This window comes from Planktothrix tepida PCC 9214, from assembly GCF_900009145.1.
In the GTDB taxonomy this organism is placed as follows: domain Bacteria; phylum Cyanobacteriota; class Cyanobacteriia; order Cyanobacteriales; family Microcoleaceae; genus Planktothrix; species Planktothrix tepida.
In genome coordinates, this window is sequence record NZ_LN889782.1 from 418469 (window position 1) to 476139 (window position 57671).

At 39.1% G+C, this 57671-nt stretch carries 47 protein-coding genes, 1 tRNA gene and 1 CRISPR repeat array (1 of these 49 cut by a window edge); of the genes, 23 read left to right on the forward strand and 25 right to left on the reverse strand.

Annotated features, from left to right (window positions below; genetic code table 11):
• The first annotated feature begins 60 nt into the window (after nt 1-60).
• Nucleotides 61-720, forward strand: coding sequence for a peptidoglycan-binding domain-containing protein (locus PL9214_RS04780; RefSeq protein ID WP_072717696.1), 660 nt, complete (start codon nt 61-63; stop codon nt 718-720).
• Nucleotides 721-828: 108 nt separating this feature from the next.
• Here the strand turns inward: PL9214_RS04780 and PL9214_RS04785 are convergent, their stop codons facing one another.
• From PL9214_RS04785 to PL9214_RS04800, 4 genes are all read right to left on the reverse strand, one after another.
• The gene (locus PL9214_RS04785) at nt 829-3237 is read right to left on the reverse strand and encodes a serine/threonine-protein kinase (protein WP_072717697.1); all 2409 of its coding nucleotides are present in this window, start codon (nt 3235-3237) and stop codon (nt 829-831) included.
• A 303-nt stretch (nt 3238-3540) separates the two neighbouring features.
• Nucleotides 3541-4893, reverse strand: a complete 1353-nt coding sequence (locus PL9214_RS04790; protein ID WP_072717698.1) for an NAD(P)/FAD-dependent oxidoreductase — start codon at nt 4891-4893, stop codon at nt 3541-3543.
• Between the two features lie 359 nt (nt 4894-5252).
• A CRISPR array of direct repeats spans nt 5253-6571; the repeat unit is 37 nt; unit sequence CTTTCAACTAATAGAATCCCGCTTGCGGGACTGAAAC.
• A gap of 57 nt (nt 6572-6628) precedes the next feature.
• Nucleotides 6629-7543: a WG repeat-containing protein gene (locus PL9214_RS04795; protein WP_072717699.1), complete on the reverse strand. Its 915-nt coding sequence runs from the start codon at nt 7541-7543 to the stop codon at nt 6629-6631.
• Nucleotides 7544-7682: 139 nt separating this feature from the next.
• Complete coding sequence (locus tag PL9214_RS04800) at nt 7683-8915, reverse strand: calcium-binding protein (protein WP_072717700.1); 1233 nt, start codon at nt 8913-8915, stop codon at nt 7683-7685.
• 207 nt (nt 8916-9122) lie between these two features.
• Here PL9214_RS04800 and PL9214_RS04805 point away from each other — a divergent pair, with 207 nt between their 5' ends.
• Nucleotides 9123-10376 carry a glycoside hydrolase family 10-like protein gene (locus PL9214_RS04805; RefSeq protein WP_083579884.1) on the forward strand — a complete coding sequence of 418 codons (1254 nt, stop codon included), beginning with the start codon at nt 9123-9125 and terminating at the stop codon, nt 10374-10376.
• 144 nt (nt 10377-10520) lie between these two features.
• On the opposite strand, the gene PL9214_RS04810 is transcribed toward PL9214_RS04805, so the two are convergent.
• Together PL9214_RS04810 and PL9214_RS04815 are read right to left on the reverse strand one after the other, a co-directional pair.
• A complete protein-coding gene (locus PL9214_RS04810) occupies nt 10521-10907 on the reverse strand; it encodes a HEPN domain-containing protein (protein ID WP_072717701.1) in 387 nt (128 codons plus the stop codon).
• Nucleotides 10888-11208, reverse strand: coding sequence for a nucleotidyltransferase domain-containing protein (locus PL9214_RS04815; RefSeq protein WP_072717702.1), 321 nt, complete (start codon nt 11206-11208; stop codon nt 10888-10890). Before PL9214_RS04815 ends, PL9214_RS04810 begins: the two co-directional genes overlap by 20 nt.
• A gap of 210 nt (nt 11209-11418) precedes the next feature.
• Between PL9214_RS04815 and PL9214_RS04820 the strand changes: the two genes are divergently transcribed.
• The 3 genes from PL9214_RS04820 (at nt 11419) to PL9214_RS04830 (ending at nt 12733) form a co-directional block, all read left to right on the forward strand.
• Nucleotides 11419-11727, forward strand: a complete 309-nt coding sequence (locus tag PL9214_RS04820; RefSeq protein ID WP_072717703.1) for a hypothetical protein — start codon at nt 11419-11421, stop codon at nt 11725-11727.
• Between the two features lie 11 nt (nt 11728-11738).
• Complete coding sequence (locus tag PL9214_RS04825) at nt 11739-12197, forward strand: hypothetical protein (protein WP_072717704.1); 459 nt, start codon at nt 11739-11741, stop codon at nt 12195-12197.
• A gap of 236 nt (nt 12198-12433) precedes the next feature.
• The gene (locus tag PL9214_RS04830) at nt 12434-12733 is read left to right on the forward strand and encodes a hypothetical protein (protein WP_072717705.1); all 300 of its coding nucleotides are present in this window, start codon (nt 12434-12436) and stop codon (nt 12731-12733) included.
• A gap of 207 nt (nt 12734-12940) precedes the next feature.
• Here the strand turns inward: PL9214_RS04830 and PL9214_RS04835 are convergent, their stop codons facing one another.
• Together PL9214_RS04835 and PL9214_RS04840 are read right to left on the reverse strand one after the other, a co-directional pair.
• A complete protein-coding gene (locus tag PL9214_RS04835; protein WP_072717706.1) occupies nt 12941-13816 on the reverse strand; it encodes an NAD(P)-dependent oxidoreductase in 876 nt (291 codons plus the stop codon).
• Nucleotides 13817-13825: 9 nt separating this feature from the next.
• Complete coding sequence (locus PL9214_RS04840) at nt 13826-17125, reverse strand: adenylate/guanylate cyclase domain-containing protein (RefSeq protein WP_072717707.1); 3300 nt, start codon at nt 17123-17125, stop codon at nt 13826-13828.
• Nucleotides 17126-17256: 131 nt separating this feature from the next.
• Here PL9214_RS04840 and PL9214_RS04845 point away from each other — a divergent pair, with 131 nt between their 5' ends.
• Nucleotides 17257-18621 carry a hypothetical protein gene (locus PL9214_RS04845; protein WP_072717708.1) on the forward strand — a complete coding sequence of 455 codons (1365 nt, stop codon included), beginning with the start codon at nt 17257-17259 and terminating at the stop codon, nt 18619-18621.
• A 152-nt stretch (nt 18622-18773) separates the two neighbouring features.
• On the opposite strand, the gene tatC is transcribed toward PL9214_RS04845, so the two are convergent.
• The gene (gene tatC, locus PL9214_RS30460) at nt 18774-19574 is read right to left on the reverse strand and encodes a twin-arginine translocase subunit TatC (protein WP_245824215.1); all 801 of its coding nucleotides are present in this window, start codon (nt 19572-19574) and stop codon (nt 18774-18776) included.
• A gap of 549 nt (nt 19575-20123) precedes the next feature.
• Between tatC and PL9214_RS04855 the strand changes: the two genes are divergently transcribed.
• The gene (locus tag PL9214_RS04855) at nt 20124-21626 is read left to right on the forward strand and encodes a CHAT domain-containing protein (protein WP_245824176.1); all 1503 of its coding nucleotides are present in this window, start codon (nt 20124-20126) and stop codon (nt 21624-21626) included.
• Between the two features lie 118 nt (nt 21627-21744).
• On the forward strand, nt 21745-22386 hold the full coding sequence (locus tag PL9214_RS04860; RefSeq protein WP_072717709.1) for a histidine phosphatase family protein: 642 nt from the start codon (nt 21745-21747) through the stop codon (nt 22384-22386).
• Nucleotides 22387-22524: 138 nt separating this feature from the next.
• Here the strand turns inward: PL9214_RS04860 and PL9214_RS04865 are convergent, their stop codons facing one another.
• Nucleotides 22525-22821, reverse strand: a complete 297-nt coding sequence (locus PL9214_RS04865) for a calcium-binding protein (RefSeq protein WP_072717710.1) — start codon at nt 22819-22821, stop codon at nt 22525-22527.
• Between the two features lie 63 nt (nt 22822-22884).
• Between PL9214_RS04865 and PL9214_RS04870 the strand changes: the two genes are divergently transcribed.
• Nucleotides 22885-23805 carry an IS5/IS1182 family transposase gene (locus tag PL9214_RS04870; protein ID WP_072717485.1) on the forward strand — a complete coding sequence of 307 codons (921 nt, stop codon included), beginning with the start codon at nt 22885-22887 and terminating at the stop codon, nt 23803-23805.
• Between the two features lie 99 nt (nt 23806-23904).
• On the opposite strand, the gene PL9214_RS04875 is transcribed toward PL9214_RS04870, so the two are convergent.
• Nucleotides 23905-24624, reverse strand: coding sequence for an FG-GAP repeat domain-containing protein (locus PL9214_RS04875; RefSeq protein ID WP_072717711.1), 720 nt, complete (start codon nt 24622-24624; stop codon nt 23905-23907).
• A gap of 463 nt (nt 24625-25087) precedes the next feature.
• Between PL9214_RS04875 and PL9214_RS04880 the strand changes: the two genes are divergently transcribed.
• Complete coding sequence (locus PL9214_RS04880; protein ID WP_072717712.1) at nt 25088-25855, forward strand: YebC/PmpR family DNA-binding transcriptional regulator; 768 nt, start codon at nt 25088-25090, stop codon at nt 25853-25855.
• The gene (locus tag PL9214_RS04885; protein WP_072717713.1) at nt 25852-26904 is read left to right on the forward strand and encodes a retropepsin-like aspartic protease; all 1053 of its coding nucleotides are present in this window, start codon (nt 25852-25854) and stop codon (nt 26902-26904) included. Before PL9214_RS04880 ends, PL9214_RS04885 begins: the two co-directional genes overlap by 4 nt.
• A 43-nt stretch (nt 26905-26947) precedes the next feature.
• On the opposite strand, the gene PL9214_RS04890 is transcribed toward PL9214_RS04885, so the two are convergent.
• Nucleotides 26948-27427, reverse strand: a complete 480-nt coding sequence (locus PL9214_RS04890; protein WP_072717714.1) for an NUDIX hydrolase — start codon at nt 27425-27427, stop codon at nt 26948-26950.
• A gap of 190 nt (nt 27428-27617) precedes the next feature.
• On the opposite strand from PL9214_RS04890, the gene PL9214_RS04895 reads away from it, so the two are divergent.
• Nucleotides 27618-27689, forward strand: a tRNA-Gln gene (locus tag PL9214_RS04895).
• A gap of 71 nt (nt 27690-27760) precedes the next feature.
• Here the strand turns inward: PL9214_RS04895 and PL9214_RS04900 are convergent.
• Entirely contained in the window at nt 27761-28441 is a 681-nt protein-coding gene (locus tag PL9214_RS04900; protein WP_072717715.1) for a lecithin retinol acyltransferase family protein, read from the reverse strand.
• 73 nt (nt 28442-28514) lie between these two features.
• Entirely contained in the window at nt 28515-30398 is a 1884-nt protein-coding gene (locus tag PL9214_RS04905) for a putative bifunctional diguanylate cyclase/phosphodiesterase (RefSeq protein ID WP_072717716.1), read from the reverse strand.
• Between the two features lie 139 nt (nt 30399-30537).
• Here PL9214_RS04905 and mutS point away from each other — a divergent pair, with 139 nt between their 5' ends.
• The gene (gene mutS, locus PL9214_RS04910) at nt 30538-33195 is read left to right on the forward strand and encodes a DNA mismatch repair protein MutS (RefSeq protein ID WP_072717717.1); all 2658 of its coding nucleotides are present in this window, start codon (nt 30538-30540) and stop codon (nt 33193-33195) included.
• Nucleotides 33196-33274: 79 nt separating this feature from the next.
• A complete protein-coding gene (locus PL9214_RS04915) occupies nt 33275-33634 on the forward strand; it encodes an SH3 domain-containing protein (protein ID WP_072717718.1) in 360 nt (119 codons plus the stop codon).
• Nucleotides 33635-33685: 51 nt separating this feature from the next.
• Here the strand turns inward: PL9214_RS04915 and PL9214_RS31120 are convergent, their stop codons facing one another.
• Complete coding sequence (locus PL9214_RS31120) at nt 33686-33841, reverse strand: hypothetical protein (RefSeq protein ID WP_186440331.1); 156 nt, start codon at nt 33839-33841, stop codon at nt 33686-33688.
• Between the two features lie 406 nt (nt 33842-34247).
• On the opposite strand from PL9214_RS31120, the gene PL9214_RS04920 reads away from it, so the two are divergent.
• On the forward strand, nt 34248-34604 hold the full coding sequence (locus PL9214_RS04920; RefSeq protein WP_245824177.1) for a Mo-dependent nitrogenase C-terminal domain-containing protein: 357 nt from the start codon (nt 34248-34250) through the stop codon (nt 34602-34604).
• Between the two features lie 147 nt (nt 34605-34751).
• On the opposite strand, the gene PL9214_RS04925 is transcribed toward PL9214_RS04920, so the two are convergent.
• Nucleotides 34752-35105: a Dethiobiotin synthetase gene (locus PL9214_RS04925; protein WP_072717720.1), complete on the reverse strand. Its 354-nt coding sequence runs from the start codon at nt 35103-35105 to the stop codon at nt 34752-34754.
• Between the two features lie 243 nt (nt 35106-35348).
• Between PL9214_RS04925 and PL9214_RS04930 the strand changes: the two genes are divergently transcribed.
• Nucleotides 35349-37253, forward strand: a complete 1905-nt coding sequence (locus PL9214_RS04930) for an iron uptake porin (protein WP_072717721.1) — start codon at nt 35349-35351, stop codon at nt 37251-37253.
• An 85-nt stretch (nt 37254-37338) separates the two neighbouring features.
• On the opposite strand, the gene PL9214_RS04935 is transcribed toward PL9214_RS04930, so the two are convergent.
• The 3 genes from PL9214_RS04935 to PL9214_RS04945 all read right to left on the reverse strand — a co-directional run bounded on the left by PL9214_RS04935 (nt 37339) and on the right by PL9214_RS04945 (nt 40675).
• A complete protein-coding gene (locus PL9214_RS04935) occupies nt 37339-38859 on the reverse strand; it encodes a hypothetical protein (RefSeq protein WP_072717722.1) in 1521 nt (506 codons plus the stop codon).
• Nucleotides 38860-38957: 98 nt separating this feature from the next.
• Complete coding sequence (locus PL9214_RS04940; RefSeq protein WP_072717723.1) at nt 38958-39614, reverse strand: nitroreductase family protein; 657 nt, start codon at nt 39612-39614, stop codon at nt 38958-38960.
• Between the two features lie 77 nt (nt 39615-39691).
• Nucleotides 39692-40675, reverse strand: a complete 984-nt coding sequence (locus tag PL9214_RS04945) for a GntR family transcriptional regulator (RefSeq protein ID WP_072717724.1) — start codon at nt 40673-40675, stop codon at nt 39692-39694.
• 311 nt (nt 40676-40986) lie between these two features.
• Between PL9214_RS04945 and PL9214_RS04950 the strand changes: the two genes are divergently transcribed.
• From PL9214_RS04950 to PL9214_RS04960, 3 genes are all read left to right on the forward strand, one after another.
• The gene (locus tag PL9214_RS04950) at nt 40987-41727 is read left to right on the forward strand and encodes a dienelactone hydrolase family protein (protein ID WP_072717725.1); all 741 of its coding nucleotides are present in this window, start codon (nt 40987-40989) and stop codon (nt 41725-41727) included.
• Nucleotides 41728-42017: 290 nt separating this feature from the next.
• Nucleotides 42018-42902, forward strand: a complete 885-nt coding sequence (locus PL9214_RS04955; protein ID WP_072717726.1) for a S1 RNA-binding domain-containing protein — start codon at nt 42018-42020, stop codon at nt 42900-42902.
• A gap of 280 nt (nt 42903-43182) precedes the next feature.
• Entirely contained in the window at nt 43183-43692 is a 510-nt protein-coding gene (locus PL9214_RS04960) for a GNAT family N-acetyltransferase (RefSeq protein ID WP_072718660.1), read from the forward strand.
• 131 nt (nt 43693-43823) lie between these two features.
• On the opposite strand, the gene PL9214_RS04965 is transcribed toward PL9214_RS04960, so the two are convergent.
• Complete coding sequence (locus PL9214_RS04965) at nt 43824-45110, reverse strand: GH25 family lysozyme (RefSeq protein ID WP_072717727.1); 1287 nt, start codon at nt 45108-45110, stop codon at nt 43824-43826.
• A 442-nt stretch (nt 45111-45552) separates the two neighbouring features.
• Between PL9214_RS04965 and PL9214_RS04970 the strand changes: the two genes are divergently transcribed.
• Nucleotides 45553-46221 carry a leucine-rich repeat domain-containing protein gene (locus PL9214_RS04970; protein WP_072717728.1) on the forward strand — a complete coding sequence of 223 codons (669 nt, stop codon included), beginning with the start codon at nt 45553-45555 and terminating at the stop codon, nt 46219-46221.
• 64 nt (nt 46222-46285) lie between these two features.
• Here PL9214_RS04970 and PL9214_RS04975 read toward each other — a convergent pair whose 3' ends face one another.
• Nucleotides 46286-46945 (reverse strand): DUF1361 domain-containing protein, encoded by a 660-nt coding sequence (locus PL9214_RS04975; protein ID WP_072717729.1) that lies wholly within the window; start codon nt 46943-46945, stop codon nt 46286-46288.
• A gap of 372 nt (nt 46946-47317) precedes the next feature.
• Between PL9214_RS04975 and PL9214_RS04980 the strand changes: the two genes are divergently transcribed.
• Nucleotides 47318-47911: a UbiX family flavin prenyltransferase gene (locus PL9214_RS04980; RefSeq protein ID WP_072717730.1), complete on the forward strand. Its 594-nt coding sequence runs from the start codon at nt 47318-47320 to the stop codon at nt 47909-47911.
• A gap of 41 nt (nt 47912-47952) precedes the next feature.
• On the forward strand, nt 47953-51255 hold the full coding sequence (locus PL9214_RS04985; RefSeq protein WP_072717731.1) for a SpoIIE family protein phosphatase: 3303 nt from the start codon (nt 47953-47955) through the stop codon (nt 51253-51255).
• Here PL9214_RS04985 and PL9214_RS04990 read toward each other — a convergent pair.
• The 3 genes from PL9214_RS04990 to PL9214_RS05000 form a co-directional block, all read right to left on the reverse strand.
• On the reverse strand, nt 51234-52268 hold the full coding sequence (locus PL9214_RS04990) for an aromatic ring-hydroxylating dioxygenase subunit alpha (protein ID WP_072717732.1): 1035 nt from the start codon (nt 52266-52268) through the stop codon (nt 51234-51236). The two genes, PL9214_RS04985 and PL9214_RS04990, sit on opposite strands and share 22 nt — an antisense overlap.
• A 169-nt stretch (nt 52269-52437) precedes the next feature.
• The gene (locus tag PL9214_RS04995) at nt 52438-54474 is read right to left on the reverse strand and encodes an FAD-dependent oxidoreductase (RefSeq protein WP_072717733.1); all 2037 of its coding nucleotides are present in this window, start codon (nt 54472-54474) and stop codon (nt 52438-52440) included.
• Between the two features lie 13 nt (nt 54475-54487).
• Entirely contained in the window at nt 54488-54979 is a 492-nt protein-coding gene (locus PL9214_RS05000) for a gluconokinase (protein WP_186440296.1), read from the reverse strand.
• Nucleotides 54980-55060: 81 nt separating this feature from the next.
• Here PL9214_RS05000 and PL9214_RS05005 point away from each other — a divergent pair, with 81 nt between their 5' ends.
• The gene (locus tag PL9214_RS05005) at nt 55061-55522 is read left to right on the forward strand and encodes a CYTH domain-containing protein (RefSeq protein ID WP_072717734.1); all 462 of its coding nucleotides are present in this window, start codon (nt 55061-55063) and stop codon (nt 55520-55522) included.
• Nucleotides 55523-55606: 84 nt separating this feature from the next.
• On the opposite strand, the gene PL9214_RS05010 is transcribed toward PL9214_RS05005, so the two are convergent.
• A protein-coding gene (locus tag PL9214_RS05010; RefSeq protein WP_072717735.1) for a HEAT repeat domain-containing protein crosses the window boundary here: on the reverse strand, nt 55607-57671 show its 3' portion. It continues 674 nt past the right edge of the window; the window shows 2065 of its 2739 coding nt (coding positions 675-2739); its start codon lies beyond the right edge, outside the window — the gene reads right to left on this strand; the stop codon is at nt 55607-55609.

Sequence of the window (57671 nt, forward strand, 5' to 3'; positions counted from 1 at the left end):
TGAATTTTAATCAGATTCACTACTGCTTATTGTAATTTTGAGCCATTCATCGAGGATTTCATGGATACGCTTGCTTATAATCATCTCGTTTCTGCTTATGAGTCTCCTCGGCAACCCCATGTTAACGGGGGCTTGGTACTATTCCGAGGTGTGAATTGGAGCCAACTGTCAACGGCTTGCTGGATGCCCATTGTGGCAGCAGCCATTGGCTTGTCTGTAGTGAGTGTTAGTCAACCAGCCAGTGCTGCTCTCTATTACGGTGATAGTGGTTATAGCGTTAAGAAAGTCCAATATGCCTTGCAGGACTATGGCTATTTTACTGGTAAAGCAACGGGTTACTTTGGTAAAGTCACCAAACACGCGGTTATGGCTTTTCAAAGAGATTATGGCTTATACCCTGATGGAGTTGTTGGCTCTGCAACAGCATCAGCTTTAGGGGTCGGTAGTGGGTATCATGAACCTAAACACAGCTATAGCAATGCCAGTTATGGAGGTTGTGGTCATTGTGGCGGTAGCAGCAGCTATCTGTCGCGAGGTGACAGTAGCTACCATGTCAAGCAACTGCAAAATCGTTTAGCAGACCTGGGTTATTTTAATGCGAACAGCACAGGTTACTATGGGAAACTTACAGCCCACGCCGTTAAAGCGTTTCAAGAAAATTGTGGACTCTCCGCCGATGGTATTGCTGGCCCAGCAACTCTTGCTGCATTAGGGCTTTAAATTCTCAATCCTATACCTCTGTAGAGACGGGCTATTCCTCGTCTCTAAGGGGTTTGGGAACATTCCACAATTTAATAGTTGTGTTTGTTATGGCACGTCTCTATGGGGTTAACGTGACCATAATTTAATGGTTTTGTCTTTACTTCCACTCACTAAACGATTTCCATCGGGACTAAATTTAACCGAATAAATCTCGTCTTGATGTCCGGTTAAGGTATTTAATAATTCTCCCGTTTTTAAATTCCAGAGTTTAATGGTTTTATCTCGGCTACCACTAGCAATAATCTTATTATCAGGACTAATGGCAACGGATAAAACATCGTTAGTATGTCCGGTGAGGGTATGAATTAATTCTCCGGTTTCTAGGTTCCAAACTTTGACGGTATTATCCAAACTCCCACTGACAATTATTTTACCATCAGAACTGATGGCTAGTGAACGCACCGCATCTAAATGTCCTGTTAAAGTATTTATTAATTCTCCTGTGTCTACCTTCCAAATTTTAATTGTTTGATCTTTTGAACCTGTCACTAAAAGTTGATTATCGGGGCTAAAAATAGCGACATAAACCTCATCTTGATGGTCTGTTAAATTTTGTAAAATTTCACCTGTTTTTCGATCCCAAATTTTAACTGTTTTATCCGCACTCGCACTGGCAATTTTTTGATTATCCGGGCTAACATCCACTGACCAAATTGTTGCTAAATGTTGTAAGGGTTGATACGGTTGTCCGGTCGTTAGATTCCATTCTAAGATTTGCCAAAATGCGCTTCCAGAGGAGATTTCTGTGCCATCGGAGTTAAAATCAACTGAATAAATCGGAGAAGAATCTCCTTCTAAACGTTTAGTTTCTGTTCCACTTTGAATATCCCAGAGTTTTACCAGTGTATCTTCACTCCCAGTGGCGAGAGTTTGACCATCGGGACTAAAGGTAACGGCCCAAACCGCATCGGAATTTTGAGCAAAATTTTGAGGGGTAACGGTTTTCCAAAACACTTTATCTTGACATTGTTGAATCAGATTTTGAAGGGCTTGATTTTGAGGCGAGAGTTGAGTAATCTTTTGAGCTTCATCTAAACATTGCTCATAATTTCCAACGGCTAAAAATTCATTAATTTTATTCAAATATTGAGTTTGTAATTGTTGTACAGTTCTCCATTTTTGATATTCATAAGTTGCTAGAAGAATTCCCAATAAACTAACCAAACCTAATCCTAACCAAAGCAGTTGAGATAGATGAGGTTTTTTAAAGAATTTAGACTCTGTTTTTGGAGATGAGTATGGCTTTAGATTCCAACTAAAATTCTGAATAACTTGAGCAATTTGACTTAAAATAGATTGGGGTAAAATCTGCTTTTCAATAGCTGCAATATCTTCATTCGTTAAGCCTAAGAGTTGTTGTAATCGTTGTAATTCTTCACGGGTTTCAGGAGTAAAGGGATATTCTTGTTGCATCGTTGCAATTAACGCTTGTTCATACCGTTCTCCCTTTTCTCGATATTTCCGATAGGGGTTTAAAATTTCATCTTCAATTGCTTCGGTTTCCTCCGGTAACAACTCTAAACTTAAGCGCAATTCCTCTAAAATTTGCCGACCAATAATCGAAATTTCACCGCGATGATGGTTGGCGCAACTTTTAACTTCTTCCCGATAAATTTCTAGTTTGGATTTAGAAAGGTTAGGAGAATAGGGAGATTGAAAGGTTTTAAGAGCCGATAGAACTTCATCAGCAGATTGATACCGTTGCTGATAATCTGAACAAACCATTTTATCAATAATATCGCCCAATTCAACACTAATAATCGCTAAATGCCGCCAAACAATGTCCCCAATATTAGAGCCATTATTTTTCCGTAATTTAGGTAATTCTGATACAGGTAAACCCGTTAATGCTTGAATTGCAACCATTCCCAAAGCATAAATATCACTATTAAAATGGGGATGACATTGGAATTGTTCAAGCGGCATATATTCCAGAGTACCAACACGACTGGTGGGGGAATTCTGATGAGAGTTGAGATTAATTTCTTTAACCGCACCAAAATCCAGTAGCACTATTTTTCCATCGGTTTGACGACGGATTAAATTACCCGGTTTAATATCCCGATGAATGACTCCCTGTTGATGTACAAATTGGAGAATTCCTAACACATCCGTTAACAAATTTATAACTTGATTTTCTGTTAAGGGCTGACCGGGTAAAATTTCATCAATTAAGGAATGACCCGCAATATAAGATTCGACTAAATAAAATTCTCGATTTTCTTCAAAATAAGCCAACAGGTGCGGAATTTGATCATGTTGAGACAGTTTTTCTAAGACCTTGGCTTCTTGTTGAAAGCGCTGACGGGCTACATTGACGAGTTTGGCATCTTCTGGGGCGAGATGCAAATGTTTAACAAAACACAACGACTCACCCGGTCGGCGAGTATCTTTGGCGAGATAGGTTTTCCCGAACTCCGTTGACTCAATCACGTCGATGACTTGATAGCGTCCGTCTAAAAGCTGACCGACCATAGCAACAATATTGACCCTATTTTGTTTGATTATGCCATTAATTGTGAATGAGTGGTGAAATTAACACCCAAGTAATGAGTCAAGACGGCTCAAACAGGCGAAAGTTTGATCCTAAAAGCTGCTGTGCTTGTTTTTTATTCTTAAAAATTGGGAATAAACTGATAAAATTTTAACTCTAAACTTAATACTGATTTTTTGAATAGCTTCCCCTATTTGGAGCGAAATTAAATTTGATGGAATAGAAAAAAATAAATTCTATTTTATAAATTCAAAATCAGGGTGCTAAAATAGCACCCTAAATTGTTAAACTTGAACCGTATTTTTATCTCCCATTGAAGTAGAGATTTCAATATTATTATTTTTTCCCGATAAGCCTTCATTTGTAATCAAACGGGCACCGCCTTGATTAGTAAAATAACTCCAAGCCCATTGAATCATCACTAAGAGTTTATTATCAAACTCAATCAAGAAGAAAACATGAACAAAAACCCAAGCTAACCACGCAAATAAACCCGAAAATTTCAGGTAATTAAGATTAACAACCGCTTGATTTCGACCAATAACGGCTAAACTCCCATAATCAATATAATGAAAAGGAGGTAAAGTTTGAGCTTTTAAGCGTTTTTGGATTAATTTTGCCACATAAATTCCTTGCTGTTGAGCAACAGGAGCAACACCGGGTAAAGGTTGATCTCCTTGATGGGAAAAATTCGCTAAATCTCCAATCACAAAAATATTAGGATGGTTAGGAACTGTTAAATTAGGTTCAACCATAACCCGTCCCACTCGATCTAATTGAGCACCCGTTGTTCGAGCGATCGCTTCTCCCATTTTAGACCCTTTTACCCCGGCTGCCCATAAAATTGTTTGGGCGGAAATCTGTTCAATTTCCTCTCCCGATTTCAACGTTACAACCTGATTATCAATATTGGTCACTAAGGTTTTTGTGCGAACTGTTACCCCTAAGTGTTCTAACCCTTTTTGAGCCTCAGCCGATAATTCCGGGGGGAATGGCGGCAAAATTCGATCCATTCCTTCTAATAATAAAATCTGGGTTTCTGAAGTATCAATACTGCGAAATTCTTCCTTTAAAATCCGATAAGCAATTTCCGCTAAAGCACCCGCTAATTCAACACCAGTGGGGCCACCTCCGACCACCACAAATGTTAATAATGCTTGGCGTTTTTCTGGGTCAGTTTCTTTTTCTGCGGCTTCAAAGGCTGAAAAAATTCTGCGTCGCATTTCTAACGCATCTTCAACGGTTTTTAATCCGGGAGCTAGGGTCGCCCATTGGTCATTTCCAAAATAATGATGAGAAACACCCGTTGCGACAATTAATGTATCATAATTTAATTCCCCATTATTAAGAACTAATTTATTTTCATTCGGGTTTAAATCGACAACTTCCCCCATTAAAACTTGAGTATTTTTATTGTCTCTCAACACGCTCCGCAAAGGTGAAGCAATATCTCCAGGAGATAAACTCCCCGTAGCCACTTGATATAATAAAGGTTGAAATAGATGAAAATTCCGTTTATCAATTAACGTGACTTTAACGGAAGAACGTCCCAGGGTTTTCGCTGCATAGAGTCCGCCAAATCCACCTCCGACAATAACAACATGATGGGGAGACTGAGTATTAAGAATATCTGACATGAGACTATTCTCCTTTTCAAGGATTTCTGGATATCAACCAAGCGGTTTAGAGAATCACCATAACGTTTTTATCAAATTTTTGCTATGGATTTGAGAAACCGGGATTATTGACCCTAGAAGATTAATCTTGACAAGCAGTTGCCTTTGGTTTACTATAGTTTTCGTGAATCGAAGCGGGAGCGAAAACCTGGGGGATTCACGAAAAACGCCAGAACCTCGACAATTCAATAGTTTTTATTATTGAGTTCGGTTAATTATTGCGAATTGGTTGCAATAATGAAGGCTGAAATCAGGCTAAAAATGAGGTTCACGAAAAGTGGCTTCAGAATGCCTACTCTATCCCAGTTTCAGGGGACAGTCTTTCAACTAATAGAATCCCGCTTGCGGGACTGAAACAACAAAGCAGCCCATCAGGTGATTAGGCATTGCTTACTTTCAACTAATAGAATCCCGCTTGCGGGACTGAAACATTTCATCTTCCTGCCACTCATTCGGGATATATCAAGACTTTCAACTAATAGAATCCCGCTTGCGGGACTGAAACAACTCTGGTGGATTTGTTTTTCCAAATTTAACATAGCGCTTTCAACTAATAGAATCCCGCTTGCGGGACTGAAACTCCCCGACGGCGAACCGGAAATTGATTTACAAGAATTTTCCTTTCAACTAATAGAATCCCGCTTGCGGGACTGAAACATATAAATAATCGTTAGCCAAAGCCGTCTTAACCCTTTCCTTTCAACTAATAGAATCCCGCTTGCGGGACTGAAACACCTAATTTTTGAGCTTCTGCAAAAGGTTGGGTGCGACTTTCAACTAATAGAATCCCGCTTGCGGGACTGAAACATAGGTAATGCTATAGGAGCGTTCACTACAGCAATAGCTTTCAACTAATAGAATCCCGCTTGCGGGACTGAAACATCTCTTTGTAAGCCTTGATATGACTCAGTGCATCGTCCTTCTTTCAACTAATAGAATCCCGCTTGCGGGACTGAAACCTTCGGTTTTTCATCCACAAACCGCAAGATGCGGTTGCTTTCAACTAATAGAATCCCGCTTGCGGGACTGAAACACACCAAAGGGTCAGCCTAGGATTTATCAGTGACAAGTCTTTCAACTAATAGAATCCCGCTTGCGGGACTGAAACTTCACGAACTGACGGCCCCCCGTAACCACCGCTTGCTCCTGTCCTTTCAACTAATAGAATCCCGCTTGCGGGACTGAAACTTTTCCCACGCTAATTTAGCAAGGAAACGAGACTTACTTTCAACTAATAGAATCCCGCTTGCGGGACTGAAACCCTTTTACTTATAATCTACACTCAATTACTACTAAGGCTTTCAACTAATAGAATCCCGCTTGCGGGACTGAAACCTACCAAAGCTGCACCTAGTGTTGCTACTCCTAAAGCTTTCAACTAATAGAATCCCGCTTGCGGGACTGAAACATACTTAATTGAACCTCATTGAACAATTCACTAGAGCTTTCAACTAATAGAATCCCGCTTGCGGGACTGAAACTGAAAAGAATTGGAAATATATAAATTAATAATAAGAAAGTAACTTTCAACTAATAGAATCCCGCTTGCGGGACTGAAACTCGTCATACGTCCAATTTCGCCACCCTGCACGCGGTCGCTGTCTTTCAACTAATAGAATCCCGCTTGCGGGACTGAAACATCATTTATTAATTTTTAATTGGTAATTATTTAAACAATTAAACTAAAACAAAAAATTCATTTTGTAGGTTGCCAAACCCATGCACCTACTGAATTAATATACCCCCATTCATCTTTAATTCTAACGGCTGCTAATCCCTGCTTAAATTCATTGGCACTATCAAACTGAAGCGGTATTTTCATCACTGCTTTTTGATTAATATAACCCCATTTTTGTTTAATTTTTACGGCTGCTAACCCTTCGGAAAAATTAGCAGTTTCTTCATATTCTAAAGCAATCTCAAAACTTCCCTGATGATTAATATAACCCCATTTTCTGCCTTTTCTGGCCACTGCTAACCCTTGGGAAAAATCCCACCCATAATCAAATGTGGCTGGAATTACTATATTTCCCTTTTTATCAATATATCCCATTTTATTTTTAATTAAAACCATCGCCAAACCTTCAGAAAACCGCCAACTTAAATCAAATTGAGGCGAAATTACTATATTTCCAGTTGTATTAATATAACCAACTTTTCCTTGCAAGTTAATGGCAGCTAGTCCTTCTTTAAATTCTGAGGTATTATCAAATTGAGGGGAAATTACCCATTCTCCTTGATGGTTAATATAGCCCATTTTTTTATCTTTTTGCACCGCAGCAAGTTGAGATGAAAAACTCCAGGCAAAATTAAACTGAGGGGGAATTATAAATTTTCCCGTTTTATCAATATATCCCCATTTATCATTAATTTTCACCGCCGCTATTCCTTCGGAAAAACCCCAAGCGACATCAAACTTAGCCGGAATTACCAGATTTCCGTTTAAATCAATATAACCTTTTTGAGATTTAATTTTAACGGGGGCTAGTCCTTCCGAAAATCCTAATGTTGATTCAAATTGTGGTTCAATTACGACTTGTCCGGCTTGGTTAATATATCCCCATTTTTTATTTTGAATAAAAGGATAGAGAAAGGCAGTATTTTCGGGCATAGTTTCAATCCTAGGGATAAACAGGGGGAAGAAAAGCCAGGGTTAAATATTAACAGTTATGCAGTCGCCCTCATACTGTGAATATGGATTCGGTTGCTATAACAGTCAACAGTCAACCCTAAGTTTTGAGGACAGTAACTTATGGTGTTGTTTGTGTATTTCCCCCTGCAAATTGAATGGGACTACCCGGCTGACCAATATTTGCATCAAATTTAAAATCAGTGACACCATCAAGAATTGCAATCAATTCTGTTTGTTCTCCAGTTAACAAATAGATAGCCGTTCCTTGGGGTAAATTGTCAGGGGAACCTGCGGCTAAATAATTACCAGGGCCTAATAGTAATACATCTTCCTGGGGATTAAAATTAAGGATCAGTGCATAATCCACAAACCCAATTTCACTACCTCCACCATTGACATAATAGGTTTGAGTTCCATCCCCTAAAACAAAGGTATCATTCCCAATTCCCCCACTCAAGGTATCAATTTCAACAAATCCAGCAGGTTGAGAACTGGGGTCAACTCCAATCAAAATATCATTGTCTTTATCTCCACTGAGGAAGTCATTCTCGCTTCCCCCAATTAGGGTATCATCCCCTTGACCCCCATAAAGACAATCATTTCCTTTAGCTCCATTGACAATATCATTTTGCTTATCTCCCTGGAGCAAATCTTTGCCCTTACCTCCTTCAAGGGAGTCTTGACCCTGACCCCCATAGGCAATATCATCATCATCTCCCGCCGCTATGGTGTCGTTATCTTGTCCGCCATAGAGGGTATCGCTGCGAAGTCCCCCATCAATACTATCATCACCTTTATCGCCAAAAATCAGATCTCGACCATCCTCACCCAAGAGGCTGTCATTATTAATCCCCCCATAAAGGGTATCGTTATCAGCACCTGCGTTAATTAAATCATCGCCTTTATTTCCTTGTAGCAGGTCATTCCCCCCTTGTCCAACCAGGGTATCGTTATTTTGACCGCCATAGAGAATATCATTGCCACTATTGCCATTGAGGGAGTCATCCCCAGCAAATCCTACAATAGTGTCATCCCCACCTAAACCTGCGACCAAATCTTGTCTCTCAGTTCCTAATAGCTCATCATTCCCCTCACTTNGAATGACGGGAGTAGGAGGTTCAACAATTGTCTCTAACCCCCTGGGAAGAAACTGAGTAGACAATAGAGAGGCTTTGGTAGTAGTCGTTTCAGCCTCCCTACCTTGGGGAAGGGAAGAGAGAATTTGTGGGTCAGGGTTGAATGTAATAGCAATTTCAGGTTGATTATTAAAGGAAGGATTAGTGTTAAACAGGTTAAATACAATATTTGTGCTATTATTTTCTCGAATCCGGTGGGCTTGGAATTCGTTCATAAAATTGACCTCAGTTGTCAGTTAAGATTAACTGGATCATTTATATCGTATAACCTTAACCCGTTGTAAATTTTTTTCTAAATTTTCAATTCCTCTCCCTCCCTGAATCTGAGACTTTTAATGTAAATTATATCTAATGATCTCAACTCAATCGTTTAAATAGTAGGTTGATACGGAAAATATTCTACCTTAATTTTACTCAATTTCATGAAGTTAAACTTTAACAATTTCTACTTACATTTTAACATTAAAAAATACTTCATCTTATCTTTTTTTAATTTAACAATAAATAGTGTTTATCTTTTTTTGAGTTTGGCGATCGCTATTTTATTCCTGATTAATTTTCAACCCTCTTGGAGTCAGAGTTTACCTCCTTCCTCAGAAATTCGAGGGGTGTGGTTAACAAATGTCGATAGCGATATTTTATATTCTCCTAAAGCTTTAACCTTGGGATTAAAACGGTTAAAATCCATCAATTTTAATACCCTGTATCCGACAGTTTGGCAAGGCGGTTATACCCTGTATCCCAGTGCGGTAACTCAACGAGAATTTGGAGTTTCTATTGATCCTAACCCTGGATTAAAAAACAGAGATCTTTTAGAGGAAATTGTAACTCAAGGACATCAACAGGGTTTCACCGTGATTCCTTGGTTTGAATTTGGGTTAATGACCTCTGCAAATTCTGAATTAGTAAAAAAACATCCAGATTGGATCACCCAGCGAAAAGATGGTAGTACCATTAAAAAAGAAGGTGTTGAGGAACGAGTTTGGTTAAATCCTTTTCACCCAGACGTTCAAAATTTTATTCTACAACTGATCACAGAAATTGTTAAAAATTATAAGATTGATGGGATTCAATTTGATGATCATTTTGGCTTACCTGCGGAATTTGGCTATGATGATTATACCATTAAATTATATCAACAGGAACATAACGGACAATCCCCTTCACCCGATTTCTATGAAACCTATTGGGTACGATGGCGGTCTGATAAAATTAATCAATTGATGAAAAGAACCTTTGAAACCATTAAATCTATTAACCCCAATTGTATTGTTTCCTTATCGCCTAATCCTTTACATTTTGCCTTACCTGCCTATTTACAAGATTGGTTTACCTGGGAACGAAAAGGATGGATAGAAGAATTAGTTTTACAAATTTATCGTTCTGATTTGAATCGATTTATCACAGAGTTAGAGCGTTCAGAAGTGATCTTAGCAAAAGATCATATTCCCGTTGCAATTGGAATTTTAAGCGGATTAAAAAATCGTTCAACTTCAATGGAAATCATCAAACAACAAATCACCGAAATTCGTCGCCGAAACTTTGCGGGGGTGTCCTTCTTTTTCTATGAAAGTTTATGGAATTGGTCAGAAGAATCGCAACAAGATCGTCAAACTCAACTTTATCAATTCTTTCCCAATACTGTTAACCGTCCGAAGGTTAGATTAAGTTTCTAACATCTCCTAATTCTGCGATCAGTATAATGTCTGGGGTACTTTTGACCTTTTGCGATCACCCCCAGAAACCGGGTTTTTGAATAAAACTATGGGAAAACACTCGAAGCTTCAGGAAAAACCCGGTTTCTAATTGAGAGCGCTGTTTTAAGGATTTAAACCCAAACTTAACCGAACTTCTTGCCGAATTTCCTTACAAAAATCTAAAGCTTCACGCGCTGTATCTTTATCAGCAGAAGCACCCGGATAACGATAAGCAACTGCAAACAAAGTTAAAGCTAAAAGTTTGAGACGAAAACTATCATAACCCGGTTCTACAGGTAAAAGTAAATCTAATAAAACAGTCAAATTATGGGTTTTTGTCAAAATAATACCTGCTTCTTGTAAACGGGCTTTCAGATATTTCTCAACACACTGTTGAGCATGAAAACAGGCAGCATCATAGTTAGGAGATTTCCTCACTCGTAATTCCCTTAAAGCTGTAGTAAAATCCCCCTCTGCTTTATCAACCCATTCAATGGTTAGGGGATTCATAAATCACCTTTCCTTTTTCGATAATTTCTCGAATAAAAAAATCATTCCAAGCCAGTCTTTGCTTAATCTCTACAGGAGTCCTAACTAACAAATCTATAGAAAAATTTGGCTTAATTTTATTTAAAATTTCCCAACTTTTCCGAAAACTATTCCCTTCATAAGGCAAAATTACTAATAAATCCACATCAGAATCATCTTGAGGGTTTCCATAGGCATAGGAGCCAAATAAAATGATTTTATTTGGATCAAATTCATGGGCAATAGCTTGGCTGAGTTCTATAATTTTAGAGTTTTCGATCATTTTTATCAACCATAATCCTTATTGATCAAATATTTTTGAATTCATTAAATAATGGTAAATATTATAACATAATAACATACATTTATTCCCAGAAACCGGGTTTTTTCTGAAAGTTTGGGTTTTTCCTAATAGTTTTCTTCAAAAACCCAGTTTCTCTGCTTGTACACTCTATGATTGATATGTCTTGCCTTTTCCTAAACTAAACTTATCGTGACCACAGGTGCAATTCCCGATGAAATTCCTAGCAACTTACGAGAGCAACTCCTACTACAAGACGCTCAAGGTGGTAATTTCAGACCCATTCAAGTTGGTGTAGATAAACTACTTGGAGATGCACCCAGACTGGTTGCTATTTATGGCGGTAATCCTGAAGATTGGGATAAAATGACCAGTAATCAAGCCTTTGAAATTAATGGAGCATCTGTACAAGTTCACTGGTTTCGTAACAGTCAAACTCGTCAAGATGTTGAATTTAAGTTCAAACGTCAATATCCCAAAACAGCCCCTAAAAATTTGTAGAGATTCTAATTATGAAAATTCGTTGTATTGCTAATACTGGATCATATCTTCCTGAAAGTTACCTCGATCCCAGACGAGGTTACAAAAAAGAAATGGAATTTCCCCTAACAGTTGGCAAAGACTATACTGTTTACGCCTTCTATATCAAGCAAGGACTGGTTTGGTACTATATCTGCGAGGATAACTATATATATTATCCGATGCGAAGTCCTGCGCCGTTATTTGAAGTCGTTGATAACAGAATGTCTCTCTACTGGAGGTTAAAAATTGACCCAAATGGGTTGTTAGAAGTTGCCTTTGAGCAATGGTTCTCCGATCCTTATTTTTATGATAAATTAACTGATCAACAACAAGAAGAAGTTTTGATTTTTGATAAAGTCAAACAACTAATAGATGCAGAAGCTTTATCTCCAGACTATAAGTTAACTGACTTTGATCAATCCTTAGAAATGGCTAATTTTTCTAGTTGAAAATGCAGGGGCGTGTTCTGTAACCAATTCTGATATTTACCGATAACTGTTATAAACCTGCCCGCCCTTTTCAGTGATGATACCTTGTGAAAAAACAGGTTTTTTACAAAAAAGTCTTATGTTGCAAAGGCTAATAATAAGAAATACTTATGTCATTGATTATACCCAATTCGTGTTTATACTGAGTATAATGATGAGTAATCTGTTTTTTAGGTAGCCAGACAAGGAGGTTTTCAATGAGAAATGAACTAATTGCAGGAGTTACTGCTTTCGCAAGCTCTTCGTTCGGGTCTTCGTTAGGTGCAATTACTGTTGCCACGGTACCGACAACTGTAACGACAACAGCATCTGCTGGTGGCTTGGCTGGTCTACTAGGCGCTACTACAACTGTTACATCTGTAGTAGCTGCTCCTGTTACTGTACCAGTTGCGGGAGTTATAGCAGTAGGAGCTTTATTGACAATAGGAGGACTTGGAGTTTATCAATTGTTAAATAATCAAGAAACACCTAATAATGAAAGACGAAACGAAGCCTAAACTTTAAAATCAAGTCATTTTTCAGAAGCTGGTTTTCTTAAAAATCTCGGTTTTCATAGGGTTTTGTTGAGAAAATCAGCTTTTATCTTTCTACCTATGAAGATAGGGTATGTTCTGATGAGTGTTTTGTGTACACGGGTGTCCAGAAACCGGGTTTTTTCTGAAAGTTTGGGTTTTTCCTAATAGTTTTGTTTAAAAACCCGGTTTCTAAGAGCGATTATAAGCTCGAATCATCGCTTGTGTTCCTTGATTTCCGCCTAATCCTTGGTCTAATTTTTGGACAATTTTAAATAAATGATCGGCTAATTCTGTACCGGGTAATGGAAGATCTGAATTGACCATTTCTTGAATAATTCTGAGGTCTTTTAAGATGTGTTTAATCATAAAACCGGGTTCAAAATCCCCGTGAGCAACTTTTAAGCCTAAATTCGATAACGCCCAAGATCCAGCGGCTCCGGTGCTACAAATTTCAACGACTAAATTAGGATCAATGCCTTGTTTTTCAGCTAATAACATGGCTTCACAAATACCGACTAGGTTTAAAGAACAGAGAATTTGATTACAGAGTTTAACGGCTTGACCACTGCCAACATTTCCACAATACCGAATATTTTTGCCCATTGTTTCTAATATCGGTTTAGCGGTTTCAAATATTTTTTCATTTCCACCCACCATAATGGTTAATGTGCCGTTTTTGGCTCCAATGTCACCGCCAGAAACGGGAGCATCTAGAAATTGAATTTGAGCAGGTTCAAGCTGTTGAGAAATGTGTCGGGCTGCTGCTGAACCAATGGTGCTAAAATCAATAATAATTGCCCCTGGTTTCGCAAAATGAATGACGCCATTTTCGCCTAATATAACGGCTTCAACGTCGGGAATATCGCTTACACAGGTACAAATAATATCAACATCTGTAACGGCTTCTTGAATAGAATCAACGATATTAGCTCCTGCGTCTAATGCTATTTTAACACCAGGGCGATCGCTCGTTCGATTCCAAGCGTTAACAGAATATCCTGATGCAGCGAGGTTGGCACTCATATAGCCACCCATCACCCCTAAACCTAAAAATGCTGTTTTCATTTTCCTATTTTATGAGTGTAATTCGTAATCCTGTTTAGCTCTTAATTCTAATGCTTTAGCCTGTTGTTTTTGAGCAATACTAATCGCTTTTTGAAAATCTAGTTCTGCGACTTGTAAATTTTGAGTGATCTTTAAATTTAGTTCTCCCCGTAAACGATAGAGTTCTGCTTCCCAAAAATGTTCTTGATTCTGATCAACCTTAGTTAAGGCTTTTGTTAGAATATTGAGGGCAGAATTATAGTCTCCTCCTTTACTATAAGCTTGTGCCATTAATCCGAGGAAATAGGTCTGGGAAATCTGACCTCCGATTTTAGTATGGGCAGTAATTCCCTCCTGTAATTGAGTGATTCCGGCTTCAAAATAACCCTGTTCTACTAATACCCAACCTTTTAATATTTTACCATGAACGAGCCAAAATTCAAAGCTTTGTTCTTGAGAAAGAGCGATCGCTGCTTCTGCATATTTTTGAACAAGTTCGGGTTGCTGACAATATTGATAAAACATGGCAGCTAGACTCAAAGCCATTCCTAAACTATAGGGATGCGATCGCTCATTCGCTAAAATTAAGGATTGTTGACTATAGTGTAACGCTTGTTCAGTATTTCCTAATAACCAAGAACTCCAAGATAGAAAGCTTAAAAAACCAATTCCTACATCCTGTCCGGTTAAACAAATATAACAGTTATTCGGATTAATTTGATATAAGGATAGCCCTTTTTCCCAATGGGTTTGAGCGATGATTAAATCCCCTAAATAGAAATGACATAATCCTAACGTAAAATAGGCTTCCATTTCCAAGATTGGATTCTGTTGCTGTTGAGCTACACTCATTAAACGATGGGCAAATTCAAGGGCAATTTGATATTCTGCTCTGGCGATATGATAACTATATAATCCCCATAAAACCAAGAAAATTTGAGGAGTATCTCCAATTTTTAGACATAACTCCTCACTGCGTTTATAAACTGTCTCAACTTCAGAAGCAGCATATCCTTTTGTCGCAATTAAGGCTTTTCCTAATGTTGTTTTTAACTGTAATTCTTGTTCTAAGGTTTGAGGAGTTTCCGGTAGATCCTTTAATAAGAATAGCCCTTTATTAAAATGAGCGATCGCTTCTTCATTAGCGGAAGCTTGAAAGGCTTTATCTCCCGATTTTTGCCAATAGTTAACTGCGTTTTCCAATAATCCCGCTTTAGTATAATGATAAGCTAATAATTCAGGTTTCTGTTTTGCGAATTCTGGAAATTTTGATTCTAAAGCTTGAGCGATTTGACGATGATAGCGTTGTCGGGTACTTTTGAGTAACGAATCATAAGCGGCATCTTGAATTAAAACGGTTTTAAAGCTATAGGATGAAATCGGGATTTCCCCTTTGATGTTCAGCAAGTTTCTTTCAACTAACTGCTGTAAACCCTGAATAATTTTATTTTCATCTAATCCTAGTTCTGTTAATTCATGAATAGCAATCATCTGTAATAATTCATAGCTAAACTCTCGACCAATGGTTGCTCCTAATTGTGCCACTTCCCTCGCGTGTTCTAAGCGGTCTAAGCGTTCCATTAATAAACCTTTTAAGGTATCAGGAATCGTTAAACGGGGAACTGACCCAACTAACTGATAACGGTCTTCCAGATCTTCTAACCATCCTGAATCTAAAACCATTTTTGTCAGTTCTTCCACAAATAAAGGAATACCATCACTTTTTTCTATAATTAATTTCATTACAAGATCAGGTAGCGGTTTTCCTCCAGTAATCCCATTAATAATTGCTGTGATTTGTTCCAAAGATAAATAATCTAAGTTAATTTCCGTAACTTGGGAAAAGTTTAAGTATTTAATTTCAAACCCTGGGCGAGAAATACATAATCGCAAAATCGGCAGATTTGCTCCCGCTTCAATTAATCGATTTAGTACCTCTAAACTAGAAGGATCAATCCAATGTAAATCTTCAACAATCACTAAAACGGGTTGTTGACTCGCCAAACGACGAATCATGGCTAACATTGCTTCTATAATTTTCTGTTTTTGGGCTTGGGGCGATAAATTTAAAGGGGTATATTGTTCAGTTAAAGGAATCTCTAACAATTGGGCAAATAGAGGTACAGTTTCAGCGAGAGGAAGTTGATTTTCAGTTAAATACTGTTCAAGTTTTTTTAGTTTTTCATCAGAACCATCATTTTGCCATAAATTTAGAACTCTTTCGCGCAACATTTCCACAATCGGATGGAAGGGCGTATGTTGATAATAGGGAGAACAATATAACTCTCGTAAGCGATAATTTTCTGGAGAAAGATATTGTTTAAAGGCTTGTATGAGTCGGGACTTCCCCATTCCCGCTTCTCCCGTGACTAATACTACCTGTCCCTGTCCCACTTTCACCGTTTCCCAAATCGCTTTTAACTGTTCGAGTTCCTGTTGACGACCAATGTGGGGAGTTTCACGGGTTTCTGCAATTTTAGCGCGTTGGCAATGGTTCGTTTCCCGCAGCACTTGATACACTTGCGTTGCTTGAGAAATCCCCTTCAGCGAATGTAGACCCAGGGGGTGAAACTCAAAAATATCCTGCACCAGTTGATAGGTTTTCTGGCTTAATACAGCCATATTGGGTTGGGCCAGACCTTGTAAACGAGCCGCTAAATTCGGAGTTTGACCAATAGCCAACTGTTCCCGTTTATTTCCCGCCCCCACTTCCCCCACCACCACTAACCCCGTATGCAGCCCCAAACGCACGGCTAACTTCAAACAACGATTTTGAACACAACGGGTTTTGAGACTTGCCATCGCTTCAATAATGCCCAATGCAGCCCTTACCGCCCGTTGAGCATCATCTTCATGGGCGATAGGATAGCCAAAATAGATTAAAATCCCATCGCCTAAATATTGGGCAATATAACCTTCAAACTGCATCACCACCTGGGCGCAGGTTTCCTGATAGGTTTGAATTAGTTCTCGGAGTTCTTCGGGATCAAGTTGTTCAGATAAGGCCGTTGACCCGACTAAATCACAAAACATCACCGTGAGTAAACGGCGTTCTGCGGGTCGTGTAAACATAACAGAGGATCTTTCCCTGACCTGTGCCTCCGGTTTGATGATTAAGGGTGTAAACCCTCCTTCCTGAAATGGCGACGGTTTGCTATTGTTGGATTCAGGATATAAGATTTCGGGTTTATTGACCGATTCCGAGTTTGTGAGCAAAGTGCCACATTCAATACAGAATTTCGCTCGCTGAGAATTGTTGAATCCACAACTAGGGCAAACCTTATTCATTGTTGTTTCATAATTTGTAGCAATAATTGGAATTTCGCTCATTTTCAACCTCTGAGGAGCTTATACTCGGTTTTGATCTCAACTTAGGGGGTTATAGGTCTGCTCTGATTAAAACTAAAGGCATAATAAGATATCAATAATTTAAGTTCAGTATATAAGGTGTATTGGTAAATATGGGTTTTGAACCGGACTACAACAAACAATGCTTAGAAAAGCTGATCTGGGCGATGCAGAAGCTTGAAATTGATTGTGACGAGACAGAACTGCCTAAAATAGCAGAACTGATTGTACAAACGATGACCGGGCCTTGGCGCTATTTTCACACCCCCAATCATATTTTTGAGGTGGGGGGAGAGGAAGATCCGATTGAAGTTTTAGCCGCCCTGTTTCATGATGTTGTCTATGTACAGGTGGATCAAAGTGTTAATTTTAATTTAACCTATTATATTGCTCCGTTTATTCGCCAAGTTGGAGAACATTTACTGATTCGGGATGCTGAAGATTTACCGCCTGATCAAAGTTTTGAAATGGTGAGACAAATCTTTGATTTTGCTCCCAGTCAAACTTTGTCTCCCATGAGTGGGCAAAATGAATTTTTGAGCGGATTAGTGGCTACCAAAGTATTAGAACCGTTGTTACCTTTAGAGTTGTTGGTGCAAGTGGTGGCTTGTATTGAAGCAACAATTCCTTTTCGCCCAAAAACAGAATTAGGAAGCAATAGTGATGTTTTATATCAACGTTTAAAGGACGTTTGTAAAACCTTTAATTTAAAATTAACGGATGAAGATTTAATTGAAACTGTTAAACGTTCTGTTAGACTTTCTAATCGAGATGTGGGAAGTTTTGCCCATGAAAGTGCAGCCCGATTTTTAGATAATACTTGGAATTTGCTACCGGAGACCAATCACTATCTCAAAAATTCCAGTTCTTACACGATTAATCAATATCGGACAGCTTTGCAAAAAATGGAAGGGTTTATGAATTTTATTAAACCTGAAATCATTTTTCATCAATTTCAAGGTTATCCTGATGAGTTGAGTTATAACGCTTTAGTAGCCAGGGCTAGAAAAAATATTGAGGTGGGGCGATTGTATTTAGCCAGTAAGTTATTTACTATTGCCTTTTTAGAAGCGTTATCTTTACGATTTGGGCGAGTGATTCCGGTTTCAACATTAATGGGTGAAATGCCGACTGAAGGATTTTCAGCCGTTTCTTTAGTGGATTTTTTACCCCCTAATGTCAATCCTCACCCACCCAAAACGGAATTAGAACAACAAGTTTTAACATTGTTAGAAGAAGGACGAACCCAAAGTTCATCCTATGATATTAAAAATTCTCCATTAGCAACTTATATGGTCAAATGTTTAGGGTTTGATGAAATTATCCATCAACGCAACCGCGCCCAAGAATTTTTTCAAAATAAAATTACCCATGAAGAATTTTTAGCGGGTTGTGATGATCATGTTAAAAAAGCTGTAACAGATGGAATTGTTCAGTTGTTTGACTCTCGCAAAGCTGCTTTGTGTCAATCGTTATAAGAGGGAACAGGGAACAGGGAACAGGGAACAGGGAACAGGGAACAGGGAACAGGGAACAGGGAAGATCATAAACTTCCTTGTTGGGTTTTAGCCTTTACCTAGAGATATAAAGCGTAACACGATTTTCTGATGGTTAATTGATGAAGGATTGCCTACTGACCGATTGATTTTGAATAAGATTCTGATGTATTTTCAATCAGTTTAACAATCCAAATTCCGCCAAAATAAAGACCTAAAACAGCCCCTGCTAATAAACTTTGGGTTAAAGGGTCGGTGGACGGTGTTAATACTGCACCTAATACGGCTCCGCCTAAGATAACGTATCGCCAACCGGATAACATTTGTTCGGAAGATACAATTTTTAAGGCTCCTAATATAGCTTGAATCACAGGAATTTGAAATGCTATTCCGGTACAGAATAATAAAACTAAAACAAATTCAAAGTATTTTTCAATGGAAAAGAATTGTTCAACAACATCAGCCCCATAATTAATAAAAAAGTTCAATGCAGCCGGAATTAAGGCTACATAAGCAAAGCCTAAACCTAATAGAAATAATACACTAGAACCTAATAAAGCTGGGACTAATAAACGGCGTTCTTTGCGAGTTAATCCGGGTAAAACAAACATTGTAATTTGATATAAAATAAACGGAGTTGCCACAACTAATCCACTGTAACCCGCTACCTTTAAAGAAACAAAGAAATATTCTCCCGGAGCTAATTGGACAAATTTAATCCCCGATGCAGGACGTTGTAACAATTGTACAATCGGATTAACAACCGTAAAACAACCAATAATCGCAATAAATACCGCAATTAATGAGTAGAAAATCCGTTGTCTTAATTCTTCCAAATGGTCAAATAAGGACATTTCCACTTCATCGGGAATTTCATCTAAAAATTCTTTTTCTTCTTCTAAATCTTCATCTTGATTAGCTACAGACCCAACAATTGTTGTTTGATTTTGCTTGATTTTTTGAGGATTATAATATTCTATCTGCGATAAATCTTGTTGCGGAACATCAACGGATTCATTGAAAGCCAGTGTATTTTCTTCTGCTGTTGTTGAATTCGTTTGTACCGTTTCTACCGATAAAACAACAGGTTCATCTAAGATGGGTTCTAAGTCCGATAGTTCTTCCTCAGAAATCTTAACCTCCTGGGAAGTTTCCTCAACAATTGTGTTCTGCTCCTCCTCAAAAGATGAAACAGGATTAATATTTTCATCGGTTTGAGATAACAAGGGTTGATTTGAGTTGGATTCCGGTGTCTCAAAATTCGAGGAAGGCGTCATAATGATCAGTGAGCGTTTAGACTAAAGTTTAAGACTCCCCACTCTCAAGAGAAGGGGAGATTGGAGAACTTATATAAATTTTTAGCAACGTTGATTCTACTTGAGAATTTAGACGTTAGATTAGATTGAACAACCACTAGGCTGAAACTCAGACGAGGAAGAGGATTGATTTTAATCCCTTCCCCTTCAATTTTCCATTTCAATCTTATGAAAAGAATACAACGTTATCGTCTTCTATTTTTAGACATTTTAAAGCATCTGGGTTATTTGTGGACGAGAAACCGGGTTTACAAACGGATGTGGCGAGCCCTTCCTCTTGTCCTATTGGGTTTAGTCGTGATGGAATTATCGACCTCTGGGACAGGTTTAGCAGGGTTGTCTGTGGGTCGCCTCAGTCGAGCAGAACTCGCCCCTACATCGGGTCAATTAATAGCCAGTCGTGTCAATTGGAAGACGGAGGTTAACCAGGTCGAGAAGGAATGGGAATCGGACTATGAAAGCTATTTTAGTCAAAATTTAACCGATAGCAAACTCACGGCTCCTGATATTGCCCAAATTTTAGCTCAAATCAGCCAAAAAACGAGAACAAAACCGGCTGTGCTTTGGGTCGTTCCTGAACCTGAAGGATTAGTGTTAGTTTTGATTACCCCCGGAAAAGAACCCTTGGGTCAAATTCAATCGAATATTAAACCAGAACAGTTGAGAACTGGGGTGATCAATTTATATCAAGAATTGACTAATCCTCGCAAATTACAAAGTCGTTCTTATCTTGAACCTTCTCAACAATTATATAACGCCATTATTAAACCCATTGAAGCGCAGTTAGAAGCCGAAAAGATTGATACCTTATTATTTTGTTTGGGGGCGGGATTACGAACCCTTCCTTTAGGGGTTTTACATGATGGAGAGCGTTTTTTAATTGAAAAATATGCTCTAACTCGAATTCCGGCTTTTAATCTGATGAATCTAAATTATGAACCTCTAAAAGATGCTTTGGTTTTAGCCATGGGAGCCTCAGAATTTAAAAATCAAAATCCCTTACCTGCGGTTCCTTTTGAATTAGCTACAATTGTTAACTCGGATGGGATGAATGGTATCATCCGTCTTCCGATTGAAAATCCGCAGAATTCAGGACAATGGCAAGGACAATCTTATCTTAATCAAGGGTTTACGGTCGATCATTTAAAACGTCTATTAAGCTTCAGTCCCTATAGAATTGTTCATTTAGCGACCCATGCAGAATTTAAGCCGGGAAAACCCGGAAATTCCTATATTCAATTTTGGGATGAGCAACTCAAATTAGATCAAATGGGTCAATTTAATTGGAAGAATCCCCCGATTGAATTATTAGTATTAAGTGCTTGTAAAACGGCAGTTGGGGATAAAGATGCAGAATTAGGATTTGCAGGATTAGCATTTCAGTCGGGGGTAAAAACAGCTTTAGCAAGTTTGTGGTATGTTAGCGACACAGGAACTTTAGCCTTAATGAGTGAGTTTTATCAACAGTTGAAAACCTCCTCCACCAAAGCTAAAGCTTTACAACAAACTCAAATTCGGATGTTAAAAGGGGATGTGCGTTTACAACAGGGAGAATTATTCTTGTCACGGGGTGAAATATCTTTACCCCCTGAAATTGTACAGCCCGGAATCGATAACCTTTCCCATCCTTATTATTGGGCGGCATTTACATTAATTGGCAGTCCTTGGTAGGGTTAGATTAAATACTAGGGAACAGGGAACAGGGAACAGGGAACAGTAAGCATTGAAAGGGTTTTAGGATTTAGAATTGTTAAACACTTTAATGCGTAGCACTATATAAAGCGGAATTATGCCTCAAACCATTTGGATAGCACGACATGGAAATCGGATTGATTTTGTCAATCCCGCTTGGTTTAATACCGCAGAACGACGTTATGACCCCCATTTATCCGAGGATGGGGAAATTCAGGCGCAACAATTAGCTAATCGTTTAGTCGGGGAAGGAATTACTCAAATTATTGCTTCTCCGTTTTTAAGAACAGTCCAAACTGCGAATGCTGTTGCTGAACGGTTAGATTTATCGATTAAGTTAGATTGGGGATTAGGAGAATGGTTAAATCCTGATTGGATGAGTTTTCCTGAAACCTTACCCCCAGAAATTTTAGCTCAGAAATTCCCTAGAATTGATTTATCCTATCCTGTCGGAGTTTTTCAGTATCCTGAAACCTGGGAAGCGTGTTTAAAACGAACAGCCAACACAGCAAAACGTTTAGTAACAACGTTTCCCCAGGATGATTTATTATTCGTTGGACATGGTGCTTCTGTATTAGGAACAGCCATGGGATTGATTCCGAGTTTAAAAGAAAACGAGATGAAAGCCACCTTATGTTGTTTATTCAAATTGGTTCAAAATCAAAATCAATGGATACTAGAACTCAAGGGTGATACTTCCCATCTTACCGAAGCAGAAACCGTAATTCGGTTTAATTAATAGTAGGGAACAGGGAACAAGAAATTACGAATTACGAATTACGAATTACGAATAAATACTGAATTCAGGTTTTAAGGGGTATGGTGATCGCTCTAACAAAATTTTAGGGGGAGAAAATTAACTCCCCCGACTACTTGATTAGAGAGAATTATTAGCGGAAAAGTCCTCCGCCGTAATTAAAGCACTATTGACACCCAAGAGTTTAGCAACTTGTTGTTGAGTGCTCGTTACTGCCAGAATGGTATTGCCATTTTCCGACGTAATTTGTAACTGAGCAAAGGTCAATCCTCCGGTGAAAACAATTCGGTCTGACCCATCTTGGAAATCAGTAATCGTTTCCAGGTCAAATTGAGTCGTAATATAAAAATCATCATTGCCATTGCCTCCAGTCAGGGTATCAAGACCTTCAGCACCAACGAGGATGTCATTAGACATCTCCAAAATAGAAAAAAGGAGGGGTAAAAAGATGATAAAATTAAATTTTACCCCGGATTAGAGATGAGTAAATTAAGAGACTATCTGGACAAGAATCCCCAGCAAGCAAAAAGGCTATTAGGGATGGAATATGAACAGATGATAGAACTCATTCAAGCTGCGGAGTTATTAGAAGAAGAAAAACGACAGGAAAAAGAAAAAACTAAAATCAGGTTGATTAAAGCAGGTGGGGGTCGTCGGCAGAAATTATCTGTGGAGGAACAAATCTTACTGACTCTAATTTATCTGCATCAAATGCCGACATTTCAAATGTTAGGGTTACAGTTTGAAGTCAGTGAATCAACAGCGAATGATATTTTCCATAACTGGATAAAAATCTTGAGAGAATTACTACCAGCGAGTTTGCTAGAGCAAGTAAAAAAAAACGAGAGTGATTGGGAGTGGGTAGAAAAAATTCTGGTGGAATTTGAGTTAGTAGTAGATAGCTATGAACAGCCCAGGGAAAGACCAACAGACAATGAAGAGCAGAAAAAATATTACTCAGGAAAGAAAAAGACACATACCTTTAAAAATCAAGTCATTGTCATGCCAAATGGAAAAGAAATAGTGGATGTAGCTGTGGGTTATACCGGAGCAACAAGTGATCTGAAATTGTGGAGAGAAAGAAGCCAGGAATTGGGGAATAATCAAAAATACAGAGGGGATAAAGCTTATGTAGGAGAAACAGCAATTAATACACCGTATAAGAAACCGAGGAATCAAGAGATGTCGGCGGAAAAGCGAGAAGAAAATCGGTTAAAAGCCCAACAAAGGATTGTAGTTGAACATTTAATAAGACTGATAAAAATTTATCGAGTTGCTTCAGAAAGATTTCGGTTAAAGAGGCAAAATTATGAAGCAGTAATCTTGACAGTATGTGGATTAATAAGATGGCGAATAGGAGCGATTGTATTACCATCTAAGAATTGCCCAGAATTCTTTTGAGAAATAATTGTATATCAGAGATAAAATTCATTAGTTATTATTAATGTGACTGAAAAAGCCTATGAATCCGTTACTTTTGGAGAAGCCGGCACAGGAGTGCTAGAGATTCCAAAAGTAGCGATAGAGGGCATTTGGAGATTTTCGGAGATGTCTATTTAATATCTGAGTGAAACTGCCATTGGTGTTCTGAAAGTTTTCGATCGCTCCACTGCCGACTCCAATAAAAGCATCCAAGTCCCCATCCCTGTCAAGATCGGCAAAACTGGGGACACTATTGAAACCAACAAAGACTCCATTGAAAGGGTTAGCTGTTCCGGTTTGCTGAGTGAAACTGCCATTGGTATTCTGAAAGTATTCGATCGCGCCTGATTTGCTCCCAACAAAAGCATCCAAGTCCCCATCTTTGTCAATATCGGCAAAACTGGGGGTGGACTCCTCCACACTGATACCATTGAAAGGGTTGGCTGTTCCGGTTTGCTGAGTGAAACTGCCATTGGTGTTCTGAAAGTATTCGATACTGCCTAGTCTGCTCCCAATAAAAGCATCTAAGTCCCCATCTTTGTCAATATCGGCAAAAGCCGGAGCCGCATTATTACCTACATCTATACCATTGAAGGGATTAGCAGCACCCGTTTGTTGAGTGAAAACCCCCCCATTATTCTGCCAGTATTGGAGAGTGCCGTTCCAGTCCCCAATAATGGCATCCAAGTCCCCATCTTTGTCAAGATCCGCAAAACTGGGTTTAGCAGAGCCCCGTGCGTCTGTTCTTACAGCATCTAATGGATTTTGAGCACCTGTTTTTTCTTGAAAAGTAGTCATAGAGATTAATCCTTGATTACTGGTGATGGTTAATTGGGGACTGTGGACTGGGATATTTAGCCTGAGCCCGGTTAGAAAAGTATATCTTTAGAAGTATATCTTTAGGAATAGAGGATGGGGCATGGGTACACAATTGGTTACAAAATCACTTTGACGGGATGACACAATCATTTATTTATGTTAAAGAATCAGTTAAAAATAATGTTATAGTGATCGCCCTTGGCAGTTAAGATATGCTTGTTTTTATAGAGATAGTTATGGATTAGCTATTTTTAAGATTAGGTATCTAGCAATCCGCGCCTTCGAGACGGAGGTTGTAATAATTTACAACTGATATGAAACAGCCAGAAGTATTATCCCTATTCGTAATTCGTAATTCGTAATTCGTAATTCGTAATTCCCTGTTCCCTGTTCCCTGTTCCCTGTTCCCTTAAAATAAAGGGTGGTGTGATTCTCTGGGAGTATGGCAGGACATAGTAAGTGGGCGAATATTAAACGCCAAAAAGCAAGAGTGGATGCGGTTAAAGGTAAAGTATTCACTAGAATTTCGCGTGAAATTATCGTGGCGGCGCGTCAAGGGGCTGACCCCATGGGAAACTTCCAACTGCGAACCGCTATTGAAAAGGCAAAAGCCGCAGGTATTCCCAATGATAATATTGAACGAGCGATCGCCAAAGGTTCGGGTAAACTGGGAGCCGGAGCTTCTGAGTTAGAATCCATCCGTTATGAAGGGTATGGAGTCGGAGGAGTGGCGATTTTAATTGAAGGGCTCACCGATAACCGCAATCGTACCGCCGCCGATTTACGAGTAGCCTTTAGTAAAAATGGCGGTAACTTGGGGGAAACCGGATGTGTGAGTTGGATGTTTGACCAGAAAGGCGTTGTCACCTTAGCAGGGCCAATTGATGAAGAAAAACTCCTAGAAGCCTTGGTAGAAGGGGAAGCGGAATCCTATGAATTAACCCCGGTTAATGATACCGATGGGGCGGAAGTGTCTACCGCTATCCCGAATTTAGAACATTTAGCCCAGGTATTAAAAGCACAGGGATTTAACATTGTTGAAGCCGAATGGCGTTGGATTCCGAATAATATTATTGAAGTTGATGATGTGGAAAAAGCCAGATCTCTAATGAAATTAATGAATGCGTTAGATGATTTGGATGACGTGCAGAGTGTAACGGCAAATTTTGAAATGTCTGATACTTGTTATCAAGAACTTTATAACGAATGAAATGTGTTACTTCCCTAATGGTGGTTTTAGTTTGGCTTTTTCCCTGGGGTGCTAAGGGTTTGGCAAACCCAACCCTGACTGATTCTCCAAATTTAGAACCTTCATTAGTTCGTACTGATTTGGGTTCTAAGACTACAATGTTATTAAGCGTTTTTTCTGTCAATGCCATTGTGAAACTTCAGGGTTTAAATTTACCGCCTCCAAAAACCGTTGGGCAAACCACGATTCCCCTGCAATTGTTAGAAGGAAGTCAAGTGTTTACCCTGCAACTTTCAATTGGGGGAAAATCCGGTAGCTTTTTATTAGATACGGGTGCATCTACTACGATGATTACCACCGCCCTAGTTCAACAGTTAGGTTTGAAAGGGGAACCGATTTCTAATGAAGGATTAGATTATGCGGTGGCGGGGGATGATTGTCCGAATATGAATGCGATTTTGCATCATTTACCGCCGTTGGTGATTAATCAAGTTCGTGTAGAAGAATTGCAAGGATTAGAATTTTCGACTACTGTGATTCCAGAGGAGTTATATGGCGTTTTAGGAATGGATTTCTTAAGGAATTTTGATGTTAAAATTAATCCTAAAACTCATCAATTACAATTATTAAATCCTTCTTTATTACCGCCTGAATCTGTAGCAGAATCTATCCCCTTAAAAAGCCGTTTAGGGGTGATGTTAGCTGAAGTTGAAATTAATGGCAAGGGGCCGTTTACCTTTTTATTAGATACGGGAGCCGATACGATTTTTATCTCGGAACAGTTAGCCAATCAACTCAACTTAGGGGATGCAACTCGTCAAGAAATTCAAGTTCAGGGGTTTTGTGGTTTAGAAGATGCAGAACGTTCCCGCTTAGAACAAGTTTCTCTCCAAGGTTATCATCAAAATAATTTAGAAGTCGTTATTTTATCTTCTCCGGTTTTAGATCTATTACAAGTGGATGGGATTATTGGTCAAAGTTTCTTAAGTCAATATCAACAATATTGGCGATTTTCCCCGGCTAAATCTGGCGAATTTCAAGGTAGTTTATTATTAGTTCCCCTTCAATAAATTCTAAGCATTATTCTCCTATTATTGTAGGAGCAGTATTAAATTATTTCTGAATTTGTGTAACTTTACTCAAATTCCCTTCGGGTATAATTAACTGTAAGGGATAAACTTCGGCCTGGGTTAATACCTCAGAAATAATCGGTTTAACGAATTTAGTTCTTAAGGGTAATTGTTCAAGTTCCGTTAAGGTAAACCATTTCGCTCCTAAACTTTCATGATCCGGTTTACTTTTCGGTGGTGTATTTCCTTCAGGACGGGCTAAAAAAAACACGCCAATGCGGGATTGTCCGTTTGGTTGGGGAAGATGCTGAATTCTTAAAATCCCTTCCAGGATAATCGGAATTCCTGCTTCTTCCAGGGTTTCCCGTTTGGCGGCGGCGACAAAGGTTTCCCCAGGTTCGACTCGTCCGGCGGGAAAATACCAAGGACGATTCCCCATTACTTCCTGAATCAATAAAAAGCGGTTGTCCGAACGCACAACAACCACAACAAATAACCCTGTTGAGATCGGATGACGATACATAGACGAGCAGAGTGTGAAGTCAATCTTCTTTATTGTGCCTTCTCTTCTTGATTAACCGCAGGTTGATAATGGCGCAAACGATTATATGGATAGGGCTTCAGACGATTATTCAAAAATGTTAAAAAAAACTTAGTGAAAACCCTTGACAAATCCAGGGAGGATACTGCTAATATAAATAACTGTGAAGCAATGGGGCGTCGCCAAGCGGTAAGGCAGCGGGTTTTGGTCCCGCCATTCAGAGGTTCGAATCCTTTCGCCCCAGTTATAGCATTTTTTATATCCTAGATTTAGTTTGAGAGCCTTGGCTACCCTGGAACAAAACTGATTTAGTCTCTAATGGGGAATATCTGTTTGATTTTGGAGCAGCTTTTGAGTCATAGACGCTAATTTTTCTAAACTCGCTTCTAATTCTGTAGCCCGTCGTTTGGCGGTGAGTTTTCGCTTGAGGGCTTCCCGGGCTAAATCTTCTCGGTTACGTTTTAATGCCTCTATAGCCACTTGATTCCAAGAATTCATTTCGTTTAAGGCGTGTTTATATTGAGGGTGAATATCATCCCAAGTTACCCGAATTTCCGCTAAAGCCTGATTTAAAAGGTGATTGGCATCTTTTGGCGGTGTTCCCATGAACGCTTGTTTGAGAGGTTCAGATAAGGTGTCAACATTAATATAACGGAGAAGGGGAATAAAATTTTCCACCTGTTGACTTTTACTAACCCCGGTAACGCACCAAGTCGCAAAATGTTCACAATTATTAAACAGTAAATTATATTGTTTTTCACCTAAACGACTTTCGGCTCGTTGAATAACAGTATCGGGGATATAACGAATAGGATAGCGTCGCACATCAATTTTTTTCCCCTTAGAAAAGGTATCAATAGAAGTGCGTTCAATAATTTCACTGGGTTTACGATAATGAATAACCGTTCCATCCCCACAATCAATACCATGGTGTTCGTATAAACCCTCTAAGTTATAAAATTCTCGAAAAACATAGATTTGATCGCCTCTTGCCATTAGACTTTTCCAGGTTTCTCCACTGACTATTTATAGTTTAACGGTTTTGAGGCGAACGTCTAGGGCGGTTTTTTCACTGATTTTGGTTGAGAAAATTCATCACTTCAGTTTCGACCAAGGGAGGCGAGAATAAATATCCCTGTCCGAATTCACAGCCGAGTTGCTTTAACATTTCCTCTTGGTCTGAGGTTTCAATTCCTTCCGCAACCACTTCTAAGCTCAAACTATGAGCTAAGTTAATAATCGTTTTGGCAATCTCAAAATCCTTATTTCCAGCTTGGATATTTTGGACAAAAGATCGATCTATTTTTAAGGTATCTACAGGGAGTTGTTGTAAATAACTTAAAGACGAATAACCTGTACCAAAATCATCAATTAATAATCGAATTTTGAGAGCTTTTAATTGCCTCAATAATTCCGTTGTATGGGTAATGTTTTCCATGAGATTGCTTTCAGTAATTTCTAGCTTTAAGCTAAAGGCGGGCAGTTTTAAAGATTCTAAAACTCCTTTAACTTCTTGCAGTAAATGGGGATGTCGTAATTGAATTTCCGAAAGATTCACACTAACATATAACTCAGGAAATTGAGGTTTCCATTGTAATAAATGCTGACAAGCTTGGGAAAGAACCCATTGTCCCATTGAGACAATTAATCCGGCTTTTTCTGCTAAGTAAATTAACTGGGCTGGAGACACAAACCCCCGTTGGGGATGTGACCAACGCACTAAAGCTTCAAAACCGACAATTTTTTGAGTTTTCAAGGAAACAATCGGTTGATAATTTAAACTCAGTTGTTGGCGTTCAATAGCTCGTTGTAAATCGGCTTCTAATTGCAAATGTTCCGCCACAACTGTTGCCATAGAAGGCTCATAAAATACCGTTGCTCCTCGTCCTTTTTGTTTAGCATAATACATTGCAGTATCGGCAGCTTGGAGATAATCTTCAGGACGTTGGCTTTGCAATTTATCCAACACAATGCCAATACTGGTGGGGGATGAAATCGTTACCGTATCTAAGCGAAAGGGAAAATCTAAACTGGTATGAATCCGTTCAATTTTTTCGCTTAAAACTGTAGAATTAGCAATATCAGTCAATAAAATTGCAAATTCATCGGTTCCCACTCTGGCGACAACATCCCTCGGACTGACACAGGTTTGAAGTCGTTGGGCGACTGCGATTAAAAGTTGTTCAGCTAATAGATGACCAAAGCCATATTTAAGGGGTTTAAACCGATCAATATCGAAGGATAAAACGGCAAAATTTTTTAAGTCTTTTTGGGGATGTTGAAGGGCATATTGTAGCCTTTCTAATAATAAACTCCGGTTGGCTAATCCGGTGAGTAAATCATTAAAGGCATAGCGTTCAAGCTGGGCTTTCGTTTGCAATCGTTCTGTGACATCTTGAGCTAAAACGACTTCAGCAAATTTCTCTTTCCAGTTTATAGTATGGCCTGTTATTTCTACTGCCCTTAATGTGCCATCTTTTTTATGATGTCGCCAGATACCGACTCGATTGTATCCTATCTGAATTTTAGATAGACTTTCTAACAGTCGTGGAATATCTTCTGGCGGTCGAATATCTGTAATTTTCATGGACAGAAATTCTGTTTCTGAATAACCATAATGTTCTATGGCAGCTTCATTAACAGCCAGAAATTTCAGGGTTTTTAAGTCATACACCCACATGGGTTGGGGATGAGCAAAAAATAAAGTTCGATAGCGTTGTTCTGAGTCCTGTAAACGACGGGTTCCTAAACTTACAAAGAAGTATAAAAGAACACTGGTAATTAACAGGAAAATTCCGCCTTTCAGCGTTTGAATCTGAGTTAAAAATCGAGGGTTAGGAGAAAAAAAGGCAAGTAGTTGATCGGATAAAAAAATCCAAATACTACCGAGAAAGGCATAAAGACTAACCACTTGACGGGCTAGATTTTTTGATAAAAAGCGATCGCGTTTCACTGTAAAAATACAGTCTGACGACTGGTGCGGGCTGAAATATCCATGAATTAAAGTTTAAACTACATTGCTAAGTTTGCAGAAGGTGACTAAACGCGCTAAAGTCTTAATGGTTAGTCTTGGCTTGCATCTTCACAAAATTATGAGCGTTTCTCCTAGTGCATCTTCTGCACCCGCACAACCGAATAATTCCCTTCCCCCAAATGCAGACTATCGCCAAGTCGATTGGGAAAAGTTATCGGAAATGATGCAACGCTATATCGAAGTCAAGGAACAATATCCCCATGCCTTACTTTTATTTCGGGTGGGAGATTTTTTTGAGTGTTTTTTTCAAGATGCAATTACAATAGCGCAAGAATTGGAATTAGTGCAAACCACCAAACATGGGGGGAAAGAAATCGGGCGAGTTCCAATGACGGGTGTTCCCCATCATGCTGTCGAACGCTATGCAACTTTATTATTAGAAAAAGGCTATGCGGTGGCAATTTGTGATCAAGTTGAAGATGCGGAAATCGCAGCACGAGAAAAACGCCAAGTGCGTCGAGAAATTACTCGGATTTTAACCCCTGGAACTTTGACAGATGATGGAATGCTCAAAGGTCGTCAAAATAATTATTTAGCGGCTGTTGTCATTGCTGGAAATCATTGGGGATTAGCCTACTCTGATGTTTCAACGGGAGAATTTTTAACGACACAATCACAAAATTTAGAACAACTCACCCAGGAACTTATGCGGTTACAACCGTCGGAGATTTTAGTTCCCATTAATGCGCCAGATTTAGGGAAAATGTTGCGTCCGGGGGAAAAATCCGATCAGTTACCGGATTGTTTGCCCAACTGTTTTTGTTATTCTTTGCGATCGCAACTTCCCTTTAGTTTAAGTGAAGCTCGAAACCAACTTTTAGAGCAATTTCAACTGCGATCTTTAGAAGGATTAGGCTGTGATCATTTGCCTTTAGGCGTGCGTGCGGCGGGAGGATTATTAGATTATTTAGATGATACTCAACGGGAAAATCAAGTTCCTTTACAACGATTGCGTACCTATACCATTACGGATTATTTAATCTTAGATTATCAAAGTCGTCGCAACTTAGAAATTACCCAAACCGTTCGGGATGGAACGTTACATGGTTCTTTGTTATGGGCATTAGATAAAACAAGTACCGCGATGGGCGGGCGGGCGTTACGTCGTTGGTTATTACAACCCTTATTGGATATTCGGGGAATTCGGGCGCGTCATGATACCATTCAAGAGTTAGCTGAAAATCATGAATTAAGATATAATTTACAACAATTACTCCGGCAAATTTATGATTTAGAACGATTAACAGGACGGGCAGGAAATGGAACCGCTAACGCGAGAGATTTAGTGGCTTTAGCCGATTCTTTAGCAAAATTACCGGAATTATCGGTTTTAGTCAGTCAAGGTAATTCTCCCTATTTAAAAGCCTTACAAACCGTCCCCCAACTGTTAGAAACCTTAGCCCATAAAATTCAATCTTATTTAGTAGAATCTCCCCCCCAACACTTAAAAGAAGGAGGTGTTATTCGTGCTGGGGTCGATGAACAATTAGATGCGATGCGGGTATTAGCCGAAGAGGATCAACAATGGTTAGCCAATTTAGAAGTCCAAGAACGAGAACGCACAGGAATTTCGACGTTAAAAGTAGGTTTTAATAAAGCGTTTGGCTATTATATTAGTATTACTCGTTCTAAATTAGATCAAGCTCCTACCGATTATATTCGGAAACAAACTTTAACCAATGAAGAACGATTTATTACCCCAGAATTAAAGGAACGAGAAGCTCGAATATTAACGGCTAAAGACGATTTAAACCAACTGGAATACGAGATATTTGTGCGGTTAAGATCGGAAGTGGGAGAACATTCAGAACTCATCCGAGATGTGTCTCGTGCTGTCGCTGCGGTTGATGTTTTATGTGGGTTAGCGGATATTGCGGTTTATCAAGGGTATTGTCGTCCCGAAATGGTCAATAGTCGAGAAATTAGAATTATTGAAGGACGCCATCCCGTTGTCGAAAAATCCTTACCCCCTGGTTTTTTTGTCCCCAATACAGCCCAGTTAGGAAGTACAGAAGAAGAATTAGAAACATCAGGAATTAAACCCTATTCTTACCCGGATTTAATTATTTTAACAGGGCCAAATGCCAGTGGGAAAAGTTGTTATTTACGGCAAATTGGGTTAATTCAATTATTAGCTCAGGTGGGAAGTTTTGTTCCCGCTAAATCGGCTAAATTAGGAATATGCGATCGCATTTTTACCCGTGTAGGGGCCGTGGATGATTTAGCAACAGGTCAATCAACCTTTATGGTAGAAATGAATGAAACCGCTAATATTTTAAATCATGCCACACCCAAATCCTTAGTCTTATTAGATGAAATTGGGCGAGGGACGGCTACTTTTGATGGATTATCAATTGCGTGGTCGGTGGCGGAATACTTAGCGACAGAAATTCGATCTCGAACCATTTTTGCGACCCATTATCATGAATTAAATGAGTTAGCTTCCATTATTCCCAATGTGGCAAACTATCAAGTTACGGTCAAAGAATTACCCGATAAAATTATATTTCTACATCAAGTTCAACCCGGAGGTGCAGATAAATCCTATGGAATTGAAGCCGGACGGTTAGCGGGTTTACCGGATGTTGTGATTCAACGGGCTAAACAAGTGATGCGTCAAATTGAAAAGCATAGTAAAATTGCCATTGGATTGAGAAAGGGAATTAAGAAACAAGATAACAAAGAGGATGAGGGAGAACAGTTAGATATTTTTTAAGCTTAATTCTAAAAATCGTTTATAATAAAAATAGGGGTGCAACTTTTATCATTGATTGAGTTAAAGGATTGAAAACCCCATGAATAAAAAATCTGCAACTACCCTTTTTAAAGTCGCTGTTGTTGGGTTAATTCCAATTACGTTAACCCAAGCTACACCTGCTAATACAGCGATTCAATCTCGTTCAACAATTTCTGAGACTTCTGATTCATTACAATTGGTACAAACTCCCATTGGATATTGTACCGTTGCTGACCCCACAGGAACCCCCCTAAACGTTCGACAAAAACCCAATGGAAAAGTGATTGGAAGTCTCAAAAATGGAACCATTGTGGCATTAGGAGTAACGGATGGAAGTGAAGGAGAAAAATGGACTAAAATTATTAGACCCTTAGAAGGTTATGTGTGGTCAGATTATTTAACAGATTGTAAATATTAATCAGAAATTTGTAGGTTGGGTTAAGTTTCTCAACTCAGCCTACAAAGGAGTTTATTTTAATTTCCTTACTTCTTGATGCACACTCATCCCAATTTCTAAGGTTTCATTTAATAACCGTCCATATTCACTCGCTTGATTCGTGACATCCAACGCCATTAATGCTGATAAATTATTTAACTCCTGAAGTGGAAATTTCCTACCCTTCAAATTGATTGAATCTTTTCAAAATCAGCTAGGGTTTAATGTGATTTGAGTTTCCGGTCAGTCTAGCCCCGTAAAATGTCGCATATTATACCAGTTTTGTCAATCCACGAACAACAAGTATCATTTATATTTTTTATAGGTAAAATCTATAGTTTAAATAAAACTTATGGGAAAACTCTGGAAATTTAGGGCATGATTATGGGAAGAAGGACAAACACAGTTCACCAACACTCAACTCTGGCCAGAAATTCTGTTGCTTCTGTTTTGAATCCTTGATTTTCTGAGGTTCTGTACGGGTTAGCAAACCTTGTACGGAAACTCAAACCCCCAATTCGTAGACTCTTTATAGAGAGTTGTCTACACTTCGGTTTTACTCCGAATGAGAACGATGAATTTTACTAATTGTACCATGTCTTACCTAACTCTTGTTAGTCGCGGAACAACTCCCGTTGAATCTGCTCCCATTTCTCAGTCTGGCTCCTTTGATCCCTTCCCCTCCAAACCTCGATTTGCTCCTCTGCGCCCCATTCGTCACTGGCTCGAAAACATTAAAATCCAAGACTCGAAATTCGCTCATCGCTTGTGTCAACTCATCCCTGCTCAATGTCCATTTGAACGAGATATTAAAGTATTTGGTCGTGTTCTGTTCCATATTCCGCCGCTGTGTAAACTCAATCCTTTCTATGAGGAATTAGTTTCTCTCCGGTTTCAGGCGTTATGTTATTTGGCGGATGAATGTGGAGAAGATGTTTCAGCCTATTGTTGACTGCTGACTGTTGACTGTTGACTGAAAAATCCGTGAAATTCCTCAGAATTTATGAACCCGCTTGACGGCTTTGTCCTGAGCGTTCGACGCTCGCTCACGCCGAAGTCTTGTCGAAGTGTTGACAGTTAACAGCCAACATCTTTTTTCCTATTTTTCTACCAACCAGTAACCGGAAAAAATACTTTTAACGCCTAGAGCAATGCGGTGTAAATCTTCTTGTAATAAAGGAGGCCATTCAACACCACGGTTACGACCGGCTGCAAATTGTTGATGACTTTCCATTGCTAATTCATGTAAGGCCAACACAAAGTTTTTTTCAAAGGTTGACGTTTCTTTTAGAGTATCATAGGCAATTTTTAACGCTAATAAAATTGCTGTCACCTGACCGGGAATGGGGGGTTGACCCTGTTTTAAACGCATTAAAAACGCATCGGGGTTTTTTTGTGTCTCTAAGGCCATTCCTTGATCGATTAAAAATTGATAAGCTGTTTTGTAATCCATTTAAGTTATTTTGTTAAATTTTCTATTCTATAGTACGAGGGAACAGGGAACAGTAGGTAATGCCCCGTCCCTTTAGGGTTGGGGAGTGTCAATATCAACAAAATAGTGATACTCTCTGAATGGGTATTGCTAGAACTGCCATCAAGTTCTGAATCCATTGAGTCGCCTGGAAAAAATTCAGGTAGAATGGGGGCAGACTTGATAAAATTTATCAAACCTAGACCCGTGTGAGGAGCAAATAGAGTGTCGAAAATACTACTGAAAGCATGGCTACTCAGTCCTGCCGTCCTAGGAGCGAGTCTAATCGCTCCAACAGCAGCATTCGCCGAGTTACCCGTGACTGAGGCTCAACCCAGTGCAATTGCAGCAGCAACCGAAGCACCTGTCTCGGCAGAAATCGCCCTGGAGCCAACCCAAACCGAGTTAAAAATTAGTGAGCAAGTCTTTGTGACTCCTCTGGATACATTGACCCTCACCCCACCACAACAGTTAGCTCAGGTTCCCGTGAATCCTCATGCTGGAGTTGGGCCAAGTAGAGGCATCGAAACTCCTGCTAACGCGGAAATTCCCATGGCGGATCTCGACGCAGCACCTCAAGCCGATACGGTTACGAATGCCGAGGTGCTAAAACAACTGAATGAGTATGGACGTGAGGGACGAGGCAGCAAACGTCAAGCTCAAGTCACATCCGTATCCCAACTGTCTGACGTTGAACCCACAGCTTGGGCGTTCCAAGCTCTACAATCCTTGGTAGAACGCTACGGTTGTATTGCCGGATATCCTGATGGAACCTTCAAAGGAAATCGCGCTTTAACTCGTTTTGAATTTGCAGCCGGGGTCAATGCCTGTTTAGAGCGGATCAATGAACTGATTAATGCCTCTACAAAAGATTTAGTCACCCGTGAAGACTTGGCCAAACTGCAACGCCTAATGGAAGAGTTTGCAGCCGAATTAGCCAGCTTACGGGGACGGGTCGCTGTATTAGAAGCTCGTAGCGCAGAACTCGAAGCCAATCAATTCTCCACCACCACTAAACTCAGGGGAGAAGTGGTATTTTGGGCGGGTGATGGTGAAGGAAATCGAGCCAGTAACAACGTCGTTGGTCAGTTTGCCGATGATAGTGATAATCCCACCCAAGCATATTTAGGCTACCGTGCTCGTTTAAACTTTGATACCAGTTTCACGGGTCAAGATTTACTCAGAACCCGTTTACAAGCCCAATCAATACCAACGTTGAGTGATTTTGATCTCTTCAACACCTTAATGTCTCGGACTGCGATTGATGGAAGTTCTAATAATGTAACTTTGGATCTCCTAGCCTATCGTTTCCCCTTCTCGCAAGGAAAAGGTTTAGTTTGGATCGGCGCAAAAGGGTTAGCCTTAGATGATATTCAAGATGTTCTGACTCCTTTTGGGGATGATGCCAGTGGCGCAATTTCCCGGTTTGGACGGTTCAACCCGACAACCTTCCAAGGCCCTTCTGGTACAGGGTTAGGTCTGGAATACGCCTTCAGTCATTCCTTTAAAGCCAATGTTGGCTATATGGCCGATGACTCTATTGCTTCTAGTGCCAGTGAAGGTAAAGGTCTATTCAATGGCAATTACAGTGCAATGGCGCAGTTAGTCTTTTCACCGATGAGTAATCTAGCGTTGTCTTTAGATTACAACCACCGTTACTTCAGCAACGATAACGTATACGTCACAGGCGGTACGGGAAGTTGGATCGCGAATAAACCCTTTGGTGAAAATGCCACGACCACAGATAACTTAGGCTTCCAAATGAACTGGAGAGTCGCCCGCAGTTTCTCCATCGGGGGCTGGTTCGGTGCAACTTGGGCTGATCAGAAACGCGGTGGTAATGCCGATGCGACGATTATCAACTGGGCTGCGGTGTTAGGGTTCCCCGATCTTCTACGTGAAGGAGATACAGGTGCTTTAATTGTGGGGATGCCTCCTAAAGTTGTCAATCATGATATTAGTGCTTTAGAAGACCAAAATACTTCTATTCATATTGAAGGCTTCTATCGCTTCCCCTTCAGCGAATACGTTTCGATTACACCCGGTTTCTATGTTGTGACCAATCCTGATCACAATAGCAACAACGACACCATTGTTGTGGGGACTCTGCGGACAACCTTCCGCTTCTAAATTCCCCTTGAATTTAACCTCTTGAAAAACCCAGTTTCCTTGAGAAGCTGGGTTATTTTAATCAAGTTAATGCGTTTTCTAGGCTTTATTGTAACGGAACGTGGGTGGCAATTTTTTCGTTATTAACTCCATAAACTTCTAGGGGAATTTGGGCATTTTGGCTAATGGTTTCTAAAGCAACTTTCAGGACTTGAACATGATTTTCAGCTTCAGAACGTTTTTTAGGATCACCCGTTTGATCTGCGGTTTTAGCCGTAGATTGAATTTGATTGACATAATCTGATGTTAAACGAACTGTGATTACATTTTCATTGATACTGTAGTTACAAACTTTGGGATTTCCACTACATAATTTACTTAAATCTTGACGCGCTTTAGTTAAACGAGAGGCAACGCGATTTTGAACATCCGCCCGTTTCCACGAATCATTATAGATGGTTAAAAGCGGTTTAATTTTAGCAGAATAAGAACTACTGGCTGGAACTTGTTTGGCATAACTAACCGCCCGACTCCAATAAGTAACCGCCTCTGACCAAGCCCCCCGTTGTTCTAACAGTTTAGCTTGTTCGGCATTATTAACCGCTTGATTATAAGCATCTAAACCCACTTGTTCAATGGTTTTTCGATCGCGGGCTTGCTCTAATTTGGGTTGATAACGGGCTAATAAAACCTGTGCAGATTGATAAGCCGTTGTCCCATAGGGAATGGTTGATAAGGTATTAGCGGCTGTTTGCCAAGTCTCAAACACCTGTTGCCAACTTTCTGCATATTTTGCCACCCCTTGTCGGGCTTCTGCCACTTGGGCCGTTTTTTTAGCTGTGGTTAAAATTTGTTCTCCATCCCGTTCTAATTTTAAGCGACTTCTGACATCGGCTAAATTCCCCCGATATTGTTGCCATCGAGCTTGAGCAAAGGGATAAATAATACTTCCACTGGGAACTTGTTCTAAGAGTGCGATCGCTTCTTCCCATAACGATTGCATCTTCACCCAATCTTCTATGGGATGGGGAGGATTTTGACCCAGGGCTGAAGCTTGGGCTGCGGTTTTTAAAGCTTTAACGACAGCGTTAAATTCATTAGATTCTTTCTGATAAATCGATAACAGAGCTTTGGCTTCAGGATAATGGGGCGACCAAAAGGGAATTGTTTTTAAGAGTTTAATTCCTGATTGTAAATCCTGTTGAGCAATAATAGGAGCTTGAGCAGAACTAACCGTTTCAATCGTTTGTTTAGATCTTTGACTAAAATCTCTGGCTGCATCAATTTCCTGACATTCTCCCATCACACAGGGGCGAGTTACTGTATAAACACATCCAAAGACTACGACTAAAACCGCAGCGACTTGAGTGAGGAAAACGGGATTAAATCGTTGACTCAGGGGTTGTTGTTGTTCTTCTACTTCTTCAAAAGTTGGAGGTTCTGGATCAGCAGATGAACTTAAATTTTCTAAATCCTGGGGATCAAAAGGATTATCTTCTAGGATTTGTTCGTTGTCTTCCTCTTCTAAAAAGGGATTTTTAGCTTGTCCCTCAGAAGAATTTTGCAGATCTTGTTCTTGTTCGAGGTCTTGTTGTTTTTGCTTGGGTTCTAAAATTGCTGTTTTCATAATTTTGCCCGGAGTCTAGGAAAGATTCTACAACTTGAAATTTTAGATTTGAATTTGGGATAAATTTTATTAAGGTCTTCTGGAAAATCGATTAAAAATTAACTTTTCCAGTCTTTCCCATAGGATTCTGCATAACAGACTTGTTCAACGGAAAACCTTCCCCCATATTTTTTAAAAGGTTTTGCTGCATATCCTAAAGCCAGGAGACAACAAACATCAACCTCTTTTGGGATATTAAATTCCGCTTTGACCTCAGAGGCGATAAATCCCTCCATCGGACAACTATCGACGCCGTAGGCTTGTGCCACAATCATAATATGAGCAACGGCTAACATGGCTTGGCGGTTCGTCCAGGCTTCTATACCTTCAAAGGAAGGATGTTTCTCAAAGGTATTGGAAATGGCGGTACGAATATGATCGGCATAGGTATCGTTAATCGCGTCTTGATCTCGACCGAGTTGAATCACCGATTCAATATAATCTGGTTCTGCAACGCGGCGATCGCTACAACAAATTAACACAACAGGGGCTTCTGTTACTTGTTTCTGATTAAATGCACAAGCCTGGAGCTTTTCTTTACTATCGAGATTGCGTAAAATAATAAACCGCCAGGGTTGTAAATTAAATGCAGAGGGCGAGCGCATCCCCAAACGTAGAATTTCTGAGAGAATTACTGAAGGAATCAAGGTCGGTTCAAATGACCTCACAGCCCGACGTTGCTCAATCGCGTGTCTCAAATTAATCGATGGTTCCATAGGATCGTTTGATGAGTGGTTCAATTTTATCGTAAATGTCGCTCATCGAAGGAGACCTGAGAACAAGAAACAAGATGTCAATTTAAACCTAATTCCCGTTTCAGTAAATTAATTGACTCTGCGCCAATATAATTGGGGCAGTAGACCAATTGGGGTTGACGAATCAGTTCGTCCCGGTTGGCATGAACGAGATCTTTAACAATGCCATAACTGGCTTGATCACAAACAACAACCCGCGCTGTGCGAATAATAGAATTAATTTTATAGCTATCCGTTAATTGGGCTGTCATCACCAAAATATCTTCTCCTCGTAGACTGTGAATAATCACTTCTGTTGCGCGTAATAAACCGGAACTGAGGCTGACAATTCCTAAATAAGTTCCTTTGGGTAAATCTCGAACTAATTCGATTTCTTTGGCAAAATTATAAATATCAACGGGGATGACTCGCACGGATTTTGGGGCAGCGATCGCTTCAGCTTGTCCAATAAAATAGCGACTGGTAACAACGGTTCCCGATGGCACTTTTTCTAAAAGATTGGTTAACTGTTCAATGGGTACTAACTGCACTGGAATTTTTAAGGCTTCTTCTAATTCTTGAGCCATTAATTGTCCAATGCCAATATCTTGAGTCGGGGCTGTGACGAGGACTCTCGCACTACACCGTAATCTCCAATCAATTTCCCCTAAAAACATTTCTCTGGCTTCATTTAAGCTGCATCCCTGAGACAGCAATTCATCTAAACTGCGTTGAATAATTTTATTAGCTTCGGGATACTGGTCTAAAATTGGTGAATTTAACCGAGATCCGCCTTCATGACCTAATGCCCGGACATAAATCCCTGATCCCGCCTGGGCGTCAACTAAGCCATGCTCTTCTAACTGTCGATACACTTTGCTAATGGTGTTGCGGTGTAATCCTGTTTCCATCGCCAGTTGACGAGTGCTGGGTAAACGGTGTCCGGGGGGAAATTGACGAGATGCGATCGCAAACCGAATTTGATTAAATAGTTGGTTAGACGCGGGAATATCGCTATCCGGCTGAATATAAAATCGAACCATCTTTACATCTCCAAGGCAATTAAAATAAAATTAACAAACTCTAGCATTTCTTCCCAAGACTGCTATATTTAGATTTATTTCCTAACTCGCATTAATTGATCTCCTCATTATTCCTCACTGTTTGGATAACAAAAGCTTAATATAATTGGATTCAGGTTTAACCTCTTTGTTTTTGATGTTTAATTTCTAAGATATTAGAGTTATTATCTCCTAACTAAACTATTAACATTGATAATAATAGTTTCTATATTACCTGATTTTGGTATATCTGGGTATAGGATTAACAATTATTGATAACGCCGTGAAAAGTTATGTCAAATCAACCCATTCGTGCCACTCAAATTCAGGTTCCTAACGGAGAATTACACATTGATGCCTATCTGGCTCAACCCACCGGAGAGGGTCAATTTCCAGGTGTTGTGGTCATTCAAGAAATTTTTGGGGTAAATTCCCATATTCGAGATGTCACCGAACGCATCGCCAAAGAAGGATATATTGCGATCGCCCCTGCCATTTATCAGCGTCAAGTGCCCGGTTTTGAAGTCGGTTATACTCAAGCTGATATGACATTAGGCCGAACCTACAAAGCTAAAACCACCGCCCCAGAACTATTAAGCGATATTCAAGCCACCCTGAACTATTTGAAAACCCTCCCCAACCTCACCCCAAAATTTGGTTCCATTGGGTTTTGTTTTGGCGGTCATGTTGTTTATTTAGCTTCGACCTTAGCTGATATTCGAGCTACCGCTTGTTTCTATGGCGGTGAAATACCCACAATGACCCCTGGTGGAGGGGAACCAACCCTGACTCGCACAAAAGATATTAAAGGGGTTCTCTATGGCTTTTTTGGGACAGAAGATCCCCTAATTCCCAACGAACAAGTTGATCAAATCGAAACAGCCCTGCAAGATCATCAAATTCCCCATAAAATTTTCCGCTATAAAGCTGATCACGGCTTTTTCTGCGATCAACGCAGTACCTACAACGCCGAAGCAGCCCAAGATGCCTGGACGCAGGTTAAAGCCTTATTTGATCAGCAGTTAAGGGCTTAGGGGACAAGGGGACAAGGGAAGAGGGAGCGGGGGGAAGAGGGGAAGAGGGGAAATCATTAACTTCTGTATAGATGTGCCAAGTGCAGAGTTTTGAGTTGGGGAAGGACTCGTAACCTCCAAGTACGTCTCTACACTGGTAACTGATAACTGATAACTGATAACTGATAACTGATTACAGTCAACCCGTCCAACTATGTTATGCTCAAAGGATTGCAGTGTTGTTGAAGACGAAAGCAACGTTATAAGCAGGTTCCTAACGGATTAATTTTTGTTTTTCTTTACTTTTTGCTATGGCTACTAAAAACCCGTCCTTTTCTCTTGATGATTTTGCCAAAGCCCTAGATCAACACAGTTATGATTTACATAAAGGGCAAATCGTTAAGGGTCAGGTAGATTCATATACCAGCGATGGTGCATACATTGACATTAAAGGTGCTAAATCTCCCGGCTTTATTCCCAAAAAAGAAATTTCCGTTGTAGACGTTGAAGATATTTCCGAAATTCTTCCCTTAAAAGAAGAACGGGATTTTCTCATTATTCGGGAGCAAAATGCCGACGGTCAAATATTACTTTCTATCCGACAATTAGAAATTAAACAAGTGTGGGATGATCTGATTGAGATTCAAAATAAAGGTCAATCTCTACAAGCAAGAGTCACGGGAGTAAATCGAGGGGGTGTTACCGTTGAAGTTCATTCCTTACGAGGATTTATTCCGCGATCGCATCTGTTAGAAAAAGACAATTTAGAATCGTTAATTGAACAATCCTTAAGCGTCACCATTTTAGAATTAGATGTTGAACGGAATAAAATTGTTTTATCCCAACGGTTAGCCTCTCAATCCCTAGGTTTTAGTCAATTAGAAGTCGGTCAATTGGTAGAAGGGAAAGTCATGGGTGTTAAACCCTTCGGTGTATTTGTGGATATTGAAGGAGTGACGGGACTAATTCATATTAAAGAAGTCAGTCAAAAATATGTTGAATCTTTAGCAGAACTTTTTCCGATTGGTCAAATGATTAAAGCAATGGTCATTAGTTTAGATGAAGGTCGCCATCGGATTTCTCTATCCACCCGAATTTTAGAAAATTATCCGGGTGAAGCCGTTGAGAAATTATCCGAGGTCATGGAATCTGCTGAAGCTCGTGCAGAACGTGCTAAAAAGTTAATTAATCTGTAATTCAACCTTTAAAAAGCCCCCCTAGTTATATTAAAATATTAATTAAATTTAGGGGGGAACTCTCTCAAATCGTTAATTTCTTGTTAAAATCTATAGCACTACACATTACAGTTGTACAGACGTACCAAAAGCGATCAGGACACGTTTTACTAAATTCTGAAAGCCTTTCCCTGTTCCCTGTTCCCTGTTCCCTGTTCCCTGTTCCCTGTTCCCTGTTCCCTGTTCCCTGTTCCCTGTTCCCTGTTCCNCAGTTTTTGTTGGAACTCGTGTACCCATGAATATGATTCATCTACGATCAGCCACTCCCGATGATTTGGATTTGTTGCGACACTGGGATGAGCAACCTCATATAATTTCCGCAGATCCTAACGATGATTGGGGTTGGGAAGTGGAACTTCATCGTACCCCAGATTGGAGGGAACAATTGATTGCGGAAATGGAGGGTCGTCCTATTGGATTTGTTGAGATCATCGATCCAGCCCGTGAGGATGACCATTATTGGGGTGATATTGCAACAAATCTTCGGGCTATTGATATTTGGATTGGAGAAGAACAGGATTTGGCCAAAGGCTATGGAACAGAAATGATGCAGCTTGCCATTGCTCGATGTTTTGGAGCATCAACTGTAACGGCCGTCCTTGTCGATCCCCTAGCTAATAATACTCGCGCTCACCGCTTCTATGAACGTCTTGGCTTTAAATTTGTCGAGCCACGGCGGTTTGGTGACGATGACTGTTTTGTGTATTGTCTGAATCGGGAAGATTGGCAGTCTAAAACTAATTTAGCCTGAGTGTAGTTGCAGATTCAGTTAATTCCAAAGGGATTCAAAAAATGTTCCCTTCTATAGCAGAATGATAATTAATTTTAGTTGCGGGGGTGGGTGCGCTTCTGCTGACGCACCCGACGATAGGGAGTGATTGGTTATTTTTTGGGTGCAGGTTGTCGCCACTTCTTCCCAAATTCATCTAAAGTAGCAGGAGGAATTTGACTTTGTAACCAATCTAAAGCCGCTGCTTGGTTGGGTAAACCTTTGTAATATTTACAGACATCTTGTAATTTAATACTGGGTATGGGTAAGGTTTGTTGATTCCATTGTTGAGCTAATTCACTTAAAATTGAGGGGGCAATTTTTTCCTGTAACCAACGCAAGGCTTGATCTTGACTGGGTAAACCCCGATAATATTTACAAACATCAATTAACTTAACGGAAGTGGTTTGAGCTTTGGGTTGATTTCGCCAGAGTTTAGAAAATTCTAATAACGTGGCTGAGGGAATTTGTTGTTGTAACCATGTTAATACTTGATCTTGACCTGGATTTCCTTTGTAAATTTTACAAATATCAATCAATTCAATACTAGGAACAGGTGCAGGTGTGGGTGTGGGTGCAGGTGTGGGTTCTGGAGTCGGTTCAACGTTCCCTACAGGTAATACAAAAGAATCTGAACGTCCCATTAATGCTGTCCAGGTTTTTAACCCAGCAATTCCATCCGCTTCTAACTGTTTAGTTTGTTGAAATTTGATTAAAGCTGTTTCAGTTCCAGTCCCAAAAGCACCATCAATCACCCCCGGATCATAACCTCGATTTTTCAATAAGTTTTGAATTTTTTCAACTTTTGTTCCCTTATCTCCTTTGCGAACACTTTCAAATAAATTAACATCTACACCGCCACTAATTCCTTCTATTTGACCTTGATCGGTAAATTGCCAAAAAACCCAACTTTTCCAACCGCCAGGAATCATCGGTTGTTCGGCTGTGGTATAGTGAGCAATCCAGAGGGGATAATCAGAAAAACGAGTGGTATTGAGCTTTTGCCAAAATCCAGGATAAGTGTAGATAATAGGACGAAAACCGGTTTCTTTTTCCATCACATCTATCCATTGTGCTAACCGATCACACAACGCTTTGGCTTCTAATCCTCCCATGGTTTCAATATCTAAAACCGGAGGAAGATCACCATCTTGAAGTTTAACAATTTTCAGGAAATGATAGGCTTGTTTAATCGGATCTATATCAGGTTTGAAAAAATGATAAGCACCCCGAATTAAACCATTGGCTTTTGATTGTTCCCAATAGCGCTTAAAAACATCACAAACAAAGGTTTCTCCTTCGGTTGATTTGATAATAGCAAAGGCAATACCAGAACGGGCAACGGCTTGCCAATCTACGTTAGGCTGGTAATCAGAAACGTCAATCCCGCGAATACTCATTGGTTTAGAAGTTTAGGAATTAGGAAAGTTAGCGATCGCTGTGTCAATTGTTATTTTAATCGCAATATTTTACAATACAGTTTCTATTTTAAACGATCATTATCAAAATTAAAATTATCGGGTTCGGACTTTTTGCCTCGACCCGAGTGGCTGACTTCCCGCAGTGATCGTGATGGCACTAGGAGATCCGGTAAAATTGCCCCAGACCCAATATTGAAACTGTTGCTTGTTCGTCAGTTACAGCTTTTGAAGCCATTCCTTGAACAGGAGAACGATGATCTGACAGACAACGGGAATCAATGATGATTGAAAAATATCCTGACTTTGGTGATATGCTACCCTAACGATAGAACGACTTAATGGAATTCTAAAATGCTCTATAAAGTTTATTAAAACGTCACTTTCCAGACTTAACTTCAACCCTTTAGGAGGATTTAAACCCATGAATCAATTATTAGAAAAAAGGACAGTTAAACAGAAGCTGGGAGGGCTTTTATTATTGTTAAGTGTTGTGGGGTTTCCGGCTGCCAGTGTGGCACAATCACAACCGGATACACCTATTTTTAAAACCTTTCAAGATTGGTGTTCTAATCGTCAACAGTTGTTACCGGAAGCGAGGAGAACTGTGGATGTTTTATTACAACAAGTGGGAACTTCCGATTGCGATCGCGCGAATCAAATGCTTTCTCAACAAGAAAGGTTAGATTTAAGTACCTTTCTGATTTCTGATTTAAGTCCCTTAAAAGGATTAACTCATTTAACTTCATTGAAGCTTAATAATAACCAAATTTCCGATCTCACTCCCTTACAAACTTTGAATAATTTACACGAATTGGATTTAAGTTTTAATCGAATTACGGATATTAGTCCATTGCAACCTTTAACCCAATTAGCCCGAATTAATTTAAGTTATAATCAGATTTCTGATATTTCCCCCCTTCAGAGCTTAACAAGTTTAATTGAAATCTATCTCAACCATAATAAAATTGTTGATATTAGCGATTTAAAAGCTTTAACAAAACTTCGTTTCTTATTTATTCAAGATAATCCACTCACCTCTACTCAATGTCCGATTAATCCAAAATATGTTTGTCGCTTTGATCGGGAATAATCTAGGGCTTTGTCCAAGCTATTAAGAGATTCAAAATGGCTTTCATCCTGTCTCTTATTCTAATTTATCGCTTGATAATTTCTTCGGGATCTAATTCATCTAACCCTAAATAAAGCCGTCGAAACTGAAGCATTAAACCAAACGTAACCTGCTTCATTAAAGTATAGGAGATTGTAATCGCAATAAAAGTAATAAAAATAACTAATAAAGGCTTTTTAGTCGTTAAATCATCTAAGGTTTTAGAGAGAACTACATCCGGCTGAGTGACTAAATCCCAACTATTAAAGCGCCGAAATCGTCCCATGAATACTCCAATCGCACACAAAAGATGCGTCATGATTTCCGACAGAAAAATATATTGTTTTGCTCCTTCCTTTCTGAGATAATGATTTTGATTAATTAACGAAACAACATAAGCTTCTAACCCACTCAGAATGGCAAAGAGATGAAGGGGAATAAAAATTAGAGTAATAATCCAAACCGAATACCCTGCACGAGTTGCGCGAATTAAATGAATAATATCCGTGAGTAAATAAGGTGCATTGGGTAAAAAAGCAATAAAAATAACATAAATAATCCACCAAAACCAAGTTCGAGAAATACTTCTCCTCCGAAACAGCCAAAAACTTAAGACTAAGGGAATAAACGCCAAAAACAGATTCCAAATAATCCAACCACTGTGTCGATCAAAGACCTCCAAGGCATCCGCTAACAGTTCTCTCATAGATTTCTGCGTTTATGGTAAAATTATTCTTGTTTAGTATAACAACTCCGTTCTCAGGAATTCCATAAACTCCTATGATCGAGGGCTGTATTCTCTCCTGGTGTTAGCAAATTTCCAACTCAAATAGCATGGCAAATTTATTTTCAACTCACCCGTCTACAGAAGCTCGAATTCAAGCCTTAATGAAGTTGGAACAAAAAATCTGAACCCTCTCAATACCTGACAAAAAAGCCCCCAAAACTGTTTTATTTCCTAGAAGAGAATGCAAAAACGGAGTGTTCTTTCTGGGAAATTAAGAGAGGACATGAGATTTTTGGCTCGGATTCAGCTAAAATATAAGAATTGAAATTGTTAAGCCTCCAATTTGTCAACATGACCAGTTCTAAACGTCTCATCGTTGGTATTAGTGGGGCGAGTGGTATTATTTATGCCGTGCGTTTGTTGGAACTCCTACAGAAAACCGATGTAGAAACCCATCTTGTCGTTTCCCGTGCGGGAGAAATCACCAGAACCCATGAGTTAGGACTCGATGCGAAACACCTTCACAATCTAGCCAGCGTCAGCTATTCTATTAACGATGTGGGAGCAGCGATATCGAGTGGTTCCTTTCGGACGATGGGGATGGTGATCCTTCCCTGTTCAATGAAAACCTTAGCTGAAATTGCAACGGGGGTAACGAGTAACCTCCTCACCCGCGCGGCGGATGTGGTACTCAAAGAACGCCGTCGGTTAGTCTTAATGGTGCGGGAAACCCCTCTCCATGCCATTCATCTCAAAAATATGTTAACCGTGACTGAATGTGGGGGAATTATTATGCCTCCGGTTCCTGCATTTTATACGATGCCGGAGTCAATTGATGAAATGGTGACAAATACCGTTTGTCGGGTTCTTGATTTGTTTGATATTGAAGTCGGTCAGTTGAAACGTTGGGGAGAAGAAATTGATCTCGGTGGGTCTAAGATGTAGACAGGATAGGGTTCAATTAATTTAATAACTTCCTATAATCTATGTCAATTCGCTTACCTCAAGTTCAGTTAATCTGGTTCAAAATTGTTCGGAAATCTCGGCATCCAATTCCGATCCGAACGGTTTTGATTGTACCATTTTTACTTCAAATTTTTGGGGCGGTTGGCGTTGTGGGATGGCTATCATTTCAAGCGGGTCAGAAATCTGTTCATGAAGTTGTTAGTCAGTTACAAAATGAAATTAGTGCGCGGGTTGAACAAAATTTAGAAGCGTATTTAACGGTTCCTGAAAAGATTAATCAAACGAACTTAAATTTAATCCGTTCAGGAACTTTAACCTTAAAAAATTTAAACTCTTGGGAAAAATATCTCTGGGGACAAGTTCAAATTTTTCCTGAGATTAATTTTATTAAAGTTACCAATGCGGCGGGTCAGGAACGCACCGGGGAACAGTTGGGTGATGGTTCATTAAGAATTAATGTTGTTGATACATTTACCAATTTTGACTTCTATTCTTATCAAACCAATAATAAAGGCGATCGCACAAAAGTTGCAACCATTGTTAAAGATTTTGATACCCGCAAGGGGGTTTGGTATCAAGACGCAGTGAAAGCGGGAGGCACCACTTGGAGTTCCGTTTATTTATCCTTATTAGAACCGACATTATTAATGAGTGCTTTACTCCCGGTTTATAATCCTCAAACCCAACAAATTCAGGGGGTTCTGAATACAGCTTTACGGTTAGATGGAATTGGAGATTTTTTAAACCGATTAAAGGTAGGGAAATCAGGACAAACTTTTTTAATCGATAGTAAGGGCACGTTGTTAGCCACATCAACCTTAGAAAAACCTTTTCAAGAAATTAATAATGAAAGGCAGTTATTTCCGGCTATTAACAGTAAAAATTTATTAACCCAAGCAACAGCAAAGTATTTAAGTCAAACTCAAGGGAATCTGAACAATATTAAACAAGGAAAAGATCTCGAATTTACATGGAACCGTGAACGCTATTTTGTTAAAGTCTTACCCTTTCAAAAAGGAAAAACGGTTAATTGGTTAATTTTGGTGGTGGTTCCTGAATCTGATTTTATGGAACAAATTAATACTAATACTCGCACAACAATTATTTTATGTAGTTTGGCATTATTAGGAGCTACAGTGATAGGATTATTAACGGCACAATGGATTGTTAAACCGATTTTACAATTAAATATTGCAGCGAAACAAATTGCTCAAGGAAACTGGGAACAAACGGTTAATTTAAAACGCAAGGACGAACTCGGTCAATTAGGAAGATCGTTTAATCGCATGGCAAAACAGCTTAAAGAATCTTTTACAATTTTAGAAGCTAAAAATAAAGAATTACAAGATTTAGATCAATTAAAAGATGAATTTCTGGCGAATACCTCCCATGAATTGCGAACACCTTTGAATGGAATTATTGGGATTGCTGAATCTTTAATCGAGGGAGTAACGGGTGATTTACCATCAGAAACCAATAGCAACTTAGCGATGATTGTTGCGAGTGGTCGGCGTTTATCGAGTTTAGTGGGTGATATTTTAGATTTCTCTAAACTGCGTCACAAAAATATTGAATTGCAGTTGCGACCTGTGGATGTTTATAGTATTGTTAATGCGGTTTCTATTCTGAGTCAACCCTTAATTACTCAAAAAGATCTGCATATTATTAATCGCATTCCAGCCGAATTTCCCTTAGCAGAAGCCGACGAAAATCGCTTACAACAAATTCTATATAATTTAATTGGAAATGCCATTAAATTTACTTCAGAAGGAATTGTAGAAATATCAGCCCGAATTTTATCGGAAACGGAAAAACCTCAAATGGCGATTACGATTTCTGATACTGGAATTGGAATTGCTGCGGATAAATTAGAGCGAATTTTTGAATCCTTTGAACAGGCGGAAGGGTCTACGGCGAGGGAATATGGCGGGACAGGATTAGGATTAACCATTACAAAACAATTGGTGGAATTACATGGCGGTAAAATTACGGTTCAGTCTGAGTTAGGAATCGGTTCTCAATTTACATTTACCCTCCCTATTGCTGAAAATACGATTAAAAACCCATCGGAAAATCGGGTTAAAAATTTGAGCAAACCGTTACAAATTAATCCTTTAATTGCGATTAATCCCAACTTTTCTAAACCGTTTATGGATTATTCTCCGGAAACAATCAAAATTTTAATTGTGGATGATGAAGTGGTTAACCGTCAAGTTTTATTTAATAATCTTTCATTAAATAATTATGCCGTTTTTCAAGCTACTAATGGAGAAGAAGCGTTAGAGTTAATTGAGCATGGACTTAAACCGAATATGATTTTATTAGATGTGATGATGCCTAAAATTACTGGATATGAAGTGACTCAAAAACTTCGAGAACGCTTCAATGCAACAGAATTACCGATTATTTTATTAACCGCTAAAACCCAAGTACAAGATATTGTTACCGGGTTAAATATGGGTGCGAATGATTATATGATGAAACCCTTTGCTAAAGATGAACTGTTAGCTAGAATTCGTACCCATATTAATATTAGTCGTCTCCATGCTGAAAATTTACGGTTAGCAACAGAATTAGAAGTTACTCGACGTTTACAACAAATGATTTTACCCAAACCGGAAGAACTTGCTACTATTCATGAATTAGAAATTTTGGGATTTATGGAACCCGCAGAGGAAGTGGGGGGAGATTATTATGATGTTTTAGAAACCGATGGTGTGGTAACTTTAGGAATTGGAGATGTCACCGGACATGGGTTAGAAAGTGGGATTTTAATGTTAATGACGCAAACCGGAATTCGCACCCTCAAGGAAGTTCGTGAAACTGACCCGATTCAGTTTTTAAGCATTCTCAACCGCACGCTTTATAAAAATGTGGAACGGATGAATGTTGACCGGAATTTAACTTTAGTTCTGTTAAATTATTATCAAGGATTATTAACAGTAAGTGGACAACATGAAGAGATTTTGATTGTCCGTTCTAATGGTACAATTGAACGAATTGATACGATGGATTTAGGAATTCCCATTGCATTAGATGAAGAGATTACAGAATTTATTGATTCTACAACTGTTGAGTTAAAAGCGGGAGATGGAGTCGTTTTATATACGGATGGAATTACTGAAACGTTCAATTTGAGTAAAGAACAATATGGGTTAAATCGTCTTTGTAATGTAATTTCTAAAAATTGGCATAACCCCATTGAAGACATTAAACAAGCGGTTATCAATGATGTTGTGATGTTTCGGGGTGAACAAAAACAGTTTGATGATATTACTTTATTAATTTTAAAACAAAAAGCTCATGTTAAGGATTCAGCTTGACGTTTAATTAACCGTTGAACACTTTTAATGGTGCGATTAAATTCATATCCTTGGCGTTGGGGATATTGTAAATAAGCTTGTTGTTCTTCTTCTATCATTAAAATATCTTGTTTTACTAACCCGTCTAATAGTTTTTGTGCGGAACCAAAACATAAATCTTTAACAAATTTTCTAAATTTAATAGGGAGTTTATGGAGTCGCCAAAAAGCGTTTAAAGAGGTAAAATGAATTAAATATGCACGGGTTTCGGTTAAACTAACCGGACAGAATAAACAATAGATTTTAAAATATTCTCCCAAGGTAGAAAACCAGTGGGGATAAATATAACTAACCGTTAGAGGTTCAGGATGAAGTTGTCTTAAACTGGGAAAAAATAGCTGAGAAATTGACCAAATTTTATCAATTTTATAATAACTCTGCGCTTGATAGTAAGCATCAACTCGGTTTTCAGTTTCTTCGATTTTGTCTAATTTAGCATCTGTCCACGCTTGCCAATCTTGGTGTAAATGTCCGTGATACATATCCATTAAATTTTCAATTAAAAAGGAAAAATGCCCTTGATAATGGATAACGGAAACCGTTGCAATATAATTCAAATCATCCCATTCAGGAACCCCTAACGGTTGAGTTTCTGTAGCATTTTCTCCCAGAAATAACCAGATAAACCCATCTAATTCTTTAACGGGGTATTGTCGAATTTTGCAATTTTTAGGTAATTTTTGGTTATCATCTAAATAGGGAACGTTTACACAGTCTCCTTGAGGATTAAATTGCCAACCGTGATACGCACATTCTAAATTATTCTCAATTATTTTACCATGACTTAGTTTAACTTGTCGATGGGGACAGCGATCTTCTAAAGCATGAATTGTTCCTGAATTATCCCGAAATAAAACAATATTTTGATTCCATAATTTTACTCCTAAAGGTTGGTTTTTAACTTCTTTACTGCTGGCAACAACATACCAGTAATTAAAATTAATTTCTAACTGTCTAATATTAGAATTTATCATGGTAGTCAGTGGTCATTAATCCAGTAACGGAACTTAAAAAATTTCAAGCCAAAACCTAAATTAAACTTATTATAATCCAGTTATATCCTTTTTCTATTTATATTTAAGTCCCGGTAGGGGTTGGGTCTCCCAACCCCTACCGTAAAATATTAAAATTTATTTAGAATGGCTATATCTTTAAAAAGCCTTCTGGAGTGACGGAAAAAAGCGATCGCCTTTGCAACCCTTCCTGATGTAAAATCTCATTAGCGGCTAATAAACCACTACTAATGGCTCTTTCCATTAAACCACAAGGAAACGGCATTTTAACCCAATCTCCCGCAAACATTAAGTTAGAAACCCCAGAATTTGTCACCGGACGATTGGCATAACTTCCGGGGGGATATCCAGCAAAATTTTTCTGATTGACTAATTCTCGATGTAATAAAGTGGCGGATTTTAATTCGGGAACAATTTCATAAAGTTCTTGTTCAAACGTCGTTAATAACGCTTCTTGAGTTGGAAATTCAGTTTCTTTATAACAATAGGCGTGTAATTCAACAACACTTCCTCCCGTTTCTTGATGCCATTGAATATATTCATCTTGGATACAATGATAAAGAGTAATACTATCGGTTAAATCATAACCCGATAAAGAGGTAAAATGGCTATATTCCCAAGGAAAATCTCGGTCAAACCAAAAGCGACAAACCGCAAAAGGGTCAGCAACTTGTAATTGTTCAATTTGTTGCTTAATCTGCACATTAATATCCCCTGTCATTAAAGTAAATAACTGCTGTGTTCCTGGAATATCCGTCGCCAATACATAATAATCCGCTTGAATCATTTGGGGAGAATTTGTAGCAGGGATAACAGATGAATTTGCTGCTGTTGTATTATCATCAGAATCACTTACCCCTCGTTTAAAGTTTCCCTCCTCCCCCCAATTTTTGGGGGGTTGGGTGATTTCTTGTACTAACTGCACTTGGTCATTCTGTCTTTGAATCACTTGATATTGTTGTAAATTTCGTTGTGCTGGCCCCGAAATAACCTCACCTTTTTGATTAAAAACAGCACCATGACACGGACAGTGAAAATATCCATCCTCTGCCATTTTTACAGTACAGCCTTGATGGGTACAGTGTAAAGAAATAGCTGTATTATTTTGGGTAGATACGGCATAAACATCATCAGCATTGCCAAAATATTCAAACCCTTTAGAGGATATAATAGGATTAGATGTTACCCAAAATGGAACTGAATTAATTGCATTTCCTTGGACATAAGTAATCGAGTCAATTTGACCTTGATTCCAGTTAAAATGACTAACGGTTATTTCTGTTAAAACTTCTCCCCCTTTTTCTTGAATTGCATTCACTAAAGGTTGGACTAAACTGGTTCCCATATCTTGACGAGTTCCATTAAAGGCTAACCCTTCAGGATTCCCAAAAAAATAGAAATGAAAAAACTGCATCAGTTCCCCCACACTCAGTTTATCCGGTGCATTTAAACTGGATTTTGCAAAGGGAAGAAAATATAAATCATATAATCCTTGGGGGAAATCTTCACGCACCCAATCTGCAACGGAAATCTCATCTAACCGTTGATAACTATTCGGAATTTTAAACCCTCCAATTTCTCGAAAGACTTTCCAATGATTGAGATGGGTTAGATTAATTCCCCAGTTTAACCGATTGGGAGAAGATACTCCTAAATCAACCACATTCCAAGGAAATGCAGACCGACTAGGACGAAAAATTTCGGGTTGATATTGGTTATTCCTAAAAACAACCGCATAGGATTCTAAAGATATGAAATTATCTTTAATTTTAAGTTGATTAACTAAAGAATTTAAGTTATAATATTGAGGGAAAAAACCATGAAATCCATGTTCCATTTTAAAGGTTTTATCGCCCACTTGAATATCCCAACTTGCAATTTTACCGCCCAATTGAGGAGACTTTTCTAATACAGTAACTTTAAATCCCCGTTGACTGAGTTCATACCCACAGGCTAATCCTGCTAATCCTCCACCGACAATAACAACGTGCTTCGGTTGCTCTAAAAATTGCGGTAAATTAATCATATCTGGTTGAAAAATCGCAGGTTCAGGTTTATGAAATCGAGAATATCCTAATACCCCTGTTACTGCACCAACCCCTAAAAATTTGAGGACAGAACGACGAGAAAGATTAGAGAATGAAGAGGAGTTAAATTGTTCAGTCATGGATCATTTAAACTTAAGGTTGTAACTGCAAATAGGTTTTAATTTGATCTACAATTTCTAAGGGGGAATCGGAAATATCAACATATAAAGCCGTTTTAGGTTCTTCTAAAATGTCTAATTGAGTATCGAGCAGATCAGCAGACATAAAATGATTATACCGACTTTGGAGCCGTTGTTGAATTAATTTTTCTGGCCCTTTTAAATAAACTAAGCGCATTTGCTGAGGATCTCTCCATAACATTATACGATAGGAATCTTTCAATGCAGAACAAGCTAAAACGACATTATTTTGAGTTTCTAACCAGTGGTCAATCGCCTTTTGAAGCTGCATTAACCAAGGCATTCGATCACTATCCTGCAAGGGAATATTTTTGCTCATTTTAGCAATACTTTCGGGAGAGTGAAAATCATCAGCATCGTAAAATTGCCACTGCAAAGATTCCGCCAAAAGTTGACCAATTGTTGATTTCCCAGAACCGGAAACCCCCATCACTAAAATAATCATTATGGCTCACAAGAGGAGAACGTGAAAGATAAAAAATTTGTGCTAAAATATAGGTATAACTGATTTTTTTAATCACTGCAAATGGCAACGGAAATTGAACGGAAATTTTTAGTCGAAGGGGATGGATGGCGATCGCTTGGCGTTGGAGAAATCTATCGTCAAGGCTATATTAGCAACAATAATGGACGAACAGTTCGAGTGCGGGTGGTAGGAGAACAAGGCTATTTAACCATTAAAGGGTCAACAACGGGAATGAAACGGGCAGAATTTGAGTATAAAATCCCCGTTAAAGATGCTCAAGAATTATTAGAAACCTTATGCGATCGCCCTTTTATTGAAAAAACACGATATAAAATTAATATCGGGAATTTAATCTGGGAAGTAGACGAATTTTGGGGAGAAAATCAAGGATTAATCTTAGCCGAAGTGGAACTAGAAACCGAAGATCAAAATATTGATATTCCTGATTGGATCGGAGAAGAAGTCACCTCTGATCCCCGATATTATAACTCTAATTTAGTTAAAAACCCCTTCAAACCGTAGTAAACTTTTCAGGGCTTTCTTCCCAACAATTTAAAGTTAACAAAATCAAGAATTAAACTCAATAAATTCTTGATAATGGGTTAATTAATATTCTGCAACCCAACTTTCAACCGCCGCTAACAAATTCTCCTGCGACGCCACAAAGGAACGTTGCGGGAATGGTAACGGGAGGGGGTCGGGAGTTACCCAACCAAGGTGTAAGACGTCCGTGAGATAGTCGCAATAGTCGATGACTTCGGGGGTGGGTGTCCCATCTGCGAGTAATAAAATGAACAGATGGGGGGTTTGGAGTTTCTGTTTCAGGTGGATAATTTTGGTTTCTAGGTTAGCGAGGGTTTGCACGTCGGGGGGAGTTCCATCGGGTAATAATTTTTGATAAAGACGGTTACAAAAGGCTTGGATAAATTCGTTTTTGATGTTGAGGGTTAGTAGTTTGTTGACGTTGATGCAGTGGACGGGGAGGTGAGAAAGTTGGGTAGAAATATCGGTGTTTTGTTGTTCTAATTTTTGCACCGTTGGCAATACCTCAACGGGGGTATTATTGGTTATTTCAGGATGGGGGGTCAGGGTGTTGGGATACCATGCTTGATAAAATTTGGGATAAGGCAGATTTTGGGCGCATTGCCAGAGAAGGTCATAGCAGCTTTCAAACCGATCAAAATTATTCTTGTAAACTTCATTAGTTAGGTCATATTTGATGGCAGAAACTACATCTGCATATTGTTTTTCGGTTTGAATTATTTTTCCTAAACTATAGGCAAACGACCAGCGAATATATTTATCCTGAGTGGTTTTTAATGCTCTAATTAACTCCTGTATTACTAACTCATTTCCAACAGCAATTTCCCCTAATCTCTCGGCAAATGTACGGCGAGTATATTCATCTTCAGTGGTTTCTAATACTTGAATTAACGCCCGTATTGCTAACTCATTTTCAACGATAATTTCCCCTAAACTATAGGCAACCGTACTGCGAGTATATTCATCTTCAGTGGTTTCTAATACTTGAATTAACGCCCGTATTGCTGACTCATTTTCAGGGTCAATTTTCCTTAAACTCTCGGCAACCCACCTGCGAGTATCTTCATCTTCAGTGGTTTCTAATGCTTGAATTAACACCCGTATTGCTAACTCATTTCCAACAGCAATATCCCCTAAACACTCGGCAACCGTACTGCCAGCATCTTCATCCTTAATGCTTCCTAATACTTGAATTAACGCCCGTATTGCTAACTCATTTCCAACGGCAATATCCCAAAAAATATAGGCAACCCACTTGCGAGTATATTCATCCTCAGTGGTTTCTAATACTTGAATTAAATCCTGTATTGCTAACTCATTTCCAACGGTAGTTTTCCGTAAATTATAGGCAACCGTCCAGCGAGTATCTTCATCCTTAGTGGTTTCTAAAACCTGAATTAACGCCCGTCTTACTAACTCATTTCTAGGGCCAATTTCTCCTAAGCTATCCGCAGCCATGCTGCGAAGCCATTCAGTCTCAGTGGTTTCTAATACTTGAATTAACGTCTGTATTGCTAACTGATTTTCAGGGTCAATCTTCCATAAACTAGAGGCAAACATCCAGCGAGTATATTCATACTCATTTTCCGTGGTTTCTAATACTTGAATTAACGCCTGTATTGCTAATTCATTTCCAACGGCAATTTTCCCTAAAATATAGGCAGCCCACCTGCGAGTATCTTCATCCTCAGTGGTTCCTAAGACTCGAATTAACTCCCGTATTGCTAACTCGTTTCCAACGGGAATTTTCCCTAGACCCTCCTCGGCAACTAACCTGTGAATATATTCATCCCCAGTGATTTCTAAGATCCGAATTAACACCTGTATTGCTAACTCATTTTCAGGGTGAATTTCCCCTAAAATATAGGCAACCATCCAGCGAATATCTTCATCACCAATGGTTTCTAAGATCCGAATTAACTCCTGTAGCGCTAACTCGTTTCCAACGGCTATTTTCCTTAAACTCTTGGCAACCGTCCAACGAGTCACTCTATCATCAGTGGTTTCTAATACTTGGATTAACGCCTGTATTGCCAACTCATTTCCCATGGCAATTTCCCCTAAATTCAGGGTAACCCAGTGGCGAGTAGTTTTATCCTCAGTAGTTTTTAAGACTCGAATTAACGCC

Excerpts from the sequence above, each read along its gene's own strand:
- PL9214_RS04780 (WP_072717696.1), top strand. The coding sequence starts at position 61 with ATGGATACGCTTGCTTATAATCATCTCGTTTCTGCTTATGAGTCTCCT.
- PL9214_RS04785 (WP_072717697.1), bottom strand. The coding sequence starts at position 3,237 with ATGGTCGGTCAGCTTTTAGACGGACGCTATCAAGTCATCGACGTGATT.
- PL9214_RS04790 (WP_072717698.1), bottom strand. The coding sequence starts at position 4,893 with ATGTCAGATATTCTTAATACTCAGTCTCCCCATCATGTTGTTATTGTC.
- PL9214_RS04795 (WP_072717699.1), bottom strand. The coding sequence starts at position 7,543 with ATGCCCGAAAATACTGCCTTTCTCTATCCTTTTATTCAAAATAAAAAA.
- PL9214_RS04805 (WP_083579884.1), top strand. The coding sequence starts at position 9,123 with ATGAAGTTAAACTTTAACAATTTCTACTTACATTTTAACATTAAAAAA.
- PL9214_RS04810 (WP_072717701.1), bottom strand. The coding sequence starts at position 10,907 with ATGAATCCCCTAACCATTGAATGGGTTGATAAAGCAGAGGGGGATTTT.
- PL9214_RS04815 (WP_072717702.1), bottom strand. The coding sequence starts at position 11,208 with ATGATCGAAAACTCTAAAATTATAGAACTCAGCCAAGCTATTGCCCAT.
- PL9214_RS04825 (WP_072717704.1), top strand. The coding sequence starts at position 11,739 with ATGAAAATTCGTTGTATTGCTAATACTGGATCATATCTTCCTGAAAGT.
- PL9214_RS04830 (WP_072717705.1), top strand. The coding sequence starts at position 12,434 with ATGAGAAATGAACTAATTGCAGGAGTTACTGCTTTCGCAAGCTCTTCG.
- PL9214_RS04835 (WP_072717706.1), bottom strand. The coding sequence starts at position 13,816 with ATGAAAACAGCATTTTTAGGTTTAGGGGTGATGGGTGGCTATATGAGT.
- PL9214_RS04840 (WP_072717707.1), bottom strand. The coding sequence starts at position 17,125 with ATGAGCGAAATTCCAATTATTGCTACAAATTATGAAACAACAATGAAT.
- PL9214_RS04845 (WP_072717708.1), top strand. The coding sequence starts at position 17,257 with ATGGGTTTTGAACCGGACTACAACAAACAATGCTTAGAAAAGCTGATC.
- PL9214_RS04855 (WP_245824176.1), top strand. The coding sequence starts at position 20,124 with ATGAAAAGAATACAACGTTATCGTCTTCTATTTTTAGACATTTTAAAG.
- PL9214_RS04860 (WP_072717709.1), top strand. The coding sequence starts at position 21,745 with ATGCCTCAAACCATTTGGATAGCACGACATGGAAATCGGATTGATTTT.
- PL9214_RS04865 (WP_072717710.1), bottom strand. The coding sequence starts at position 22,821 with ATGTCTAATGACATCCTCGTTGGTGCTGAAGGTCTTGATACCCTGACT.
- PL9214_RS04870 (WP_072717485.1), top strand. The coding sequence starts at position 22,885 with ATGAGTAAATTAAGAGACTATCTGGACAAGAATCCCCAGCAAGCAAAA.
- PL9214_RS04875 (WP_072717711.1), bottom strand. The coding sequence starts at position 24,624 with ATGACTACTTTTCAAGAAAAAACAGGTGCTCAAAATCCATTAGATGCT.
- PL9214_RS04880 (WP_072717712.1), top strand. The coding sequence starts at position 25,088 with ATGGCAGGACATAGTAAGTGGGCGAATATTAAACGCCAAAAAGCAAGA.
- PL9214_RS04885 (WP_072717713.1), top strand. The coding sequence starts at position 25,852 with ATGAAATGTGTTACTTCCCTAATGGTGGTTTTAGTTTGGCTTTTTCCC.
- PL9214_RS04890 (WP_072717714.1), bottom strand. The coding sequence starts at position 27,427 with ATGTATCGTCATCCGATCTCAACAGGGTTATTTGTTGTGGTTGTTGTG.
- PL9214_RS04900 (WP_072717715.1), bottom strand. The coding sequence starts at position 28,441 with ATGGCAAGAGGCGATCAAATCTATGTTTTTCGAGAATTTTATAACTTA.
- mutS (WP_072717717.1), top strand. The coding sequence starts at position 30,538 with ATGAGCGTTTCTCCTAGTGCATCTTCTGCACCCGCACAACCGAATAAT.
- PL9214_RS04915 (WP_072717718.1), top strand. The coding sequence starts at position 33,275 with ATGAATAAAAAATCTGCAACTACCCTTTTTAAAGTCGCTGTTGTTGGG.
- PL9214_RS04920 (WP_245824177.1), top strand. The coding sequence starts at position 34,248 with ATGTCTTACCTAACTCTTGTTAGTCGCGGAACAACTCCCGTTGAATCT.
- PL9214_RS04925 (WP_072717720.1), bottom strand. The coding sequence starts at position 35,105 with ATGGATTACAAAACAGCTTATCAATTTTTAATCGATCAAGGAATGGCC.
- PL9214_RS04935 (WP_072717722.1), bottom strand. The coding sequence starts at position 38,859 with ATGAAAACAGCAATTTTAGAACCCAAGCAAAAACAACAAGACCTCGAA.
- PL9214_RS04940 (WP_072717723.1), bottom strand. The coding sequence starts at position 39,614 with ATGGAACCATCGATTAATTTGAGACACGCGATTGAGCAACGTCGGGCT.
- PL9214_RS04945 (WP_072717724.1), bottom strand. The coding sequence starts at position 40,675 with ATGGTTCGATTTTATATTCAGCCGGATAGCGATATTCCCGCGTCTAAC.
- PL9214_RS04950 (WP_072717725.1), top strand. The coding sequence starts at position 40,987 with ATGTCAAATCAACCCATTCGTGCCACTCAAATTCAGGTTCCTAACGGA.
- PL9214_RS04955 (WP_072717726.1), top strand. The coding sequence starts at position 42,018 with ATGGCTACTAAAAACCCGTCCTTTTCTCTTGATGATTTTGCCAAAGCC.
- PL9214_RS04960 (WP_072718660.1), top strand. The coding sequence starts at position 43,183 with ATGATTCATCTACGATCAGCCACTCCCGATGATTTGGATTTGTTGCGA.
- PL9214_RS04965 (WP_072717727.1), bottom strand. The coding sequence starts at position 45,110 with ATGAGTATTCGCGGGATTGACGTTTCTGATTACCAGCCTAACGTAGAT.
- PL9214_RS04970 (WP_072717728.1), top strand. The coding sequence starts at position 45,553 with ATGAATCAATTATTAGAAAAAAGGACAGTTAAACAGAAGCTGGGAGGG.
- PL9214_RS04975 (WP_072717729.1), bottom strand. The coding sequence starts at position 46,945 with ATGAGAGAACTGTTAGCGGATGCCTTGGAGGTCTTTGATCGACACAGT.
- PL9214_RS04980 (WP_072717730.1), top strand. The coding sequence starts at position 47,318 with ATGACCAGTTCTAAACGTCTCATCGTTGGTATTAGTGGGGCGAGTGGT.
- PL9214_RS04985 (WP_072717731.1), top strand. The coding sequence starts at position 47,953 with ATGTCAATTCGCTTACCTCAAGTTCAGTTAATCTGGTTCAAAATTGTT.
- PL9214_RS04990 (WP_072717732.1), bottom strand. The coding sequence starts at position 52,268 with ATGATAAATTCTAATATTAGACAGTTAGAAATTAATTTTAATTACTGG.
- PL9214_RS04995 (WP_072717733.1), bottom strand. The coding sequence starts at position 54,474 with ATGACTGAACAATTTAACTCCTCTTCATTCTCTAATCTTTCTCGTCGT.
- PL9214_RS05000 (WP_186440296.1), bottom strand. The coding sequence starts at position 54,979 with ATGATTATTTTAGTGATGGGGGTTTCCGGTTCTGGGAAATCAACAATT.
- PL9214_RS05005 (WP_072717734.1), top strand. The coding sequence starts at position 55,061 with ATGGCAACGGAAATTGAACGGAAATTTTTAGTCGAAGGGGATGGATGG.